Source organism: Legionella beliardensis (assembly GCF_900452395.1).
GTDB lineage: Bacteria > Pseudomonadota > Gammaproteobacteria > Legionellales > Legionellaceae > Legionella_C > Legionella_C beliardensis.
Genome location: NZ_UGNV01000001.1, coordinates 2704355 through 2762025 on the forward strand (window position 1 = coordinate 2704355; position 57671 = coordinate 2762025).

The following is a 57671-nucleotide window of genomic DNA, read 5'->3' on the forward strand; positions in this document are numbered from 1 at the left end:
TTTTCTTTATACATTAAGTAAACGTTAAATAGTTCATCTTGCATTAATTTTTCAAAATTAGCACTCTTAATATCAAGCCCTCCAGTATAACTACCAAACGACGGCATAATTATTTTATTTTGATTTATTAGAAAACATTTACCGGTAATCTTTTTAATTTTCAACTTAGGATGATAGTGGCCTACTATTTGGTAGGGCGTATCAGGCAAGAGGTCATGAGTAAAGGTAATATTTTCTAATTTCCAACAAGTACAGAAATAAATATTTGTGGCAAAGTTAAGTATAGCCTTTTTATCATGGTTACCCATTAACCAAATCCATTTATCTAACTGTTGAGAAATTTGCTCAAGTAATTTTAGTGCTGAATTATCTATACGTAAAAAAGCATTTGGGTCATGGACATTATCACCTAAAGATAAAAGTGTTTTGGGTTTGAAATAATCAACTACCTGTTCAAGGCGTTTAAGTGTATCCCACGTATCATATAAAGGAAGTGGATTTCCGCGTTTAGCATAATAAGAGCCTTTCTCTAAATGAAGATCGGCAACAATAAGCAACTGTTGCTCTGGCCAATAAATGACTCCTAAGCCACTGAAAATTAATAAGTGCTTAGCAAATGTTATTTGGATTAACTTTTTTTCACTATCATTAATTAACAATTTTTTTAACCTCATTAATTAATTTAACAGCCATCGCTTCAATTTCAGCAGAAGATAATACCTCTTCCTCGGCTGTACCATTTAATTTTTCAGTTACATAGGTAGACAAAATAGGAATAGCAAACGGAGAAGGACGACTTAATAAATTTATATGAATATTGTGGTGGAAGCGTTTTAGTAGATTAGTTAACCTTTCAATATCTACTAATAATTTATCAACCTCTTCACGAGTAATTTTTAATAAAATATGTTCAGGCTCATAACGCTGCAACACATCATAAATTAAATCTGTACTAAACGTGACTTGTTTCATTGATTTGTGTGTAGAGGCTATTTGGCGTTCCGTTAAGCCACTGATAATAGCAATTTGCCTAAAGGTACGTTTTAATAAGGATGACTTAGATAACCATATTTCTAACTCTTCATATAGAATCTTACTGGTAAATAACTCAGCAATAGTTTGTGATTCGATTGGGTTAACTGTGCTAATAGCTAAACCATAATCGATAACCGTAAAATTAATAGGCTTTAATTTTAAAACTTCTAGGCGTTGCGTTAATAGTATGCCCAAACTATGATTAGCTCGTCGGCCTACAAAGCTATAGATAACTAAATAATTTCTTTGTTTATAGGTAAATTGCTCAACTAAAACAGCCTTGTCATTTGGAATTAATGAAAACTTCTGTTGTAATTTTAGCCACTCCCTAATCTTAGGCGGCAGCTTTGTCCAAGACTGTGGCTGATTAATTAGCTTTAGTACTTCATCTGCTAAAAAAGTAGATAAAGGCATGATTCCACCACGGTAAGAAGGTAGTTTGGGTTCAAGTGCCTTAGTTTTACGAGTTTCAACATGCATATCATGTATACGAACATATTCTAAAACCTCTCCCGCAAACAGAAATGAATCGCCTGCCTTTAATTCCTGAATAAAAGATTCTTCAATATCTCCTACATATCTATCCTTTCTTTTATTAATAACTTTTACACGCAAACGGGCTGCTTCAATAATTGTTCCAATATTCTGACGATGACGTCTTATCACCTTAGATGAGCTAGGGACATACTTATAATTTTCTTTGGTTAATCTATGATATTGCGGGTAATGCTGTAGGGTATACCCACCATCAACAGCAAATTGAAATAACTTTAAAAAAATAGCTTTTTTTAAATAACGGTAAGGATAGGCACTGCGAATTGTTTTAAATAAACTTGTTTTCTGAATAGGCTGACTACAAGCACTATTAATAATAAATTGCACAACTATATCTAGCGCGCCTAGATGCATTTCCTCGTCATCTAATTTACCTTTAGCAACAGCATTAATAGCCGCTATTGATTCTAAGGCATCGAAATAATTAGTGGGTACGATATAGGCTAAACTGGCTTTATTAAATTGATGATTAGAACGACCAATACGCTGTATTAAGCGACTAATACTTTGAGGCGCACCAACTTGAATGATTGCATCAATATCTCCCCAATCAATTCCAAGTTCTAAAGCTGAAGTTGCTATTATTGCTTTAATTTTACCTTCAACAATAAGTGCTTCTGTTTTTAAGCGTTGCTCTTTACTCAGTGAGCCGTGATAAATTGCAATAGCTAAATTTGCTTCGTTACACATCCAAAGCTGATGAAATAAATACTCAGCTTGGGCGCGAGTGTTAACAAAAACAATCGTTAATTTATGTTTAAGTAATAATTCATAAATGCTAGAAATAGCATATCGAGCTTTAAAGCCACTATAAGGCATAGTGCAAGTGCTTAGTAAGTGAACTGAGGGTTTGTGATGAGATTTGATATTTAAGATATCTACTTTACTTCCTACAGGAACAAGCCAACTGGCTAATTTTTGTGGATTTGCTACTGTTGCTGATAAACCAATGCGCATCGCTTGAGGAGAGAATTGGTGTAATTGCGCTAAAGCCAAGCTAGTAAAATCCCCTCGTTTATTAGTCGCTAAGCTATGAATCTCATCGATAATAATTAATTTTATCTTTGAAAAAAAAGTTTGTGCATTAGTATAACTTAATAAAAGCATTAAGGACTCAGGTGTAGTTAACAAAATATTGGGTGGTTTTTTAAGTTGTTTTTGCCGCTGATAAGAAGAGGTATCGCCTGTTCGTATAGCAACTTCAACAGCAAGCGTCATCTCCTTTATAGGTAGAAGTAAATTGCGATGAATATCTTGTGTTAATGCTTTTAAGGGAGAAATATAAAGCGTATGCAAACCTTGTGGTTGATTTAAATGAATATCAACCAGAGCCGGCAAAAAACTTGCTAATGTTTTACCCCCGCCTGTGGGAGCCACTAATAAGGTGGATTGATTTTTAGCAAAAACAACAAACATTTTTTGCTGAAAAGAATGCATAATCCAGTTTTTTTGCTTAAACCATTGAAGCAAAAAGGTTGGAATTAAACGGTTAACATCCGTTAAACGCATTATTATCCTCATGCAGGTTGTTATTTCAAATTAAGATCTTATACTTTAAAAAAGCTTAAAAGAAGTAATTAAGGTGCATCCAAAAAAATGGCTAGCAATTAAAAAAGAAGGCTTATACTGCATTCCCGGCCAATTCTACATTGACCCAGTTTACGCTGTCGATAAAGCAATTATAACTCATGCTCATGCCGATCATGCCCGTTCAGGGCATCAGTCAGTCATTGCGCATAACGCAACGATTGATATTATGAATGTTCGTTACACTGACAACTGTGCTAGCCAATTACAAGGTTTATCCTATCACGAGCACTTAGTAGTGAATGATGTAGCACTTTATTTATTACCAGCAGGGCATATTTTAGGTAGTTCACAAGTAGTAATTGAATATAAAGGGTCGCGTTTAATCATTTCAGGTGATTACAAGCGCGCATTTGATCCTACCTGCGACAGTTTTATTGCTGAACCTTGTGACGTTTTTATTACTGAAGCAACGTTTAGCTTACCGATATTTAAACACCCACCTATTGAACATGAAGTAAAAAAGTTACTTCATTCAACAATGATCTTTCCAGAGCGCTGTCATCTCGTAGGTGTTTATGCTTTAGGCAAATGTCAACGTTTAATTAAGACGTTGCGTATACTTGGGTATTTAGAAACCATTTATATTCATGGCGCACTTAAAAAATTATGTGATTATTATGAAGCACAAGGTATTGAATTAGGCCCTCTAGAATCGGCTAATACCTTAGATAAATATAATTCACAAGGAAAAATTGTCTTATGTCCGCCGAGTGCCTTACATGATAAATGGAGTCGACGCTTTGCTCAAGTCATGGTTTGTATGGCTTCAGGTTGGATGCAGATTAGAGCACGAGCAAAACAAAAAGGCATAGAATTACCCCTAATCATTTCTGATCATGCTGATTGGTATGAATTAATTCAAACTATTCATGAAATTAATCCTAAAGAAGTTTGGGTAACGCATGGGCGCGAAGAAGCGCTCGTGCATTATGCTACCCAGCAAGGTTATCGGGCTCAAGCTTTGCATTTACTAGGGTATGATGATCCTGAGGATTAATAATGAAAAAATTTGCCCAGCTACTAAGTACACTCTATTTTACTTACAGTCATTTAGATAAAATGACTGTCATTCAACAGTTCTTTAAGGAAACCGCTGATCCTGAGCGCGGTTATGCCTTAGCTATTATGGCCAATACGTTAGTCTTTCCGACTTTCAAACGGTCTTTAATCAAGGAATTAATGCAGGAAAAAGTTGATCCTGTATTATTTGAATTATCCTACGATTACGTTGGTGATATGTCAGAGACTGTGGCCTTACTTTGGCCTGAGTTTGTGCAAGAAGACGGTAAAGAGCATGAATTACCGCCTCTATCAGTCATTATTTCTAATTTTAACTCATTACCCAAAGACCAAATTAAAGCTTATCTAGGTGAGTTATTAAATCAATGTAATGCTACAGAGCGCTGGGCACTTTTAAAATTAGGAACAAGTAGCTTACGTATTGGTATTTCAACACGTTTTTTAAAAAAGACCTTAGCCGAATATGGTCACGTGACTATTCAGCAAATAGAGAAAATTTGGCATGGATTAGAGCCGCCTTATATTGATTTATTCGCCTGGTTAGAAAAGAAAACACCTGAGCCTGTAGTTAGCGAAAATATCTTTTTTCACCCGATTATGCTATCTCATCCTCTAGAAGAAAAAGATATTGAATTAATCAATCCGCAAGAATTTTCGTTTGAAAGAAAATATGATGGCATTCGTGTACAAGTAGTCTCAACAACAAAGGGTAAAGCCTTGTTTACTCGTACTGGAGAAAATATTAGTGGTACTTTCCCAGATCTACTAGAATTAATTCAAGGAGACGTTGTTTTAGATGGGGAATTAATAGTTCACACATCTACAGGTATCGGTAGTTTTAATCAATTACAACAGCGCTTAAACAGAAAAACCCCCTCAAAAAAGTTATTTATAGAGTTTCCTGCCGGCCTTATTGTGTACGATATTTTAGCCTGGAATCAGACCGACTTGACGACTTTAACTTTTAAAGAACGGCGAAAAAAATTAAGCGAATGGGTAGAGACCTTTCCATCTAATAAAATCTTATTATCAGAACTCTTAACTATTAAAAATAATCAAACTCTACATCAATTAAAAGAGCAAATTCTAGCTGAAAATCATGCCGCTGTTGAGGGAGTTATGATTAAGCGTAATTTAAGCCCTTATATTGTAGGACGTCCTAAAGGTCATTGGTTTAAATGGAAGCGCAATCCTTTTATTATAGATGCGGTACTTATGTATGCACAGCGAGGTCACGGCATACGCTCTTCTTTTTATTCTGATTTTACCTTCGGATTATGGCAGAATGAAAAACTTTTACCGATTGGTAAGGCTTATTCTGGTTTCACAGATAAAGAATTAGTACAACTCGATCGTTGGGTTCGACATAATACCATTCAACGCTTTGGGCCTGTACGTGAGGTAGAAAAAAAGCTTGTTTTTGAAGTTGCTTTTGATGCTGTTAATTTATCCACTCGTCATAAATCAGGTTTAGCTTTACGGTTTCCGCGTATTAATCGTATACGCTGGGATAAACCAGCTGTTGAAGCTGATCAATTAGATACCTTAATGCAACTCCTTTAGTAAAATTCATGTTTACTAGAGCTTAGGAAATTTTCCTATTAATTTAACTAGATAAAAATATAAAATAACTTTTTATAATTTATTTAAGGAAGTAAATGAGTGCATTACATAATGTATTTCTATCGAAAAATAGAGATATTAATCACGGTATGGCTATTCAAAATTTAATTAGGGACAACGGCTTAGATATTAATGAACAAGATGAGTTAGGTAATACAGTTTTGCATACTATGGCAATACATATAACAGAGAATTACTATAACCCTTACTTTCATAAAAGTAACCCAGAAGGTAAGTTTATTAATAGTACAGGCTACTCAGGCCATTTTTACTATACTAATTATCGCGGCCCCACATTTCTTGATGACTTAGAGTTATTAATACGTCTAGGCGCTGATCCAACTTTAAAAAATAAAAATGGCAAATCTGCAAGTGAATTATTTTTTAGACATTCTTTTTTTGAACTTCAACATCTAGAAATCTATTTTCAAATGATTCAAAGATATTTTCCATCTGCAAATGAGATTATCGCCATAATTAATTATGCTGGTTTTAGATCTAGCCCTTATTTTCGTGAGGAGTGCTTGAGTCAGAGATTAAGCTTTTACAGTAAATGTTGGAATGAGCATGAGTTACCTAAGTTATTAGACGAGCGTCTACTATCATTAGATTGCCTTGAGCAACTAGTAAAATGGATTGAGGAAAATAAATGTGTCCATTTGGGTTGTGAAAATATTTTTGATCAAATTAAACAACGGCTTAACGCCCAAATTAAGCTTCAGCAATCAACGCCTTATTTTATTGATATCATGGGCAGAATAGAAAAACTTTATCATGCCGAGAAAAATACTTTAATTCGCGGAATGCTTCTCAATGACTTGTCTTATCCACTACTTACTTTAATTCAAAAGCTCTATGAGTTTAATAGTATAGAGTCTTTGTTAAACCAAGAGCTATATAATAGCTTAAATCAGATTTTAAGTGATTATGAAGAGAAAAGGGGTATATGTGAATCACTCGAAGTCACTGTTATAAAACCGCTAACACCAGAAGAAATAAAGCTCATTAGACCAATTTGCGCAAGCTTAAGCAATATTTTGGAAGGAAAAATGGAATTGGAAGCAATTAAGTCCTGGAATTTAAAAACAAATTACAGTGAATTACGAAGTCTTATGGAATCAAAATCACATCTTTTCTACAAACAGTCAAAAGCCGTAGTAGATGAGCTTAATCAGAGATTTAGTGAAAATAGGTTAGTTGGTAGTTAGCTTGCAACTATTAAATAATGACTTATCTTATATTCCTCATTTTTAAAGCAGCTAATTAACAAGCTTGTGATAAATTAATAGAAGTAGCATTCACTAAAAATGAATGCTATCTCTCTTATAAAAAATAGGTTTATTCTTAATTTTATTTAATAAAAGCCCTGTATTTAAAACTTGTTATATATAGTCAAAATATTATAGAGGGCTGTAGCCTTGATGAAGCAAAGCGTAATCAAGGTTTTATAGAAAAATATGGCTTACAAAACCTTGATTACGCTTTGCTTCATCAAGGCTACGATAAGGCGGTGCTCTTCATTAAGAGCTTTAATTAAGCTATTTCTTCCAAGTAACGGCGTAGCTTTTTCATAGCATTCTTTTCAAGCTGGCGTACTCTTTCTGCTGATACACCATATTTGCTAGCTAAATCATGTAAGGTCGCTTTACTATCGTCAACCAACCATCGCTGCTGTAAGATATCTTGACTGCGTTCATCAAGTTGTTCAAGGGCCGCAAATAAGTTATCTCGCCCCTGCTCACCACTACGTTCTAGCTCGATTAAATGAGCAGGATCACTAGCAGTATCATGTAAGAAATGAGATGGCATTTTATAAGCATCATCTTCTTCAGAAGACACTGGCGTATCATAGGAGGTATCCATGGCATTTAAGCGCTGCTCCATCAGCATGACTTCATCACGGCTAACGCCTAAATCTTCGGCAACGGCATCTACTTCTTCGCTATTAAACCAGCCTAAACGGGTTTTCATTTGTCTTAAATTGAAGAATAATTTACGCTGGGCTTTTGTCGTTGCTATTTTAACAATTCGCCAGTTACGTAAGACAAATTCATGGATTTCAGCTTTAATCCAATGGACTGCAAAAGAAACTAAACGCACGCCCAATTTAGGATCAAAGCGCTTAACTGCTTTCATTAATCCCACATTGCCTTCTTGAATTAAATCACTAAGTGGTAAACCATAACCCAAATAACCACGAGCCACACGTACTACATAACGTAGGTGAGCAAGTACTAAGCTACGAGCACTTTCAAGATCGCCTTCGCTCTGAAAACGCTCAGCATAGTGATATTCTTCTTCAGCAGAAAGCATTGGAATTTGATTAACACGATGGATATAGGCATCTAAACTGCCTATTGGTAGAGTTAATGATGCCAACTGCAGCTGCTTATTCATAACGTCCTCCAGTTATCTACTTCATAACAGGTAATATTAATGACAGATACAACGCTTTTAGCTTCTTTTTCTTATAAAATCATAAGCCAATTATGCTACATTAACCTTTAATTAATTATAACATCTTAGCCAGCGCTTAATAATAATCCTCAAGCCGGATAGAATTATAGACTAAGTATAGGGCTCAATGGAAGACAATTGTCTCTTGATAGTGAGCCTTGCTCCTAGCCAGCCTAAAAAAATTGCGGCAAATACGATAAGATAAGCTTGCCTTACCGAGAGTCCGAGTAATGGGTAGTGCATATGATACGCAGATGATAATTCCCGAACTGCAATAGCTACGCTTAACATAAAAATATTAATAAAAAATACCGCAAAGATGGCGCCTAACATACCATACCAAATACCAGTATAAAGAAATGGTCTAAGAATGAAGGCATCAGTAGCACCAATTAGCTTTAAGAGTTGCACCTCTCCCTTACGATTATGGAGTGCTAAACGTAAACTATTCCCAATGATTAATACGACTGCTAAAGCTAATAATATTATTATAGCATGTGCTATTTTACCGACAAATCCTAAAATAGCATGTAGTCTAGTTATCCATTGCATATCAAGCTTTGCTTGCTCAACTTGCGGTAAAGACTTTAAACGTTCAAAAAGCTGATTGATTTTTAATGGATCATTTATCGTTGGCGCTGGCACCACTTCAATCACTGCAGGCAAAGGATTTTCAGCTAAAGAATGCATAATTTCGCGCATGCCCTCTTGCTGTTCCAGCTCAGCTAACCCTTGGGCTTTCGTTTTTAAATTAGCATGTCCAACCCCATCAAGTGCACGCACTTGTATTAAGCTATCGTTTTCTTCTTTGCTAGATAAAGACGTTTTAAGGTATAAAGAAATATGGCCGCTTCCCTGCAAATTTGCGGTTAATTGCTTTAAATTATCCGTTATAACCCAAAATAACGATGGTAGTGTTAAAGTAATCGCTATGACAATTACGGTTAGCATAGTTGCTAAAGGCGTGCGGTATAGCGCACTAAAACTGAACGTGGCTGCTTGTAGATGATAAGAAATAAGCGCTTTTAGCTTTTTTAACATATTCGCCCTTCTTTCAACATAACAATTCGATGCTTCATACCTGCAATTAGAGCTAAGTCATGGGTTGCAACTAAAATACTAACACCTACTTGATTAAATTGATCAAAAATTTTCATAATTTCAGTAGATAAACTTGGATCTAAATTACCCGTTGGTTCATCAGCAAGTAATAAGGCAGGTTTATGTACTACTGCCCGCGCAATACCCACACGCTGTTGCTCGCCGGCAGACAAATGAATGGGTAGCATTTTTTCCTTACTTAATAAGCCAACCATATCTAATGCAGCATGCACGCGCTTAGCCGTCATCATAGGCGGCATGCCTTGAATTTGTAACGGCAATACCACATTGTCAAACACGGAACGATCATGGAGCAAATAAGGTGATTGAAAGGTAATACCTAAGCGACTGCGGTAAGCTGCAATATCACGTTTTTTTAGCTGATTTACATCAACATCATTCACTATTAATTGACCAGATGAAGGCGACTCAAGTTTAGCAATTAATTTTAATAACGTACTCTTTCCGGCTCCTGAATGACCGGTAATAAAAGCCATTTCTCCTTTTCCTAAGACGAAATTAATCTGACTTAACGCTTCAAATCCACCAGGATAGCGCTTACTGACCTGATTAAATTTAATCATCATTGAAAATTGCCTTAACAAAGTGCGTAGCTTCAAAAGGACGTAAATCGTCTATGCCTTCGCCAATGCCTATATAACGAAATGGTATCGCTAATTCATTAGCAATAGCAAAGAGAATTCCACCTCTTGCAGTACCATCGAGCTTAGTCATGGTAATGCCTGTTAAGCCAACGGCCTGATGGAATTCACGCGCTTGATTAAGCGCATTTTGTCCGATACTTGCATCTAAAATTAACATGGTTTCGTGAGGCGCGTTAGGATTAATTTTTTGCATAACTCGTTTCACTTTTTTAAGTTCTTCCATTAAATTATTTTGAGTATGCAAACGACCTGCTGTATCTGCAATTAAAATATCAATACCCCGCGCTTTGGCAGCTTGCAATGCATCGTAAATAACAGACGCACTATCAGCACCTGAGTGTTGCGCAATGACCGGTATTTGATTACGTTCTCCCCAGACCTGTAACTGCTGTACTGCGGCAGCTCGAAACGTATCACCCGCGGCTAACATAACCTTTTTACCTTGTTGCTGGTATTGCTTGGCTAATTTACCAATAGTAGTCGTTTTACCTGCGCCATTTACCCCAACCATTAAAATAACAAAAGGAGACTTATCTTCAGTCTGTAACGATAAAGGGGCAGTATTGTTAATTAATATGGCTTGCAAGCGGTCTTTGAGAGCTTTAAAAACAGCTTCTCCATCAATTAACTGCTTTCTAGCCATACCTTCACTTAATTTATTTAAAATATCTTGTGTCGTATTAATACCTAAATCAGCGCGCAAAAGTAATGCTTCTAAGTCCTCAACAATCGTTTCATCAAGTATTTTTTTACCAAGTAAAATACGGCCAATGCCCTCACCGAGCTGTTGCCTAGTTTTACTTAAGCCTTGTTTGAAGCGGGCATAAAAGCCGAGCTTAGATGTAGTCCCCTCGCCCTCACTTTCAGAAGATGGCTCAATCTCAGGCAAAGATCCGACTTCACTGTCTTCCTGTTGTATTAATTCGGGCTCTTCTAAAGGTATCGTTGTCTCTTGAAGAGGCTCTGTTGTTTTAGGAGAAACGTCTTGATTTCTTTTAAACCACTTAATCATAGGTATACAAATTAAAGGAAATATGGAATTCTATCACCTTTTTTACTAGAGAGTTAATCTATGCGTGTAGTATTAACGATTGCTTTTTTATTATTTTCTTGTGTAGCTGCTGCTGAGGTACAAAAATTTACCCTAGATAATGGCTTAAAAATTATAGTGAAAGAGGATCATCGAGCACCTGTTGCTGTATCCATGATGTGGTATAACGTTGGCTCAGCAGATGAACCCGGCGGCATCACGGGGGTCTCTCATGCCTTGGAACATATTATGTTTAAAGGCACAGCTAAATATCCTTTAGGTGTGTTTTCGAAAACAATTGCGGCTGTTGGTGGTCAAGAAAATGCCTTTACCAATTATGATTATACAGCCTATTTTGAAAAACTGGCGGCATCGCAATTGCCAATTAGCTTTGAGCTTGAAGCAGACCGTATGCAAAATCTTTTATTAGATAAAAACGAGTTTGCTAAAGAAATGAAAGTGATCCAAGAAGAAAGAAGACAACGTACTGATGATAATCCGCAGGCCCTATTATTTGAGCGCTTTTTAGCTGCTGCACACTTAACAGACCCTTATCACCATCCTATTATTGGTTGGATGGAAGATTTAAAACAGTTAAAAATAGAAGATGCCAAAGCGTGGTATCAAAGTTTTTACGCCCCGAACAATGCCACCCTAGTTGTAGTTGGTGATGTAGATGCTAAAAAAGTTTATGATTTAGCGAAAGTATACTTTAATCAAATTCCTAAAAAACCTTCTTTTATTCGCAAAGCACAGACTGAGCCACCTACACTGGGTCCTAAGCTAGTTGAAATTCATGCACCAGCCAAACTCCCTATGTTAATGTTTGGCTATAATGCACCCAGCTTAAAGACTGCAAAAGTACAGTGGGAACCTTATGCTTTAGAGATTATTGCCGGTATACTTGATGCAGGTGAAAGCTCGCGCTTTGCTAAGAATTTAATTCGTGGCACCCACATAGCAAACAGTGCCAACGTTTATTATAATCTTTACGCTCGTTATCAAACTCAATTTATACTTTTTGGTACCCCATCACAAACACATACCTTGCCTGAACTTAAGACCTCTATGGTTAAAGAGATAAAAAAGTTGCAGGATGAGCCAGTCAGTGATACTGAATTAAAACGCATTAAAACCCAAATCATTGCCCAGAAAACGTTTGAGAAAGATTCAATTTTTGGTCAAGCGATGGAGCTTGGATTACTGGAAACGATTGGCTTAGGCTGGCAAGCAGCCGCCGCTTATACGGATAATATTAACTCAATCACGCCCGCGCAAATACAGCAGGTTGCTAAACAGTATTTCAATAATCGCTCTTTAACAGAGGCACATCTACTTCCTCTAACGCAGCCTAAGGGATAAAAATGAAATCGAAATTTATTTTATTTTTTTTATTACTTTCTTTTCAATATGATGTGCTCTATGCAGCACCCTTTAAGATTGAACGTTGGAAAACAACAAAAGGAGCCCAGGTTGTTTTTTATCAAGCCATGGAAGTACCAATGCTCACGATTAATATCGCCTTTGCTGCCGGCTCTGCTTACGATGGCCCTCACTTTGGCTTAAGTTCGTTAACAACTGATTTACTAGATCAGGGTGCGGGTAATTACGACGCCACACAGCTTGCTGAAAAAATCGCAGATACAGGCGCGCAATATAATGCTGAGGCAACACGCGATATGATTGTGATGCAACTTAAGACACTCACCAAAGAAGAGGCTCTTACGTCTGCAACAGAAGCGTTAGCAGCGATTATAAATAAACCCCTTTTTAAACAAGATGCTTTCAATCGTGAAAAAAGCCGACAACTTATAGCGATCGCACAACAACAAGAGTCGCCTGATGAGGTAGCAAATATTGCTTTTTTTAATAAGCTTTATGGCAACCACCCTTATGCTCACCCGACGTTAGGAACGGAGCAAACAGTTAAAGCAATTAATTTAAATCAAGTGCGTGATTTTTATAGGCGCTATTTTACCAATCAAAATGCCACGGTTGTTTTAGTTGGCGCCATCGATACAGAAAAAGCACATAAATTAGCTGAGCAATTAACCTCTGGCTTACCTGGAGGAGCGCCTGCGCTTACTCTTCCAAAAGCGCCACCTCTCAATGCACAAGAGAAAGTAACCATTAATTATCCTTCTTCCCAAACAATAATAAGGCTGGGACAAATTGGAATTGATCACGCTAATCCTAATTACTTTCCAATTATGGTGGGTAACTATACGCTAGGCGGGGGTGTTTTAGTATCACGATTGGCCAATGAGGTTAGAGAAAAACGGGGGTTAACCTATGGTGTTGTTAGCCAATTCATACCTATGCCGGGACTTGGGCCTTTCGTAATCAACTTATCTACGGTAAATGACCAAGCCTCAACTGCCTTAAAAGTAACAGAAGATGTTTTAACTGACTTTTTAAAAACAGGTCCTACCGAAGAAGAACTAGCAGCAGCAAAGCAATACATGATTGGTAGTTTTCCTTTGTCTCTAGCAAGTAATAGTAATATCGCGAGCATGCTATTGCGAATCGCTTTTTATAAATTACCTGATGATTACTTAGATAACTATACAGCTCACATAGACGCGGTAACAACAAAAGATATTAAGCAAGCATTTGATGATATCCTTAAGCCAAATAAGATGCTGGTTGTTTCTGTAGGAAAAGCATGAAGCAATGTATACGGATCATTGGCGGAAAGTATCGCAGTAAAAAGCTATACTTTCCTGATCTTACAGGACTCAGGCCAACGCCTGATCGGGTTAGAGAAACCTTATTTAATTGGCTAATGCATGATATCCATAATGCCCATTGCCTGGATGCGTTTGCTGGCAGTGGCGCGCTAGGTTTTGAAGCATTTTCACGAGGAGCGGCCGCCGTGACTTTAATTGAATCATCTCCAGTGGCTTTTGCTAGCTTACAAAAAAATTCTTTATCTTTTAATAGCTCTATCTTAAAGGTAATTAATCTTGATGCCCGTAAATTTTTAAAAACCATGAAGGAACCTGTAGATATTATTTTTTTAGACCCACCCTTTGCTAGTAATTGCCTCTTGGAATGCTTAGACATCATCATTCAAGGTCAAAGTCTACGACCTGGAGGGCTGGTTTATGTTGAATCAGCCCAAAAAATGATGCTTGACCAATTGCTATGGTCTGAGCGAAAATCTCGTAAAGCCGGTCAAGTCTATTATGCACTTTATGAAAAACTTGTATGACTTAAGTAAGTAGGCTTGACAAAGGGGCTACGGTCCTGTTTCAATCATTTACTATCTATCGATTTTAAAGCATAAGATGAATAAGACGCTTACTGTGCTCCTCATTACCTGCATTCTGCTTAGCGGATGTCGTGGTGGCGTAGCACTCATGAAACCGCCACTTAACGAGCCAAGTGATGATGCTACGATTAAATTAGCTGAGGCGGCATCGTCTATCAGCGACTCTATGCTTGAAATGGCTAAAGTAGAAAAAGTTATTATCCCATCATCAAAAGATAATACGCTTACTATTCCAAGCGCTTATAATCTACAAGCAAAAGCTTCCATAGATTGGTCAGGGCCTATTGAGGAATTAACAGCCCGGGTTGCTTTAGCAGGGCATTATCGTTTACGCGTTTTAGGCAAAGAGCCGTCAGTGCCCGTCTTAATCAGCCTTAATGTAAAAGACCAAAGCCTTGCAGAAATTTTAAGGAATATTGATTACCAAGCAGGAAAAAAAGCTTATTTACGTGTTTATCCTAACAGTCAGGTTGTTGAATTGCGTTATGCCAAAATTTACTCGTAGTTTATTATTAATTTGTTTAGCGCTTTTAGTAGCCTGTCGTCAATCTGTTCATGTTGCTGACACAGGTTCCTTATCAGGTTTACAGGCTCTTGCTAATGTAAAAAGCAAGGGGAAAAAGAATCGAGCCACAAGTAACATGCGAGAAATGGCACTGCGTGAAATTGCATTAAGCCTTGGGGCACAAGCAGGGCTTGCTTGCCGCGCTAACATGATTAACAAGCATCTGACTAAACAAGCCCGCGTCCTAGATACAGTGTTTGATTTTAATTCTTTAGTACTTGCTCACAATATTTTACCGCCTGTTCTACTTGAAGGGCGCAACACACTTAATGTAGCTGATACTCAAACAATACGTATATCCGATAGAACATATAAGCTAGCAAAGCAAGCTCGTTTTATTACTACTCCACCTACTTGGCGTGAATATTTATGGATGGATTATAAACAACCTGATCCCCCTAATTTAGCCATGCTTCCTAAAACAAAAGCGGAAAGAAAAGCGTGGCGTACTTGCGTTGCTCGCGGTTGGAAAAATGGAATAGAGCAAGCAAACACAATTTTAGAAGAAAGCATTGCTCGCATTAAAGAAGACTATACAGGCATGATTTTGTATCGAAAATTACTAGCCATGAATATGGTATCTGCCCCATTTGTAGCGAGTACTGAATTAGGCGTCACAGGGGATGCTTCAGAAATCCATATTGATGATAGAGTACTGCGTATTACGGCTTTACCAGGCTTAAATATCAATAGTAACGAATGGCGCGCAGCGGTTGCTAAAGATGAAAATGCATTAGAACACTTTAAAAATATGGAAAAATTAGCTCAGAGTGCGCAAATTAATATTAGCAGTAGAGCATGGCAACCAGTTATTGCGCCAATAAATGAAAAAAAATATTAAATGAATTACAGCTAAGACATTAAGCTGCTTTCTAAACTGTCATTAAGGAAATACTACCAGTCAGTTTGGCAAAAAACCTATTCTCGCTAAAGTTTCCTATAATAAATAGAAATAATATTATTAGTTGAACATTTGAATTTTATGGATTTAGGCTCTATTTTAAGCGATATAATTTCCTAAATCACTAAAGCATCATGATGTACTGTAATCCCATTGATAAGTAGCTTGATTTATCTGTGTCTTTTTCTAGTTTAATAGTTAGATTTTTATTTATTTCTAGTAGAGTTTATAGCTAAATTATAAAAATTCATAAAATACAAATTCTTAATCTACTATAAATAAATAGCCTATATTAAAATTTATAATTAACTAAGTTGACGAAATTTACTTTAAAAATGGCTAAAGCAAATTAAACAACTTTAAGGTTTTTGGAATTATTATGAATAATATTAATTTAATGCCTGATGAGCCATCGCGTTTTACTCCATTATTTATGGATAAAATGCTGCAGCATGCAGAAACATTAAGTGCATCAGATATCACTATCCAAACTGGTTCACCTATTTTTGCTGAAGTCTATGGCAGATTAATAAAAATTACTAACCGTACACTTTCTAATACCGAATTAGGTGACTTAATCAATGCAATCTATGGCCCAAATGCCACAACTCAGCTGTTATCCGGAAAAGACATTGATACGCATTACGAGTTTCGCCCTAACCGCGGCGTACGCTACCGTTATCGTGTTAATGGGACCTCGTGTTTAGTTGAAGGGCATGATGCTATTCAAATTACCTTAAGAACAATTCCTACTACCCCCCCTAGATTAGAAACCATGGGCTTACCGGCTAATATTATCGAAGCAATTGCCCCGCAAGAAGGTATTGTATTTATTACAGGTGCAACTGGCTCAGGAAAATCAACGCTTTTGGCTTCAATCATTCGCAATTTAATTGAAAATGAAGAATCTAATCGCAAAGTACTAACTTATGAATCACCAATAGAGTTTGTCTACGATGAGATTGAAACGGTGTCTGCGATAGTCAGCCAATCAGAAATCCCACGTCACCTACCTACCTTTGCTGAAGGCGTACGTAATGCTCTGCGTCGTAAACCACGTTTAATCATGGTGGGCGAATGTCGTGATGCAGAAACAATTAGTGCGGCCCTTGAAGCTGCTTTAACAGGGCACCCTGTCTATACTACCCTCCATACCTCAGGTGTCGCAGAGACTATGCGGCGTTTAGTCACATCTTTCGCTGGTGAAGAGCGGATAGGCCGTACCATTGATATTCTAGAAACAATAAGGCTTTGTATTTGGCAAAAATTAGTTCCAACCGTTGACGGTAAACGCGTTGCTTTGCGCGAATATTTAATTTTTGATGAAGAAGCACGTGATATTTTATTAACGGGTGATCCGAATGATGTGACCTCATCAACTCGACGGCTTGTCCGCCAACGCGGCCAATTAATGACTGAAGATGCTAAGCAAAAATTTGAGGAAGGTGTCATTTCTGAACGTGTTTATAAATTAATTATCGCTGGCACAAAAGAGTATCAACGCTAAATTACAGCCTATTGCTTATAAATCATGGGTTGCTTTTTCATTAACCAGATACCAATGGCTACTAGAATAATGCCAGAAATTAAAAAGGCCATGTCTGAATAAAGCTGATTTGCTGCGCTAGTACGCTGAATCACATGGTGAAGTTGCAAGATAAGATGATCAATAATGCCTTCCACAATATTGAAACAACCAAATCCAACCAAAATGGCGCCAAAAAAATAAGTACCGGACTGTAGATTCTTTTCCTGAAATGATTTCCATAATAGCCATAAGCCTATAATAGTCATAATCCAGGTAAATGCATGAAATACACCGTCCCAAAACATATTGATTTCTATGTTTGCTACTGTATTTGGAATAATGATGTTCGATAGCATATTATGAGCTTGTAAAATTTGATGAAATACGATCCCATCAAAAAATCCCCCAAGCCCTATACCAAGCAGTAAGCCTGCGGCGAGCAAAGTTTGCCTTCCCTGTACGAGGCTAGTCATTTTATTTCCTTTTTAAGATGAGTAATTTATTTTTAAAGTGAGTAAAACCATTAAAATAAGCGAAAAAGACAATTCCAAGCAAAACAATAAAAGGTAGACAAGCATAAAAGAAATGAAAGAAAAATTGTGAATTAAAAATACCTTGCCGTACAGTTTGCCCTACTTCAGTATTACATATGGGACAAGCAACTAATTGAGTAGGTAACATACAAACAATGAAGGTAACAATATAACTAAAAACGTTAGCTAATTGTTGCCATAAATAGTACATTGTTAATTCCAGCGGTTTAAAGCCCTATCATAAACTAAACATAACTCCTTGATAAGTCTTTAAGAAACAAATTAGCCATCATTACTCGGGGTAGAATCAGGTCCGGTCTGCCCAGTTCCACCAGAAGCGCCAAGTTTAGGTGCACCTCCTGTAAGCGCGCCTTGTGCCTTATTAATACCTTTCATGGCGTAACCGGTTAAATGTTTATCAATTTGTTGCGAAGCACCTGTTGTAGCTTTAGCTCCAGTTTCTACTTTACCTTTTGTATCTTCAGCCCATTGCGCTGCTTCTTGGCCGGCTGATTCCGGTTGCCCACCAATCCAACGCAATACCTTATCAGGCAAGACCACAATAAGGGTAAAAGCTTTCTGCACCACAGTTAAGTACATGCTCGTATAAATTAATATTGAAAAGAAATAAGCATAAATGCCTGCCCACCCTGTGTAACCAATGGTTGCATTAGGTTGGAATTTGGTAACGGGCGTACCACCTGTAACACCACCGCTAAAATTTAAATTAAAATTGTCATTACTGCCTGCGCTCTGCAAAAATGACACCACGTTAGCAAAACCCGTATTAATAATCCAAACGCCTACATAAGAAAGTGCAATAGCTGCGATATAGCCTATGATCATCATAGTAGGCCTTAAAAAGACATTCATTAAAATCATAATGGCTTGCTCACCTTTACCAAAAGGCCCTTCACCTTCAGGATGAGTCACCCCTAGTGCCACAATGGGGGCCGCAACCATGGCTTCAATAACAGCCATCAGCCACCCAATAGAGCCAAAGGTAAAAATCATATAAGGTAGGAAAGGTACATAATAGGCAGTGACAAACCCAATAGCTAGCATAGTTCCTAACCAAGCCACTAAAAGCGGCATCGCCAAAGCAATAAGTGGCATGATAAATATGCCAAACCAAGGAATTACGATACTAACTACTGCAAGTTCAAGTAAATAAATCCATAATTCATTAGCAAAGTTAATAAAGTTAATACCCATATTTGCTAGCGCTAAAACTGGATTCATTGCTGGTTGCTGTAACCAGTAAACACCGGATTGGAATATCATTACCATACCTTGTAATGGCAACGATAAAAAGGCAAGGATCACGGCATTAAATATGTTAGTGAGCATATTTAAGAAGAAAACAAATAATGACTTAATCAGAATGTTATAAAAAATTTCGCCTAAATATTGCCCTAAGCAGAATGAAAAGCCAGGAATTTTTACTTCATTACAACTAAAGCTAATCGGTGGTAAGCTAAAATTAGTTGGACTCATGTTAGGTATGATGTTCATTTTAAATGTAGGCGGCGTCATACCAGGCTGATTAGGTATTTGTAGAATCACAGCATTATTTATATAGCCGTACACTGTTGATGCTGAGGCATCTGTACTAAGTTGTAAGCCATTAGCTGATAAATCTGGCGGATTTAGGGTTGCTTTTGCTACGCCATTACTACCATTAATAAGGCTCAATAAATTATTTATCGGCGTCTCATCTCCATGAAGCCAAACGCACAAATCTTTACGAGTACCTGAACAATTGCTAACGCCACTATCATCTGATGAGCTGCTACTACTGCTGCCGCTATTGCTACTACCCTTACTAAATATATTTGATAAATCAGTGGGTTGCACAGTACTTGAGCTTAGATTAGCTGTGGTATCAATAGTGTTAGTTGTATTCAGATCAGCTGAATTGAGCAGGGCTAAATTAATAAAATAACTACCAGCCATCATCCATCCTTGGCTATTAGCTTGCTGTATAAAACCTTGTTGAGCTTTTTGTATATTGTCTTGTACCTTACTATTAGCAAGGTTAAGACTTGGCGTCATAATACCGGTATAATCAGCAATGGAATTTTGAAATTCAGTTCCGCTAAAAATAGGAGATGTGCTACTGCTGCTATCAGGCCCCCAAGCTGTACAGGTATCATTCTTAGTCGTACAAGCTGTACCAGAGCTTACATAGGGTACACCATACTGTTGTGAAGCAACAGGTGATGCAGGTGTTGTATTCGTATTGGTAGAGCCTGATCCCGGATTGCTGTTTAACTGCGGATCATTATTTACCATAACCTGAGCCACAATAGCTAAATCATTATATAACTGCTGCACAGCCATAGCCCGAGACATAGTTACTGTCTGTTGCTGACTTGGTGTTAATGAAGTACCACTAAAATTAACAGAATTAAAGGCATTCCATTGAATCGTGCCACAAATCCCATTTAGAGCAGAGGAATAAGGCGATGAAGTATCTAGATTAGGCATTGTTACTAAAAAAGAATTAGGCGGCGGGTTAGGCGGTTTATTGGCATTCATTTGCTCTGTCTGAGCTGCAACTGGATTCACACTACCTATTAGATCAGGCACTTCATTATTACAAAATGTATCCATGGCACTACCAGGCGTAAGAGGACGAGAACAATCGCCAGAGCCATGCTGTTTCTCATTGAGAAGCGCTTGACGTTTTGTTTCTAAAATATTCTGCAAGCCATACATACAAACTTGACCGGTTAATATCTTAGAAGCGCCTGTAGGCACATCAACATTACCACCCGTTACTGCTGTAATTGGATTAACTTGAGTTTGCGGTTGAATGATAACCCCGCCTCGGCTCATATAGCCTAAAGCAGCACTCCAAACTTTATCTGCGGCACCAACACCTTGGACAACGACCCACATAACGAAAATCTGCATTAAGCAATAACCCGATGCTTTGGGTATTAATAACGCCAAACCTAGCGTTGCTCGAGTAGGAACCCAAACAGAAGACCATTTTTGGCCCAGCATTTTTCCTTCATGCGCAGTGTTAACAGTAGACACTAGCATGATATACATAGCAACAATGCCACCTAATGCTAATACAGCTGCATTAAATACGGAAAAAATACTACCCATTATCTGGCTGCCGGTACCATGGATGACGCCATCTACAATACCAAATAAATTACCTAGAAAAACAACGGAAACATCACCAGCGGGAGGAGTGAAGCTTAAAGAAGAGTCGGTTGCAGCCATTGCTAGCGCAGGAAATAGCACTGCCAATATAGGAAATAGTACAATAAAAAAACGAGCACTCACTCTCTTCATGATTTTTTACCTAAGAAACCTTGACTATACCATTCCCTAAATGTACACCCTAACTTCCTTTCTCTGATTTGGTAGTACCAAAAGTGATAACGAAACGCAAGCACAAGAGCTACTAACATTAAAACTAAACTAATTATGACTGCAAAAATCCCACCATAAAACAGATGGTACATTGCATAACAAAAAAACCCAAAGGCAATAACACACATTAAAATACTTAAGCGATATAGCCCTCGTTGACGTGCTAATATATCAGCCTCAGTTAAATTTTGCGCATCCATCGCTTCTTTAAAATTAGCTAAGGCCTCATTAGAGGCACTTTCTTTCTTCTGTGGCACAAATAAAAATTTAATGCCATTACCTAAATATAGCGTAAATGCGCGAATACGATCATAATCAGACCAAGCTCGAACGTTAAAAATGGTTTTAAATAAATTTCCTATCCGTGAACCTGATTTTTTTTTCATAAAATTTACATTTAAAAATAATAGACATTTACTACTCTTACTATACTATATAAGTTAGAGTACGTGCACTCTATCAGTTATAAACACCGTAAAAAAAGAGTAAAAAATGCCTGATCTTAGTCATGAAGCATCCGCTCAGTACTGGTTTGAATTTGTTGACCCGATGATTTATCGTGTCATCACGTTTATGGAAAGTGTTGAAGATTGGACGCTTGATAATAATCCCCTTCTTGAAGAAGCGATTAACCGCCTAGGCCGTGAACTTGATGATATTGAAAAAATTGATGTAAGTACCCTTAATCAAGAAGATGTCTTTATACGTTTAGTTGGTAATATAAAATCTGGCCGTGGCTTAAGGCTACTGCAAGCTATTGATACTGTTCATCCTGGAAGTGCTTCTCGTGTTCTTATTCATGCTGAAGAAACGAGTACAGGAAGCACTGATCCAGCTGGCTTTTTTCTAAAGCGAAACATTACCTTTGAGCGATTACGTTTACTCGCTCGCGTATTTTCTGAATATCGGTTAAGGTTAATAGCTCGAGCTCTTGAAGGAGAAGAATAATGAAGTTGAAGTTAGCGTATTTAGTATCAGGGATGGTATTGGCTCTTTCAGCAAACGCCTCACAGAGTCCTCCTAGTACTAACCCTAATAACCCCAACAATACTAATGATGAGGTTAGTAATATTGCGACCTATTTACAAAACTTAGGCCAATATTTTGGTTATGATTTAACTCAATATTGTACAACGGGGGGTCCTTGCTCTACGACAGGAAGTACAGGAGGTAGTAGCGGTTCAAGCTCAGGTCCCGGCGGCGGCACATCAGGTTCGCAAGCATTTAGTAATTTGCTAGTTGATCAAAACACAGCTTATTCAGCCCAACTTAACTTATACAATACTTTTTTAGGTGCCATTATAGGCGGAACGACTCCGACTCAGAATCCTAATCCTATTATACCTAGTACAATTGCTAATAATAGCAATTTATCTGGTTTTTCCATTTTGAATACACTTGCGGGGCAAACCTACACTAATCCCCCTTTTTCTAGCGCATCCTCACAAGCAGTTTCTGTATCGCCTTTAATTGACCAACAGCCCTACCAGTCTGATCCTGTCAGTCAAGCATTATTAAATATATTGACGACCCCCAATTACACTTTCTGTTTGGAGAGTGGTACTGACACAATTAACCCAAAGTGCTCTTATTTATATCGTGAAGCTGTCTTTCAGAATGTTGTTGGGCAATTACAAGGGGCGACAAAAGTCTTTACGCCAGAAGTTAATACGCCCTTAATTCCCCAGTTAAATATTAATACTTTAATTTCCCCCTTGCTTTACTCTACGACATCTGGGGCAGCTGGTGGTACTTCGTCTGGCGCTTCTGGTTCTGGTAGCTTAGATACGACTGGTGCAAATGCAGGCTTAACAGCTAATACCCAAGCCCAACAAGCACAAAATTATATTCGCTATGCAACTGGCGCCGTGATTCCTCTCTCGCTTCCAAATTGGAGTACCCATAATAACCTACTTAGTCAAGCCTTAAACTTTAGTAAACAAACGCCAGTCGCTCAGCAACAGCAAGCTAGAGCACAACTGACTGGGTATTTAGCAAGGCTACGTAGTTATGTTGCCCAAACCTCTGTTGGCATAAGCAATCTCTATTACATCATGTCCAAACGCCTACCGCAAAGTGCACCTGGTCAAGGTAGTCAATATGGGGGCGGTAATCAAACTAGCCAAGCCTTAAATGAGTATATTATGGCTAGCTGGCGCCTTTATAATCCGCAAGCTCAAGGCACAAATACTAACCCAGGCCAAAAGCAATGGTTAACCCAAATTAATCAAGCGTCAAATGCCTCGGTGCAAAAGGAAATTGCTATTTTATTAGCAGAAATGAATTATCAACTTTATTTAATGCGTCAACAGCAAGAGCGCATCTTGTTAACTAACTCCATGATGCTGCTTGAATCATCCATGCAAATACAGCCAGATGGCTCTACATTGAGTACCACTGGCAATACTAGTGCCGCAACTACTAACAGTTAGTTTGTTATTGTTAACGCCTAACTAGAAATTAGGCGTTAACTTTTCTTTTACGTCTTCTACTTTAATTTTTAGCAAATTTTGCGTTTGCTTTTATGTCTTTAGCTATCGCCAGTTTTGCCAATACGGCGTCTACGGTCACTAACTTCATGGTCTCATCACCATGCGCATGTGTTCCCCATTTATTTTCGCTAGGTGCCTTTTTTATGATTTGCTCGACTGCTTGCGGATAACAATCCACCGCTAAATGTTGATAAATATAGGGGCCAGAGACGCGTGAGCTTGTTACGGCATGTAATGCAACGACAGGTGTGCCTACTGCTGCAGCCATGTGTGATGGGCCTGTATCAGGGCATAATAAAACATCGGCCTGGCTTATTAGCGCTAATAATTGTTTAGGCTTAGTTTTTCCTACTAAATCAGTGCAATCGACCTCACTAAGAATAGCATTGGCTAATTGCCTATCATAAGCACCAGGCCCACCAGTAAGAATGACATGCATCTGCCATCTCGTTTGCGCTAAGCGAATCACTTCAATGTAGCGCGCTGCAGGCCAACTACGCTCAGGTTTACTGGCGGCAGGATTAACAAGTAGAATTGGGTTATTTGTAGTAGTATAAAATTGCGCCCATTGATAATCTTCAGCAGCGATAGGTAAGTCCCAATAAGTTTCCATTTGGGCTATGCCTAAAGCCTTAGCAAATTTTAAAAATGCTTCTAATGTATGATCGTCGCCTGGGGTAATGGTTTCCTTAATAAACCATTTGTGGCCATCCTTAGCACGCAATCGATCATAGCCGATTTTTCGCTGGGCTTTTATAAGTGCATAGAGTAAATTGGCCCTAAAGCTCGATTGTGCCGCTAATAAAACATCAAAACAGCGATTTTTTAATTTTCTTTTAAAATGCCAGTAATCTTTTAATGAATTAGGCTTAGGGATAACAATAAATTCAACCCCTGACATGCCCGCCACTAAATCATAAGCTGGGCGCGAAATAACCCAGGTGATGTGTGCTTGCGGTAAATGTGTTTGTAAGGTGCGAATAAGGGGCACCGTCATTAATACATCCCCTAGCGCCGACAAACGAACAATACAAATTGATTTAATCATTTTGTAAAATAAAGTGCGCACTACAATACGGACAAACTACCTCCCCTGTTTTCTCAATAGGTAAGTAAATTTTTGGATGAGCGTTCCATATCTCCATCTCTTTTGTAGGGCAACTTAAAGGCAAGTCTTTAGGATGTACTATATATTCTAGTTGCGTACTCGGTGGCTGTTTATGAGACATATGATTCTCCTTGGCCTCTAACATTAATGAATTAACTAATCTGTAAAGATTAAGCGTTCTTAATAAGTTAAAATTGCCGATTATCTAATATTTTACTAACCAAAGCCATTACTTTACTCATGCTTTCTGGCTCATCGCAAGCAAAAACATGCCCATCAGGCCACTGCCGTAGCCACGTTAATTGCCTCTTAGCTAATTGTCTTGTTGCAGCAATCCCTTTTTCCCGTAAATCAGTCAAAGTATCTTTGCCTAATAAATAATTGTAAGCTTGCCGATAACCAACACACCGCATAGCGGGGCACGTCGGTGGTAAGCTCCACTTAATTAACAATGATTCTACTTCCTGTACAAAGCCTTGCTCTAACATCTTATCAAAGCGCCCTGCGATACGTTGATGAAGCCAAGCACGCTCTGTTGGGAACAAAATTAACGTTGTGTAGGAATAAGGTGACTGTTGTTTTTCTGCTAGCAAAGATGACAACGGTTTACCTGTTAAATGGAAAACCTCTAAGGCACGTTGAATACGTTGCGTATCGTTTTGATGAATTCTGTGCGCAGATTGAGGGTCAATATGGGACAATTGTTTATGCATCTCTTCCCAACCAACACGACTCGCTTCTTCAAGCAGACTTTTGCGTAAATCAAGGCTCGCTTCCGGCAGCGCCGACAAACCTTGCTGCAGCGCATGAAAATACATCATAGTGCCGCCAACCAATAAGGGAATTTTACCAGCGTTAATAATCTGGTCACTCAGACGACTGGCCTCTTTACAGAAATCTGCTGCTGAAAAAGCCTCTGGTGGATCTAGGATATCAATTAAATGATGTGGACTTATGTCTAATTCAGCTTGCGTGGGCTTTGCGGTGCCAATATTCATTTCCCGATAAATCATAGCAGAATCAACACTAATGATTTCAAAAGGAAATCGTTTCACTAATTCTAAGGCCAGTGCTGTTTTTCCTGCAGCAGTAGGTCCTAATAGGCAAAAAATATTAGCTACCATATAACAAATCCTGGCAAATTTCCTCTGATAGATGTTTAATAAATTTTTCGCCTGCTAGAGAAAGTGCCTCTAAATGAGAAATATAGTCTAAGCATTGCTCTTCTGTCAGGAAAATGTCTTCTTGGCTGTCATTTTCTGTTAATAATGCAAATAGACGCTCCAAATTAAAATGAGGTAGAGCAAAAAAGGAGTTAAGAAATCCTTTTATATTTAAATTAGGTAGCAGTTGCGGTAAAGAATGGACAATTATTTTTTGATTCTTAGCCAGGTGAATATCAATACCTGCGTTGGCAAGCAAATCTCTAGCTAATTGTAACTCTGTAAATGTTAACTCAGGAATATCCACATAAATAGGGACTAATAATGCCCTTGCGGCCAGAGGCAGTGAGGCTTTTTTTAAGGAATGTACTAGCCAGTGTTGTTGTAAGACTCTTAAATCAACTAAATAAGGTTTTTGTGCCAAATACACTAGCGTAAATCGTTGATTAAGGGGAATCCACGGTGAGGAGGTATTATATTGATTTTGCTGATTCTGCCAAAATGAACTATTAGTATTTTCTCTTATCTGCAAAGGCTCTTTTAAAGGCGCGGGCGGCCATGCTTTAAGCCTAGAAGTTGCCTGGTTAGGTAAATTTAACACATGCCGTAATTGAGTATTAATAAAATCATGAATTAAACGTGGCTGCTGGAAGCGCACCTCATGCTTAGTTGGGTGTACATTGACATCTATTTCCTGTGGATCAATGATTAAATACAAAGCACAAGCAGGATGTCTTCCCGGATGGAGGATAGCCTCATAAACCTGTTTAATGGCATGATTGATTAATTTATCTTTTACCATACGGCCATTAATGTATACCCATAATTTATCATTTTGACTACGTTGGTACTGTGTACCGCTTATCCAGCCATACAGTTTTAAGCCCTTGTATTCTGCATCAATATAATGAGCTTGTTCAATAAATTGTTTACCTAGCAGGCGGCCAATACGGGCTTGCTTGGTAATGGCTTCAGTAGCGGCCGGTAACGTTAAAACTGGTTTACCATTATGATTTAGCTTAATCGTTATATGCGGTGCACTTAAAGCGAAACGCCGCACAAGCGTATCAATAGCTTGAAACTCTGTTTGCTCTGTTTTAAGGAATTTCTTGCGCACCGGCGCATTATAAAATAAATCACATACCTCAACGGTAGTCCCTTTTACGCGTGGAAATGGTAATAATTTAATATGCTGGTTTTGATATTCTAATAACATGCCATGTTCTTGCATAGCAGGTTTTGAGCTTATGGTAAGCTTAGAAACAGAGGCAATACTTGCTAAGGCTTCTCCACGAAATCCTAAGCTCTCTATTGCTGCTAAATCAGCAATGGTGGTTATTTTACTCGTCGCATGCGGGGCTATTGCCAAAGGCAGGTCATCAGCGACAATTCCTATGCCATTATCACTTATTTTAATTTGATTTAAACCGCCAAAGCCAATATCAATATGAATCATATCTGCCCCAGCATCTAAGGCATTTTCCAATAATTCCTTAACAACCGATGCTGGGCGCTCAATCACTTCTCCTGCAGCTATTTGATTGGCGACTTCTGTGGGTAACTGCTGAATTCTCATAAAACTAAAACTACTCAATGAATTTAATTTATGCTTTTTTAAGAGCCTGTTTGTTAGGCTTTGCTATTGTTGCAATGCGCTGGTTAACCACATGTTTTGGTAATTTATTATGTGCTAAACGTGTTTTGTTATTTATTAATGCTTCTATACGAGTCCCATGGGGCGGGTATTCCCAAAAATAATTTTTTAGCCCTTGAAATATAGATTGGGTTAGTCGCATTTGATATTGGGAGCTCGTTAAATTACTTTCTTCACGTGGGTTTGAAATAAAGCCCGTTTCAATCAAAATTGATGGAATATCGGGGGATTTTAATACCATAAAGCGTGCTTGTTCAACTTTAGTGTTATGTAATTTAGTCAAAGTGTTTAAATTACGCAACACTTTCTCCCCCATATGGAGGCTTGCACCAATTGTTGCTGTTTGAGACAAGTCAATTAGAACAGTGCGCACAAGGCCGCTTTGATCGTCTAAATCCGCTAAATTAACGCCACCTAGCTCCGAGTAGTTTTCTTTCTCAGCCAGCCAACGTGCAGCCTCACTTGTGGCACCACGTTGGGAGAGCGCAAAAACCGAAGCGCCGCTGGAGTTGCGATTAATAAACGCATCGGCGTGGATTGAAATAAAAACATCCCCATTATATTTTCGGGCAATAGCTAAGCGCTCTCTTAACCCGACATAATAATCACCCTGTCTAGTCAATACGGCACGCATACCAGGCTGCTTATCAATAATTTGTTTTAATTTTGACGCAATAGCTAAAGTGACATTTTTCTCAGCTGTACGCCTTGGGCCAATTGCACCAGGATCTTTTCCGCCATGGCCTGGATCAAGCACAACAATGACATCTCTAAGCGTTTTTTTTACTTGTTTAATAGGCAATGGTAAGCTAGATAACTCAGCATGGGGTGACTTTGTTACAAGCTGTATATGATTTGCCAAAATATCAAGTGAAAAAACAGCCCGCGCTTTTGAAGAGGCGCTTAGCGATTTAGGATGCAGCATGACTTTATCCGCTACTTCAAAAACTAGCCGTAACGTATGTTTATTTTGACCACTTCTGACACGCGTAATTAGATTACTATTTAAGTGTAACTTACGTAAATCAAAAGCAAGGCTGGTATTTTCAAAATCAACAACTACTCTGTTTGGATTAGTTAAGGTAAATATTTTATGAGCTGCTGCTTTGTCTAAACTAAATAACAAGGATGCTTGACCTGACTCTTGCTTAATTTGGATAGCTCGTAGCTTAGCGGCGGTAAGATTTAAACTAATAAGCATGAATAAAATAAGGCCGATTATGCGTATTTTCATTGTTTACCTGCAATGCAAGACAAAATTTGTTTTCCAATAGCACTACCTGGTTCAATAGTCAGTTGCCGCCCGTCATTACTTACTTCCAAGGTAAAGCGAAGATCAACATCTACTAAACTTAGGGGCGCTCGCTCTGGCCATTCTATACAGCATATTGTATTGTCAGCAAAATATTCTCTAAAACCTATGTAGTCAAGCTCAGATTCTTCTACTATACGATACAGATCAAAATGGTGAATTTGCAAATCTTTACATTCATAACTCTCTACCAATGAAAACGTTGGGCTTTTGATAGCTGAAGTTATACCTAATTCGCGTAGCATAGCACGAATGAAGGTGGTCTTACCTGCGCCCATGTCACCGCTAAAGGTACATATTAAGGGCGATACTAAATAATGAGCGAAGCATCGCGCTTTCTCTTCACAACTTTCTTGGTTGGGTAGGTAAAAAGTAGCTTTATTCATAACTATATAGTTAACGTGTTTACCAAAATTCGCAGATAAGCTAAGACATCGCTCGCGATTAAACCACGCTCACCTTCTTGGGCTGCTCTATCAGCTGCACTAGCATGCAACCAAACCCCAAGCTTAGCCGCGTCAGAAAGCGCTAAACCTTGCGCGCATAATCCCGCAATAACACCACTTAATACATCACCCATGCCAGCAGTGGCCATGCCTGGGTTGCCTGCTGTACAAAGGTAAGTCGCTAATTCATCGGTACGAATTAAAGAGCCTACTCCTTTTAATACCACATTTCCACCAAATTTAGCTTGTAGGTGAGTCACCGCTTCAAAGCGATCAGCTTGGATGTCTTGAGTGGAGCACTTAAGTAAACTCGCTGCCTCCCCCGGATGAGGCGTCAAAATCCAATTATCATCATATTGTGGTGCTTCAGCAAGTAATCGTAGCGCTGAAGCATCAATAAGCATCGGTAATTGCGAAGTAATAACCTGATTAAATAACGCATTAGCCCAACTATCAGTTCCTAAGCCAGGCCCTATCACACAAACTGTTGCTTTGTTTAGCAAAGGCAGGATATCACAAGCTTCTTCTATACCATAAATCATCACTTCTGGTAAATTAGCGATTGCTTGCGTAGCATAATGTGATTGTGTTGCAATAGTAACTAATCCTGCACCAACTCGTAAAGCGGCCTCTGCTGCTAAGCAAACTGAGCCTGGCATACCATAACCACCACCAATGATTAAGACATGTCCGAAATCCGCCTTATGACAATTTTTAAATCTTTTAGGCAATAAACAAGCAAATTGTGATTTTTCTAAGATAGAAACCGTTGGTACTATGTCTCTTAAACAATGATCTAACTTTAAATTGTTTAAAATAATTTTACCGCAATAATCAGGACCATCTAAGGTCATCATGCCTAATTTATAGCTAATGAAAGTTATGGTAGCTGTTGCTCGCACACAATTGCCCATTACGGCGCCTGTATCAGCATTTAATCCAGAAGGCAGATCAATTGCAAGGACTGGCAAACCACTTTCATTAATTTGATTAATTGCACTAAGTATTGGCTCTTTAACAGTCCCTTTTAGCCCTATTCCTAATAATGCATCTACGATTAAATCAGCATCATCTTCTATCATGTCGTCCATGTAATGGCATGGAACACCCACATTTAACGTCTCAAAAGCCGCCTTTTGGGCTACAAGCGGTAGTTGATCAATCGGCTTATACTGATTAATTACCACCGAGTAACCTGCTTGATAAGCAAGGCGAGCAACCACATAGCCATCCCCGGCGTTATTACCACTACCACAATAAACAATTATCTTTTGCACCGTAGGAAATAGCTGCTTTAAGGCATTAAAAGCAGCTTCTCCTGCCATAGTCATCAATTCTGTTTCAGAAATATTATATTCAGATGTCGCAGAACGCTCGCAGCTTCTAATTAATGTGGTATGAAGTAGAGCAAGATCAGATGACATGACGACTCCTGCAGTTGATATAATTTATACAGCTTGAAGTCTAAATAGCATCAGAAAAACTAGTATTATTATCTAATGCTATTATTTTTGAACCCCATTTATTTTTAAGTTAAAAATATAACTTAAATGATAAGTTATCCCTAATAGCTTTTAGTAAGCATGTTTTGCTTAGGTCTCATCCTTCTTAACCAACTTTAAGGATGGTCTATTGCGACCTTTGCTATCGGCTATGTTAGTTTGAGGCGTTGGAGGCTCATTATATTCTTCACCAAATTCCATACCACGACCATTTTCTTTAGCATAAATGGCTAAAACAGCAGCAGGCACAATAAAAATCTGATAAGTCACACCTGAAAAACGTGCTGTGAATACAACACGATCATTTTCTAAGTGTAATCCTCTACAAGCTTGCGGCGAGATGTTTAGAACAATTTTACTGCCATTGACATAGTCTTGCGGCACTTGTACACCAGGATAATCAGCATTCACAAGGATATGAGGCGTTAGATTATTATCTACAATCCAATCGTATATTGCTCGGATCAGGTAAGGTCTATTTGAGGTCATAGTCATTTCATGCTGCTCGTAATTGCCGCTCAATTTCAGTTAAACTTGCTTGAAATGAATCACGTTTAAATAAACGTTGCATGTAATTATGCAATCCTTTCACACGCTCAGGAATTGTGATACCTAATTGTGGTAAGCGCCACAATAACGGAGCAAGTGCGCAATCTAATAAAGAAAATTCTTCACTTAAAAAGTATGGTTTATCCGCAAAAACAGGTTCAAGGCTTACTAAACTTTCAAGTAATTGCTGCCGTGCTTCTTCTGCTTCATTATTTTGTTTAATTTGTTGTAATAACTCATACCAATCTTGCTCAATTCGATGCATCATTTTGCGCGCTTCTGCACGAGCAACTGGATAAACAGGTAATAAAGGTGGATGAGGGAAACGCTCATCTAAATATTCCATAATTATTCTAGCCTCATAGAGCACTAAATCCCTGTCAATGAGTGTGGGGACGGTGCCGTAAGGATTAATACTGAGTAAATGATTATTGACCTCACCTTGCTTTGCGGGGAGGATTTCGACATTAACCCCTTTTTCTGCTAAAACTATTCGAACTTGATGACTATACACATCGTCAGTATCAGAATAAAGAGACATAATAGTGCGCTTTGCTACAATAGCCATTACGGACTCCTCGTCAATCGTTAATTATGCTGTCAAAAAGCGATAGTTTACCACATTTATTGAGGTGTTTACCAAGAATTGCTTTTTCAATTTTCTAAAACTAATTGCTATCAACAATGCAAATAATTTACCGTTAGGTTAAATTTTGAGGAAATTGATAATTTACACAGCATTTATTCTTTTACAAGATATCATACTAAGCAAATCTCCCCCCACAGCCTTTACGCTCTTTTAACCTTTTGGCGAAGCTTGAATTCGATTAAACAAGTTCTATCATCGCAAATACGCTTAATCCAAAAGATTGCGGGCATGTTAAGTGTTATGGCACAAACGCCCGCCTAGCGCTTGTATCGAACTTAAGCTAATGAGGCAAGCGGCTCCAATAACTTCTTTTAAGAAGATAAACAACTATTAGAAAAATGCATAAAAAAGCGATAATAAAAACGCCTATTCGATAACGTGTTAGCTGTACTGGCTCACCTACATAAACTAAGAAATTTACTAAATCTTCAATGGCATTATCAAACTCTTGCGTAGTCATCTCACCATCCTCAAGCTTAAGCAGATGGTTAATCGGTGCCCCTTTTTGATTAGTTTCTCTAATTGCAATAATCTGTCCTGCTAGCGGTGCTAGTACATTAGGCATTGCCACGCCTGGTATAAGCAAATTATTGCTACCAAAAGGACGGCTAGGATCTAAGTAAAAACTTTTTAAGAAGGTGTAAAGCCAGGATGCACCTCGCACGCGTGCAATTAAAGATAAATCAGGAGGAAGGGTGCCAAACCATTGCTTCGCATCTGCGGCAGGCAGGCCTATTTTAATAGGATCATGGATTTTAGCACTAGTAAAAATAAGGTTATTGAATAATAAATCCTTGTCTATCTCGCCATCAAATGTTGTTAAGCCTAAATCAGTTGCCATTTTGTTATAGCGCATATACTTTAACGAGTGGCAACCAGAGCAATAATTCATAAACATTTTTGCGCCCCGCTGCAGGCCGGCTTGATCGTGTAAATCTACTTCAACAGGCAGTAGAGGAACACTTTCATTTTCAAGTGCGTAAGAATTGATAATAACCATCAAGCTGACAAAAAGAATAATAAATTGCTTAGCACTCATCGCTCAATCCTTAGGGGCACAGCTTTACATTTTTCCATACGAGTGTAAAAAGGCATGAGGAAAAAATAAGCAAAATAAATAAAAGTAAAAATGCGTGCTAGATATTGCCTTGTTGTAGTCACAGGCACTGTACCTAAATACCCTAAGGCAATAAAGCTGATGACAAAGAAAGCTAATGCAATACGTGACCAATAGCCTTTGTAACGCATAGAACGTACGGGGCTTTTATCTAGCCAGGGCAAAAAAGCTAAGATTATTATTGCCGCCACCATAGCGATTACGCCTAATAGCTTGTCTGGAATAGCACGTAATATGGTATAAAAGGGTGTCATATACCAAACTGGCGCGATATGTGTAGGAGTAACCATGGGATCGGCTGCCGTGAAATTCGCATGTTCTAAGAAATAACCATGCATTTCCGGCGCAAAACAAACAATAGCAAAAAATAAAATAAAGAAGACAATCAAGCCCACTGAATCTTTAATAGTATAATAGGGATGAAAAGGAATGCTATCTACAGGTTTACCGTGCTTGTCTAGTGTTTTCTTTATATCGATTCCTTCTGGGTTATTGGAACCTACTTTATGCAAGGCAACAATATGCAAAAAAACCAAGCCCAAGAGCAACATAGGTATACCAATAACATGTAGAGCAAAGAAGCGCTGCAACGTGGCATTTGCAATAGTATAATCACCTCTTAACCACACAACCAAGCTATCTCCCACATAAGGAATAGCGCCGAACAATGAAGTAATTACTTGAGCGCCCCAGTAAGACATCTGTCCCCATGGGAGAAGATAGCCAAAGAAAGCCTCTGCCAACAACAATACGAACAAGGCCATGCCTAAAAGCCAAATTAATTCCCTAGGATTTTGATAGGAGCCATATAAAACGCCCCGAAACATATGAATATAGACGACAATAAAAAATGCTGAAGCACCGGTAGAATGCATGTAACGCAGTAGCCAGCCATAGTTAACGTCACGCATAATATATTCTACTGAGGCAAAGGCATGCTTGGCAGTTGGCGTGTAAAACATAGTTAACCATAGCCCAGTTACAATTTGGCTGATTAAAATAATGGTAGCTAAGGAACCAAAAAAGTAGAAAAAATTTAAGTTTTTAGGCGCTGGATAATCACTAATATGATTTTTCCAAGTACTTAGCAGTGGAAATCTCGCATCAACCCAATTTATTAAACCACGCATAACTCACTTATCCTTGTTTTTCATCTTCACCGATTATAATGACGTGATCATTAACAAAACGATAGGGAGGCACCTCTAAATTAATTGGCGCAGGAACGCCCTTAAAAACTCTCCCGGCCAAATCAAACGTTGACCCATGGCATGGGCAATAAAAGCCACCCCGCCAATGCGGTCCAAGCTCGTTAACTTGGGGAGTGTATTTAGGTGAGCAGCCTAAGTGGGTACAAATACCTACTAAAACTAAGTATTCAGGCTTGATTGAACGATATCTATTTTTAGCATAAGCAGGCTGTTGCTCTACCAAGGACTCTGGATCACGGAGTTGTTCTTCACTGTCTGGTAGTTGCTCAAGCATGGCTTTGGTGCGTCGTATTATCCAAACAGGCCGCCCGCGCCACTCTACTGTAGCCTGTTGCCCTGGTTCAAGCTTGCTTAAATCAACTTCGACAGGAGCACCTGCTGCCTCAGCTTTAGCACTAGGCAACCAAGACGATATAAAAGGCGTTAAGGCACAAGCAGCGCCTATACCTCCTAAGACACCTGTCGCTGTTAACAGGAATTTCCGTCTTTGCTCATCAATCTCTTCCTGAGATGGGAGCATGTCTGAGGTATTATGCTCAATATCATCTGTCACTATGTCTCATCCTTTGCATGCATCAATCTATCGAGTAGTATCAATGCAGTTATATCAAAGAATTCAAAAGGGGGGAAGAGATAAAGAAGGTAAACGAGTTAATTTTATGACTAAAATAAAAAATTTAGTTCTTATAAAATCAACTAGATAAAACACATTATTCGTTTAAAATGAGCAGATTATTTTTCAAAAAGATGGTTGCTTTAACTAGGCACAGGCTAACTGCCTAAATTGAAGGTCAAGGTTGGCTTTAACATAGCTTAATTTAAAAGGTAAATTTATACGCCTTGAAAAAATAAGGCGTATAAAATCTAAAGATGTTAACGTTTTGAGTATTGAGTTGCACGACGAGCTTTGTGCAAACCAACTTTTTTACGCTCAACACGACGTGAATCACGAGTTAGTAGGCCACGAGAGCGCAACTTCCTACGATAGGAATCATCGTAAGGTTCAGCATCTTCAGCTAAATCAACCTCATCATAAGCCACAAGTGCACGCGCGATACCTAAACGAACAGCACCCGCTTGGCCAGAAATACCACCACCAACAACTGTGGCATAAATATCAAATTTATCTACCACATCAACTGTTTCTAATGGTTGGCGGACAATCATGCAAGATGTTTCACGACCAAAATAATCTTCTAGTGGTCGATTATTAATTACAATCTTACCCTTTCCAGGACGTAAAAAAACTCGCGCTGTTGAGCTTTTTCGGCGGCCAGTACCATAGTATTGCTGCATTTCAGCCATAATACTTATTCCCCAATCTCAAGTTTTTTAGGTTGCTGAGCAGTATGTGGGTGCTCACTTCCAGAATAAACTTTCAGTTTACGATACATTTGTCTACCCAGAACATTTTTAGGTAACATGCCTTTTACAGCTATTTCTATTACCCGCCCTGGACTTCTTTCTTGCAATTTATCGAAAGAAATAGATTTAATTCCACCAGGAAAACCTGAATGGCGATAATAAATCTTTTCTTTAAATTTTTTCCCAGTCACTGCAACTTTGTCAGCATTAATTACAACAACATAATCCCCTGTATCAACATGAGGTGTATATTCTGCCTTATGCTTGCCACGTAGGCGACGTGCAATTTCGGTTGCAACCCGGCCTAATACCTTGTCAGTCGCATCAATGATATACCAGTCACGCTTCACTTCGTGATCTTTGGCGCTAAATGTTTTCATCAAATAACTCCATACCGCTTCGTTTGAATTGGTAATCTTCTAATTATAGAGGGGCGATTTTAACCAAAACTACAATAACCTACAAGTAAAATACGTTAAAACTTATAGAGATTATAAGATCTAAGGTGAATATTCTTTGTTCAGAAGGAGTTTTATCAGCTATTTAACCTCGTTAATTACTCATGCTTTGCAAAGCAAATTAAGTATAATTAAGCATCAATTAAGAGCTGTGGTACAATTTTATTGTCAATAAAATGACTTTGGATAATTTCATCAATATCTTCAAGCGAAGAGTAGCGATACCATATTCCTTCCGGATAAACAACAATACATGGCCCTAAACTACAACGTCCTAAACAGCCAGATTTACTTACACGTATTTTTCCAGGGCCAAATAATTCCATTTCTAATAATTTAGAACGCAAATAATCAAAAAATACCTCACCACCGGTATTAGCACAACATTGTTTACCCGCTGCCTTTTGATTTGTGCAGACAAATACATGTTTAAGGTAATGATTCAAAATCTTACTTTCCCCGTTCTTCTATTCTTATTTTAAGCTTAAGGCCAGGCTTAAAAGTAACCACACGACGAGCTACTACAGGTATTTCCTCTCCCGTTTTCGGATTACGCCCTGGGCGCTGCGGCTTATTTCGAAGGTTAAAATTACCAAAGCCCGATAACTTTACGTGTTGGCCATTCTCAAGCGCAGCTCTGATGGTTTCAAAAAACTGCTCTACCATCTCCTTAGCATCTTGCTTGTTTAGGTTTAACTCAGAAAACAAAGTTTCGGCAATCATCGCTTTACTTAGAGCATTCACGGTTAGTCCCTCAATGTAATTGCAAATTCTTCATTTAGTTTATTGATTATAGCACTAATTATTTCATTGATCTCTTCATCAATCAATGTTCGATTATTATCTTGTAAAGTTATAGCAATAGCTAGGCTTTTCTTATCTGCAGAGATATGCTTACCGGTATAGACATCAAAAACGTCAAATGACCTTAATAACTCTGGCTTAACTACCTGTACTACAACCTTCTTAATTTGATCAATGGTCACTTCTTTAGCAACTAAAAACGATAAATCACGTCGAATTTGCGGGTATTTAGAAATTTTACGATAACGAACAATATTATCCTTAGTTAAAGACTTAAGTTTAAGCTCAAATAAAATAACTTCATCCGTCAGATCAAGCGCATCTGCAATACGAGGATGCAATACACCACACCACCCAATGGTCTGGTTTTGCCAAATAAGTTCGGCTGTTTTACCCGGATGCAAAGCCGGGTGCTTGTCATTTGGTTTAAAGCAAACCTCTTCTAGCTGCAGCAGCTGAAACAAGGCTTCCAAATCGCCTTTTGCATCAAAGAAATCGATTTTCCGTTTTTCTTCAACCCAGCTTAAAGGAGCAAAATCGCCGGTTAGTAAACCTGCTAAGCAGTGCTCTTCTGCAATTTTCCCATCAACTACATTAAAAATTACACCATTTTCATAAAACTTAATAGTAGTTTGTTGGCGATGAATGTTATGAATCATAGACGCAATTAACCCAGGCCACATACTGACTCGCATCTGGGATAATTCAGAAGAGATGGGATTTAATAAGGTTAACGCGTCAACATTAGGACAAAGAATTTTTTGTAATTCTGGATCAACAAAACTGTAGCTTATCGTTTCATAATAATTTCTTGCAATAAAGAAACGATTAAATTTTGCCAGTAAGACTTCTGCCGGATTAGTAACACCTGCCTGTATGGCGGCTATCATACTAGTACCTTGAATTTTATCGTAACCGTAGAGCCTTACTATTTCTTCTACTAAATCAACGTCTAAATGGATATCAAATCGATAGGATGGTGCTGTGACTTGCCATATTGCTTCCTCTTTTTTAACACTCATTCCTAAGTGACTTAGCATTTGACCAATTTCAGTTGCCGCAATGTCTAAGCCCGTTAATTGCTTCACTTTATTAGGATTAAATTTAATGACAGGGTTAGTAGGTAGATGCTCTGGCTCTGTTTTAAGTGTAACAGGCCCTGCCTGTCCGCCTACAATCTCTAGCAGCAAAGAAGTAGCCCTTTCCATAGCAATGACTTGCAAATTAGGATCAACGCCGCGCTCAAAACGTTGGGCAGAATCAGTAAATAAATTAAAACGCCGCGCTACTTTTGCTATCGCGCGTGGATTAAAAAAAGCACTTTCTAAAAAAATATCAGTTGTTGTCTCACTAACGCCACTTTGAACGCCGCCCATTACACCAGCAATGGCAAGCGGTGTGTCATTATCTGCAATTAATAAAACACCTTCCTTTAACGTAACTTCTTGACCATCAAGTAAGGTAATCGCCTCATTTTCATGACTATAGCGAACAACGATGTCTCCCTTTAATTGATTTAGATCAAAACCATGCATAGGCTGCCCAAGCTCCAACATCACATAATTTGTGATATCAACAACAGGATGAATAACACGCAATCCAGCACGTCTTAATCGCTCTTGCATCCAAAATGGCGTTGTAGCTTGCGAGTTTATGCCTCGTATAATGCGACCACAATACTGAGGACAGGCGTCAAGCGCTTCTAAATGGATTGTTTTCTGCTCATCAATATGAGGTTTTACTGTAAGTGTTGGTATAGTAACAAGATTAGATTGGGTAAGGGCTGCCACTTCTCTGGCAATGCCCAGAACACTTAAACAATCAGCACGATTTGGTGTTAAATCAATATCTAAAACACAGTCATTAAGCACTAAGTATTCACGTAAATCAGCCCCTATGGGCGCATCTTCTGCAAGCTCAATAATACCTTCCGATACATCGAGCAATCCTAATTCGGTTGCTGAACAAAGCATACCTTGTGAAAGCTCGCCACGAATCTTAGTTTCTTTAATAGTTAAATCATTAGGTAGAATTGCACCTATTTGCGCGAGTGCTACTTTCAAACCAGTACGAACATTGGCAGCACCGCAAACAATTTTTAAAAGATAATCTTTGCCTATATTAACATCACATAATGTTAATCTATCGGCTTGTGGATGAGGTTTTGTCTGAACAACTTGAGCCACAATGACTTTGTTAAAATGTCCTGCAACAGGGTTAATTGCATCAATCTCAAGCCCTGCCATAGTTAATAAGGCAGCTAATTCTTCTACATTTAATGCAGGATTGGCCCATTCTCGTAACCAGTTTTCACTCACTTTCATTAATTCATCCGCCTACTATCAGCTTACTAGTTTAACCTCAAAAACTATTTCATCGCGTTTAAGTCAAACGCCTGTTACTTTAGGTTCTTTAAAATTGTTTTAAAAAAGCTAGTTCATTTTCAAACATCATTCTTAAATCATCAATGCCAAAATAAAGCATTGCTAACCTATCAATACCCATTCCAAAAGCCCAACCTTGGTATTGCTCAGTAGAAATATTGACGGCGTTTAAAACGTTAGGATGAACCATGCCACAACCTAATACTTCAAGCCAACCCGTGTATTTGCAAGAGCGACAGCCTTTACCAAAACACTGAGTACACTCAATATCCACTTCTGCTGAAGGTTCAGTAAAAGGAAAATAAGATGGCCTAAAACGTAAAGCTAACTCTCTTTTAAAGAAATACGCAAAAAAATCATGCAATAAACCACGTAAATTAGTTAACGTCGCATGCTCATCGATTAATAACCCTTCAACCTGATGAAACATAGGAGTATGAGTTAAATCGGAATCACAACGATACACTCGACCAGGCGCAATTAGACGCAGGGGTGGCTGTCGCTGCTCCATGGTGCGAATTTGCACCGGGGATGTATGGGTACGTAACAAATGACCATCGCCAAAATAAAATGTGTCGTGCATAGCCCGGGCAGGATGGTGGCCAGGAATATTCAATGCTTCAAAATTGTAATAATCGGTTTCGATTTCTGGTCCAGTCACAATATCAAAACCCAATTGGCTAAAATAGTCATTGATACGTTGCTTTACCTGCGTAATCGGGTGAGATGCGCCATACTTATTTTGCCGACCTGACAAAGTAACATCAATACATTCGGCAGCTAGCTTCTCTTGTAATTGCAATTCCTTTAATTGCACCATTTTTTCTTCAATCAATGAGTTGACTTGTTGTTTTGCCTGATTCACTAATTGGCCTACTTTAGGCTTTTCCTCAACACTTAAGTTAGCCAGAGATTTTAAAATTTCTGTGAGCTTACCCTTTTTCCCTAAATAATCTACTCGTATACCTTCTAAGGTAGAAATATCTTGTGCTTGGTTGATTGCATCTAGAGCTTGTTGCTGTAAGTTGATGATATGCTGCATGATTTAACTCGAAGTAAAAAAGGAGGCAAAAGCCTCCTCGTTATATATCACGACTTCCGAAAAAGTCTAATAAAATTAACTTGAAATAAGTTACTTTATTGCAATGCCGCTTTTGCTTGTTCAGCAATAGCTGCAAAACCAACTTTATCGTATACAGCCATATCAGCGAGCACTTTTCGATCAAGCTCAATAGCTGCTTTTTTCAATCCATCAATTAAACGACTATAAGATAAACCGCACTCTCTTGCTTGCGCATTGATACGAGTAATCCATAGCGCCCGAAATTGACGTTTTTTCTGACGACGATCACGATATGCATATTGTCCAGCTTTAATAACAGCTTGCTTTGCTACGCGATAGGTGCGGCTACGGGCACCATAATAACCTTTTGCTTGGTCTAAAATCTTTTTATGACGCGCTTTGGCAATCACACCACGTTTAACTCTTGGCATCTTTAAATCCTCCCCTTAACTACCGTGCAACATGCGCTCAGCTAAACGCGCATCGCATTTCTTTAACGTACCTGCTTCAACACGCAGTTGTCGTTTTTGTTTGCTCGCTTTTTTAGTGAGGATATGATTTCTATAAGCACGACGCCGCTTAATAGCACCACTTGCTGTCTTACGAAAGCGCTTCTGTGCGCCCCGATGCGACTTTAATTTAGGCATAATTTATACTCCGCATTTCTCTAAAATATAACTAATTTGGAAGAGTTAGATAATCAATATGCTTAAATGACTACTTAAAGGATCTATTTTAAGATGATTCTAAGTTTAATTTATTGTATCGATATAGAAAGCTATTGCTTTAATATCTAACTACTGCGTTATTCGCTAAACAAACTGCTTAAACCATATTTTCTCAACTAACGCAAATAGATATCCTCTAAATATTGATTCTTAACCCAACCTACTCTTTTTTCTTTTTAGGTGATAACACCATCAATAGCTGGCGGCCTTCACGTTTGGCTTGCTGCTCAATAACAGCATGTTCAGCTGTATCACTTTGCAAGCGCTCCATCAGTTTCATCCCAATTTCTTGGTGAGCCATCTCTCGGCCCCGAAAACGTAACGTTACTTTGACTTTATCACCATTCTTCAGGAAACGTATCAGGTTGCGTAGCTTGACCTGATAATCCCCATCTTCCGTCGTTGGACGGAATTTCAGCTCTTTGACTTGAATTTGCTTCTGCTTTTTCTTCGCTTCTGCCTGCTTCTTGCTCAATTCAAAGAGAAACTTGCCATAATCCATAATTTTACACACTGGAGGTCGCGCAGAGGGTGAAATTTCTACTAAGTCTAAACCACCTTCTTCTGCTGCGCGCAATGCCTCGCGCGTCGATACAATTCCCAGCTGATTACCTTCGTCATCAATTAAACGAACTTCTGGTACATTGATCTGCTCATTAACGCGTGCGCGATCGCTATCACGCTTAGTCGATACACTAATAGTTAAATCCTCCAGTTGGTTAAACATTAAAGTTATACATTCTGATTATATAACTTTATTAAAATTATTACTGCTTTAATTTTAAACTTATTTTAACTTTGCTTAAACTGCTATACTATCAGTCTCTGACATTGGAACTTGGCTTTTAGTATTTATTTCTTTCTGTAAGAAATCGCCAAGTTTCTCAATAGTCATGACGCCTAAGTCACGACCATCTCTTGATCGCACAGCAACTGAGCTTGTTTCAACCTCTTTATCACCAATAATTAATAAATAGGGAATTTTCTGCAAAGTATGTTCGCGAATTTTAAAACCTATTTTCTCATTTCTCAAGTCAAAAATGGCACGAATACCCTGTTTTTGCAAAATTTTTGTCACTTTTTGAGCAAATTCATACTGTTTTTCGCTAATAGTAAGCACTGCAGTTTGCACAGGCGCAAGCCACAAAGGCAAGCGACCTGCATAATGCTCAAGTAAAATACCAAGAAAACGCTCTAATGATCCTAAGATAGCACGGTGCAACATCACCGGTGTTTGCTTACTACCATCTTCAGCAATAAATGAAGCCCCCAAACGCTCCGGCATTGAAAAATCAACTTGAATGGTGCCACATTGCCAAATACGTCCTAAACAATCTGATAAAGAACATTCAATTTTAGGGCCATAAAATGCACCCTCACCTGGGGCATCTATCCAATTAATTTTTCTGTCTTGCATGGCTTGTTTCAAAGCGCCTTCGGCCTTATCCCAAACAGAATCTTCGCCAACTCGTTTTTCAGGACGAAGTGCTAGGCGATACTTAATTGCAGTAAAGCCAAAATCAGCATAAACAGATTCTACTAATTCTAACATCATCGCAACTTCGGATTGAATTTGTTCTTCGGTACAAAAAATATGACCGTCATCTTGAACCATGTTACGCACGCGCATTAAACCATGTAACGATCCAGATGGCTCACAACGGTGGCAATTGCCAAATTCAGAAAATCGCAGTGGTAAATCACGATAACTCTTAAGCCCTTGATTATAAATTTGAATATGGCACGGGCAATTCATTGGTTTTACGGCATAATGACGATTTTCAGTTTCAGTCACAAACATTTCGTCACGAAAATTTTGCCAATGCCCTGATTTTTCCCATAAGATTCTATCAACTAATTGAGGAGTCTTTATTTCTTGATAACCAAAATCACGTAAGCGATTACGCATATACTGTTCAAGGATTTGATAAATTACCCAACCATTGGGGTGCCAAAATACCATGCCTGGCGCAATATCTTGAAAGTGAAATAAATCGAGCGCCTTGCCAAGCTTACGATGATCGCGCTTCTCAGCCTCTTCTAAGCGATGGAGATAGGTTTCCAATTCCTTTTTATTAGCCCAAGCAGTGCCATAAATACGTTGTAGCATTTCATTGCGCGCATCCCCTCGCCAATAAGCACCAGCAACTTTTGTTAGCTTAAACGCTTTTAGGAAGCCTGTGGATGGGACGTGTGGGCCACGGCATAAATCTTCAAAGTCACCTTGCTTATATAATGACAATGCTTCATCAGCAGGAATATCAGCAATAATTTTAGCCTTATATTCCTCCCCGAGACCACGAAAATAATTTACTGCATCATCTCGCGACAACTCGCGTCGAGTAACAGGCAGGTTTTCCTTGGCCAGTTGATGCATTTTTTCTTCAATACGCTGTAGATCATCAGGTGTAAATGGGCGTTCAAATGCAAAATCATAATAAAAGCCATCTTCAATAACCGGACCTATAGTCACTTGCGCTGTAGGAAATAGTAATTTAACTGCTTGAGCTAATAAATGCGCAGTAGAATGCCTGATTACCTCCAAAGCCGCCTCTTGCTTATCTGTAATAATAACTAGCTCACAATCATGCTCAATCTTAAAACTTGTATCGACTAATTTGCCATTAATTTGCCCTGCTAGAGCTGCCTTAGCTAAGCTTGTGCTGATATTAGAAGCAACATCCTTCACAGTAATAGGGTATTCATAATACTTTACTTGGCCATCAGGTAATTTAATATTTGGCATCTTGTACTCCCTCTAACCAACTGCCAGTTAAAAATAACTTAGTATAAAATATCTATTTATTACAAAATAATCATTTCCCAGCGTCACAGCCAGGATAATAGAGCAATTTAGAGTTGTTTATGAAAATTGCCAAAGAATACCCTGCAAAAGGGCCGAGATGGTAGGCACGAGTGGGATCGAACCACCGACCACCACCATGTCAAGGTGGTGCTCTACCACTGAGCTACGTGCCTATAATTCGCCCGTAGGACGAGCGGCTCATTATATAGAAGGTTAATTTACAAAGCAAACCATTTTATACATTTATATCACTCTTTCGGCTAGGGCAAATTTTTTAAGGATAAAAGTTACTAAAAGGAAAATGCTTACAAGGAAATGTCAGGTGGTTACCTATAAAATTAGAAAAAAATTTAAACACTTAATATTCCTTTAAGCTTTCTAGTTTAAAATGCCATCACTTTTATCTCCATCGTAAAGTAAAGGGTATGTTTATGAAATTTTCTGATGTCCAAGATACATTTAATGAAACCTGGAATAAAGAGGTAGTTAAATTTTATAAAAGAATCAAAAATTTGATAGCCGAAACAGAAGCTACTCTTATCACTAGCCCTAGCTTATTAGCTCAAACAAATGACTTATTAGCAGAATTAATTAAACAATACTGTAATAATGCGCTGTATGTAGTTACAACGCTAATCAACCAAATCCCCTCTTATGAAGATCAAGCGCAAGCTCGGCAGTACTTAATTACCACTGTAAGAGAAGTTCGAGATGATCTAGTAGAATTTAAAAAAAATGGCCTGCTAAGTCCGGAAGCTCTTGCCACCGTTAATCGAACGCTATTTAACTTAGCAACTCAATACCAGGGATTTATAAAGAACGTAGAAGCTCAACAGGCAATTGAATATACGCCAATTAAACTTTCTCTAAAAGATATATCTGGTACTTTTTTTGGGCAGGTGAAGGATTTAGAACATGACTTGTCAAACACAGATGACTCATTAAATCAGTTACAATTTTAATTAAATTAGTAGAAAGCAGTCTTAAAGACTGCTTTCTACTTTTCATAACATTAATCTTATTTACCAATAGTGTAAGCCACTTGATTAGGTAAGCGAGTTTTATCTACTGGATAATCACCAGCAGGTGTTTTGTCATCATGTTTACAAATCAACGTTTCATTTTTTAGATCAAATTGCACCTTAACTTCTTTACTAGGCAAACTTACCGTATGGAAAACAAATTCTCCGCTCATTAGGCCTTTTTCAGCGCTTTTATTAACGGTAAAGACTTGTTCTGATTTACCTTCGATTTGTTGAATACCATTTGGTTGAATTTCAGCACCACTTAGTCTTACTTGAGTAACTAATAAGTTATCTGGCAAATTATTCTTAATTTTAATTTCAAAGCCATCACAAGGTGCTGCAGCAAAAGCATTTGCAGTTAAACCAGCAGCTAAAATCGCAGGAAGACATATTGTTTTAATTTTGTTCATTTCAAACCTCTCTTCTTTTTATTAAAAGTAAACCTATGGTTTAGGCAATAACTCCCTAGCTAACTAGGTTCGCCAGTTGTCAAAATGTGTTTGACAAAATTTTCTTAAACCTGACTTAAGTACAAAGTTAACATATCAGAAAATTATGTCAATACATTTTAGACAAATTAGGTTTTGTATTTTGAGACAAATTAAAATCAACTGAGATGTTTAATAAAAAAGAACATAATATAAACATGCGGATGACTTAAAAAAACAAAATCTATGTGACAATTTTTGTGTTTTATTTTTGACATAATTAATAAAGATAGGCAAATGAAACGCTTGTAAATGGAAATCTAAATTTAAATTTAGCACCATAAAATTATAAGTTATTGAATTTAAGATTTTTATATTTTTACTAGGCACATTAATTATTATTTAAGGTAAATAAGCTTGTTAAAAAACAAGCCCAATAAAATAAAATTTGACTTAATTTGTTTGACAATAGAGGCACAGTGCTTTAAATTTGTGACGTTTTTTGAGGATAAATAACACCGCTTTTGTATTATATAAACTAGCTGAAAATAAGGAATAAAAATGAAAATAAAAAGAATAAGTGCTGCTTTATTGTGCTCAGCTACCGTTCTTTTCGCAGGTAGCTCTTTCGCTCAAGCGCAAGAGCGTACTTCAAATACCATGCTAAAAGGCTATGATTTACCACCACATCAAGAACAAGTTTTTGATGGTAATTGGTTTAGCAGCCGCGTTTTACAATGTTCTATAAGAGCAGAAAAACACGAACAAAATCCACTCGTTATTGAAGCTAAAAAGAATCGCGTTGTAGTTAATGGTGTCATTCTACCTGAAGGCAGCATGATGACAGTATTAGTTAATGTTGGTGATAACATTGAATTTGAATTAGACACACGTGCGAAATTAGGCATCACAAATGGTAGTGATAACTTAATGAATATCCGCTGTGACTAATATTAAGCATTTTACATTGAAGTAAGGTATTAAAAATGGTAAAAAAAATAAAAATCCTTTTGCTCTGTACGGGCGCTCTATTTGGTACAAGTTCTTTTGCAACTAATTTTGAATTATCAAAAGGCATAACAAAAGAATATGATTTACCTCCTAGCCAAGCACAAAAACTTTCAAACTATTTCCCATGGACTGTCACTGCAACTTGCAAAGTAAGAACTGAGAAAAATGCTCAAAGCACCATTCATATTGATGCTTTGCAGAAACAGTTTATCGTTAATGGCCATATTCTTGCTGAGGGCGATTCACTCACATTAGTCGTTTCTCCTAATGAAAGAATAGAAATTGAAGCAGACGCTCATGCAGAAGCTTACCTCACTAACCATAGCGAACAATTAGTTAATTTAATTTGTCATACAAAATAATTAAAATAATTAACTGTGTTGGGTCACTTTGACCCAACAAACTTAAATTTCTTTCAATTATTCCTTAATTCTTACAAGAATAAGCCGGGTAAGCCTGAATAATAGATTTATAAATATCCAAAGTAAGTGCCTTGATAGCATCACCCATAGGAGAATTTGGCTCTCCCTCACCTGCTTTATTATTTAACGCAACAGTAACTACAATATTATTACAGGGGCTAAAAAGATACATAACTCGGTAGCCTAGCGTACTACCTTTATAACTCCAATAACGATTTTCTGTCTGCTTATCATACATATAAACCACACCTAATCCGAAGCCATCTGTTTCATCTTTACTTACTGTGGGAATTGCTTGCCCAGTTTTTGTAGATATTACTGTGGTTAACTCATCCAAAGCAGCTTTACGATGAGCATTATCAAAAAGTTCGCCATGAAATAATATTTGCACCCAGCGGACAACATCCACGGTATCTGAAATAATAGCACCTGCAGCACCTGCCCAAGATAGATTATTACCAGTTATATCTACTCGTTTCTTTTTATCTTGATCATAAAAATAACCATGGGCCATTCGTGGCATAAGTTTTTTATATATTGCTGCGCCATCTTGGCCAGCTGGATAAAAAGAATTTTTTAATTGGAAAGGTTCAAAAATACGAGCTTTTAATACGTCTGCAAAAGGCTTTCCAGTGACTTTTTCAATGATTAAACTGATCAAAATATAGTTTGAATTCGAATAATGGAAATGATTTTTTTGTTGCTCTTTTATAGGCTTCTCAGGAAAAGCCCACTTTAGAAGTTCCTCATTTGTCCAATCAACATTGAAATTAGCCTTCTCAAGCGCTTTGTAAAAATTTTCATTCTCTGAGTAATTGGGAATACCGCTCGTCATGTTTAATAACTGTTTAATGGTTACATCTTTCCAATTTTCATATTGCGGCAGCCATTTGCCCAATGCATCATTAATTGATAATTTACCTTCAGCCTCTAACTGTAAAATAATTGCTGCTGCAAAGGATTTAGTAATGCTGCCTATTTCAAAAAGATTATCTTTAGATAGCGGTGCGGTATAAGGGGGCCAACCAATTTTACCAACAAAGTAGCTTTTAGTATTCCCTTGTAAGCTACCTTTATCGTTAGGAACAAACACCGACGCTGCAATACCTGTAATCTGTTCATTTTTTCCAGCTGTTACTAAATAGTGATTAATGATTTGTAAAACAGCTGGCTCATTCTTCTTGACTGACAAATTAGACGTTTCAGCAGAATGACTGATTAAAATAAATGAAGCAAGGCCGATGGTACAAAGCTTTCTTTTCATACTTTTTTCCTTAAAATGAACACCTACTAACCCGCAGCGCTATACTGATTTTATACACCATTTATCCTAGACTGGATTTATTAGAATAACCAATAGTATTTTTAAGAAAATTAAGTCACTATGAAAATAACTTAAGACGTCTAATTTAATGAGCCTCACTTCGGAGTCTTTATGTTTCACGAAACTGGGGTTTAATGAATCATATTTGCATTTATAAATTAAGAAAGGATTCTATTATGAGTATGAGTTTTGAACCAAGACACATTAATGCAACACTAAGCGATCTAGAAGGTAACAACGGCTTAGGGCGCTATCTATTCCTAACAGGTTCAGATGAAAGAGCCAGGCAGTTTAGTGAGCGATTTAATCATGTCACGGTACGCACTCACCCAAGACAACATAACTTATATTTAGGAACATTAACCAATTCACATGGGAATATTGATGTTGGCGCCATATCGACTGGTATAGGCGGGCCAAGTGCCGATATTATTATCAATGAGCTAATCAATTTAGGTGCTCGTAGATTATTAAGGGTAGGCACTGCGGGCTCTCTACAACCTGAGGAAGTTAAAGTAGGTGATCTTGTCATTGCAACTAGCGCTGTTAGAGATGATAAAGCGTCCTGGGATTATATTTATCCTGAGTACCCCGCTGTTGCGTCACTCGAATATTTAATTGCTGCAGGGCGGGCAACTAAAAACATACAACAAAGCAAGGTACATTTTGGTATTGTTCATTCCAAGAGTTCTTTATATGCGCGTGAATTTAATTATTCATTAAGAAATGATAATGAGCATTATATGAATAGCTTACGCCTAGCTGGTGTCATTGCTTCAGAAATGGAATGCGCGCAATTATTCATTTTAACTTCAATGAATACAAAATTAAAAAATCATTCAGCTCCTGTTTTAAGCGGCTGTATCTTAGCAATCGTTGGTGATATCACTGCCTTTTCAGATGAACATGTACGGGTTACAGAAACCATTAATGCAGCAATTGAGTTAAGTATTCTAACAACAAAAGAATTATTTTTAATTGATCAGCAAATAAAGCCTTTATTTGATGTGTAAATTAATTGCAACCCCAATTCGGAATATTTAGCCGTGTTTGCTTATCTTTAAGGCCTTTGCCAAACATGCTATACACATCCATGCCCTTCATCGGTTTAGAAAAGGCCTAAAGACAAGCAAACACTAGTTTCGTGAAATATAAAAACTCCGAAGTGGGGTTAACTGAAATAAGAGATAGGCGTATGGCATAAAAATACCGATTATTTTTTATGCCACACGCATGCTTCTAAGCTTCTTTAACGTCAATAATCTTAATAGGCTCATTAGGAACATCTGAGTGCCCTAAACGATTTCCAGTTTGAACTTTCGCAATGTCATCAACGACATCCATGCCTTCAATCACTTCACCAAAAACACAATAACCAAAACCATGCGCATCCTCACGCTGAAAATTTAGAAAACTATTATCAACTAAATTAATAAAAAATTGTACTGTCGCTGAGTGAGGATCAGAAGTCCTTGCCATGGCAATAGTACCCCGTTTATTGGGTTTGGCATGTTTAGCTTCGTTGTTAATCGGCGATTGCGTTGATTTAGTCGTCATGTCTTCGGCCAAACCACCACCTTGAATCATAAAACCAGGAATAACTCGATGAAATATGGTGTCATTGTAAAAACCAGAGCGCACATAATTAAGAAAATTTTGCACAGTATTCGGTGCAGTGTCCTGATGCAGCTCAATATGAATGTCGCCTTTTGAAGTAGAAATAATAACCATTAAAAACTCCTAACAATTAGTCGCAATTAAATCGCGCATCTTAACACAAACATTATGCATTACATGAATGTTATGAATACTAGCTAACGCTGTAAAAAGATTTGTTTTCTGTTTAAACAAATGATGCAATGCAGCACGAGAATAATGTTTACATGTATAACAGGTACAGGTTGCCATAATAGGCGATAAATCATCAGCAAATACTGCTTTTTTAATTTGTAAGCGGTGATTATCAAATTCACTAGCAAAACGCAGCCAATTATTTTCTTTAATAATTTCACCACAGTAAAGTGCGCCATGTCGAGCATTGCGGGTTGGTGCAACACAATCAAACATATCGATACCTTCTGCTACGACATCCAATAAGTCTTGTGGTGACATACCAACACCCATTGTGTAGCGTGGTTTATTAGTTGGTAGAAATTCTCTAATCCAATGTATAATTTCTACCGTCTTCTTCATATCAAAACCGATGGTTTCACCACCAATGGCAATACCATCGAGATTCATAGACACAATATATTGAGCACTTTCACGACGTAAGTCTCGATGTATGCCACCTTGCACTATGCCAAACAAAGCCTGTGGAAAACCATATATCGAGTGAGGATGTTCCTGATGGTAATGAATTGATTGTTTAAGCCAACGATGCGTCCTTACCATAATACGCTCTACCTCTTCACGCGAACAATCATCTGGGGTGCATTGATCAAAAGCCATGATAATATCTGCCCCAATGATTTTTTGAGTGGCTAGCGACATTTCCGGCGTCATATGAATGATGCGATTGGTATCTGGTAATTTAAAATGTGCGCCCTCTTCATCAATGATACAAATTTCTTTGTTCTTAGATAGGCTAAATACTTGAAACCCACCACTGTCGGTTAACATAGGCCCCTGCCAACCCATAAATGGATGCATACCTCCTGCCTGCCTTATAATCTCCATGCCAGGAGCGCATAGCATATGGTAGGTATTGCCTCCTAAAATAATTTGACTGCCAGCAGCAATTAACTCTGCTGACGTCATATTATTTACCCCAGCACGCGTACCTACAGGCATAAAAGCCGGTGTGATAAAATCGCCATGCGCCGTACTTACTTTGGTGACACGTGCATGGGTATATTTGTGTTTATAAATTACTTGGCAGGCAAAATTTGTCATGAATAAAAACCAATAAAACTATATCAATCGAGAACAACTACTTCATAGCGTTCATGAGATCGCTTCAAACGGACTCTTTTACACGATGTGCCCTACTAGCAGGTTAGGTAAGCGGTCTATGCGCTTTTGTATTGATGTAAATAAAAACAGCGGCACTCATCATACCGATGAAATACAAAGCAGCCCATGCCGGCATTGATAACCCTAAAAATTGCCAAGATACTTCAGCACAATCGGCAGCGCCCCATAATAAAGCATGAAAGATATCGCGCCAAGGAAAATATTGTAATAATACTTCAAGCCCAGGCAAACAAGCAGGTATTTGATCATGAGGAAGCGCTTGTAACCAAAGCTGGCGGCCAGCAAAATATAAACCAGCTAGAGCGATAATAATTTGTAACCCAGCCATACCACGCTGCATGCGTTCTCTACTAGCAAATAGGGCGATAAAACAGACTATTACTTCAAGAATAACGCAAAGCCGCTGCATCAAACATAAGGGACAAGGCTGCAAATCTTTTATGTATTGAAAATATAAAGAAGCCAGCAATACACATAAACTCATTATGAGCAAAACGAGTTGCCAATATCGATAATTATAACTAGTCATGATTTAGGTAACATATATTGTATAGCAGTTTTAATATCCTCTTCACTACATTCAGCACATGTCCCTTTGGGCGGCATAGCATTGAGACCTTTGATTGCGGAAGCAGTTAAGCCTTCTATTTTTTTCGCCATACGTGGCTTCCAGTCAGCTGCCTGGCGAAATTTAGGTGCGCCAGCTAAACCATTTTGGTGGCAACTTGAGCAATATCTCTCATAAATTGCTTGCCCTGGTTCTTCTTTTGCTGCAACTTGCGCTGTAGGTTCAGTCACTTTTTTTTGCTCAGTAGCAGGTGTGGCATCTTCTATTTTTACCTGCCCAACTGGTTTTATACGTTCTATAATTTGTTCACGATCAAAATCACTCACTTGATCAGCAAAGCACCCATTGATAGAAACAAATAAAAGTAATAGAGCTACGCGCATGTGAATCCTTAATAATCAATTATAAAATAATAACCACAACCATTAATGATTTCCAGTTAAACGAAACTCTTATTTTCTAATTGCAAGGCCTATGCTACTAAATCACTAATTATAATCACATGGCAAATTAATTAAATTAGCATGTTTTAGTGTATACTAAGCTAGCACTGTAGGCACATTTTAGATGAATATGAATAATAGTACAGACACCCTTGTTTTAATTGCAGCGCCAGAAATATTAGCTATTCCGATTCAAGAAAATCATGAAGAGTTGATTGATATCAAAAACAGCAGTGATATTTTAATCGGGCCTTCACCAGAAATTCCTAATAACACAGATTATACCAAAATGAGGAAAGCAGTTTATCAACGCTTATTATTAGCTCAAACGTTATTGCCTCAAGGTTTATATTTTTGCTTGTACGAAGGCTATCGTAGTTTAACATTACAGAAAATGTTATTTGACGCACGCTATAACAATGTTTCTAGGCAACATCCTAATTGGTCTCATGAGCAAATCTTTAATGAAACCATGAAACTTGTTTCTCCAGTTATTAATCTTGATGGCAGTACCAATATACCCCCTCATACAACAGGGGCAGCCATTGATGTTTACTTAGTAAATGAGCAAGGGCAGGCGCTAGATATGGGAATTCACCCTAAAGATTGGGTAGAAGATATCGACGCATTGTATTCTCCAACCCAATGCTCTGCAATTTCTAAAACAGCTCAAGTAAATCGTAACTTAATGAGTAGTGTCTTACAGGAAGTTGGTTTTGTTAATTATCCTACCGAGTATTGGCATTGGTCTTATGGCGATCGTTACTGGGCTTATGTTGCCAAACAACCGTATGCTATTTATGATTGCGTAAAATAATCTAGACTGAAGCATGTTCATTGTTTGATCTGGATTGCTTCGCTTCGCTTGCAAAGACGAAGAAGGCTCGTGTGTTAGCAAGTAGATACTGTCTTTAAAAGCAAGCAAAATTTCATTAAAAGTTTTTTTAAGACAGCATCAACTAACTTTACCTACCCCAGTCGAAATACCGTGGCGTGTCTACGGTATCCATACCTGTCAGTGCCACTTCACTGGCTACCGCAGACACGCCGCGGTAATTCGGTTGTGATTTATTTCATATAAACAAACTTAGCCTAGGTGAAACAAAGTAAAGCCCAGTCTTAGTCCTTCGGATCTGCACTCAGGCTACATTTTTGCTTATCCATGCAACAATGCCCTCCCGTTTTATGATGACAAAAGTAGTAGCTCTTCTGCATCAATTTCTTCTAGATGATGATGATAAGATAAGAGTTCTTCTTTATTAATATCAAGTAATAGTTCGTCACTATACGAATACCAATAGGTGTTATTAGCAGTTAATTGATTTGCTGGCAGCAGGCTTGTTAGCCAATCCTGATTTGATGAGTCTGCAAGCTGAGTAACCGCTGGAATTTTCTCACCCTTACTTAACTGGTTAATTAATTCATTACTAGCACCATATCGACGAGCTAGCTCTAGATAAACCATACGCTCCTCATCACTTTTAACGATTAAAAAACTAATTTGAGCATCTTGATCTAACAGTAAAAAACTACCTGTATTGTCAGTTAAATAAAATTCTACAATGCCTTTTTCATCACATAATTGTTTAAAAAAAGTTATGAATTTCTTATCTTGTAGACAAGCAGGGGGAGTTAAAGATAGCTCATGAAATATTGATTTGGCCATGCCTTGAAAATATTGTCGCTGTAATTCATTAATGCTGTGTGTAATTAAATCCGCAACATTTGGATCTTTTTTCGGAATATAGCAATCAATTAAACCTGCATTAAACGCAGCCCTTGCTGCTTGCTCGTCTGATTTGCTCGTAAGAAGAATTTTTTTAATTGGCGTATGGCTGATCTTATGACAAAACTCTAAACCATCTATCTCCGACATCGCATAATCAACTACAATGACAGAAATCTCACTAAAGCGATGGGGATTATAGATTTCTGAATGGAGTAACGTGTTAACTTGTTGCCTTGTTGTGTATTTTTTTAAATCAGTAAATTTATCAAGGCAACGTTGGCTAAAGGTAGCAAGTTCACAATGCTTTTTATGAATGTGGTCTAGCGCATTGAAAGGGGAATCAAAAACCCGATAAGCTAGCCACTCATCTAATTGCAAAACAAAGTTAAGTAAAAAATTTCGGCTATCATCAATAAATAAAACCGTACTAGGAAAATAACAGGCTGGTATTAAAGAATGTTGCATAGCTCCTCCTGAGCAAAAGCGTTCTAAACTGCATTTAAATTACATCCTGTAATTTTATAAAGTAAATTTAATATGCCATTTACCACTCAACATATTAACTTTAACAGTCTGTCTATAAAAATATCACAAGCTGCTGATATTTCAAATGAGATTAAATTTATTTTCAACAGTGATCCCATAAAATAAGAATTTGATTTAATCCTTCCCTACTTTCAAGCCATCACTCCTTAAAAATGCTATAATCTGCAATTTTCTTAATATTTAAAAATCTATGACTAAAAGATTGTTACGTATTGCAACACGTAAAAGCCCTCTTGCTCTTTGGCAGGCTAATTTTATTGGTAATTTAATTAAATCTTACTACCCGGACATAACAATTGAGCTATTGCCTATGATTACCTCTGGAGATAAGTTTAATAAGGATAAATTACAAGCATTAGGGGGAAAAGGCCTATTTGTTAAAGAATTGGAAGAAGCTTTATTAGAAAAACGAGCTGATTTGGCTGTTCACTCGATGAAGGATGTTCCGGCTGAATTACCTAATGGTTTAGAGCTAGTAGCTATTTGTAGGCGTGAAAATCCTTTTGATGTATTTATTAGTCGGACTGGTTGCGCTTTAACTGCTTTACCTACGGGCAGTATTATTGGCACGGCAAGCCTTAGAAGGCAATCGCAACTGTTAGCATTTCGTTCAGATTTAATTATTAAATCCTTGCGCGGTAATGTTAATACACGTTTAGGTAAATTACATCAAGGAGAATACGATGGCATCATTTTGGCAGCAGCAGGTTTAATTCGTATGGATATGAACCATGTCATAACAGAAGTTTTAGATGATTCATTAATGCTACCTGCATGTGGGCAAGGTGCATTAGGAATTGAAACACGCGCTGATGACCAAGAATTAAAAACAATCTTAATTCCCTTAAATGATTCGCTTACCGCGACCTGTGTTCATACAGAGCGTTATGTTAATGCCTTACTAGGGGGCAATTGTCATGTGCCACTTGCGGTTTTTTGTACCAAGAAAAAAGAAAATACCTTACTCTTACGAGCTAACGTATTAACTGTGGATGGTAAAACTAACATTTATGAGGAAAAAGAAGGGCCAATATCAACAGCATTAAACTTAGCAAAACAGGTTGTTGACAATCTATTAGCGAAAGGCGCTGGCGAATTGCTTGCTACATCATGACTACTTACACGAACAATATATCTTTAACAGGCTTACGTGTCTTAAACACAAGACCTGCTGAGCAAGGGCGTCTTTTAAGTAATGCAATAACACATGCTGGCGGTATAGCACTTGCTTGCCCTGCTTTGGCTATTGCTCCTACAAAACCAGATTGGTTTAATTTATTACCAAGTTTAGATTCTGTTAAACAGGCAATTTTTACTAGTGCTAACGCTGTTACTTACGCTTTTAACATCTTTAAACATAACAACTTACTTTGGCCTCTGCACATTCAAGTTACCGCAGTCGGCAAAAGTACAGCACGTCAGCTGGCGCAATATGGAATAACAGTTACAAACGTCCCTACTCAGGCTGATAGTGAGCATTTATTAGCCTTACCTTCATTACAACACGTTAAACAAGAGCTCATTCTTTTATTTAAAGGAGAAGGCGGGCGTTTATTAATACCTAGCGTGTTAGCAGCGCGAGGCGCAGAACTTATTGAACTATGTGTCTACCAACGTATAAAGCCTCAAATTAATCACGAGCAATTACAAGCATGGTGGCATAATAAGGCAGTGGATATTATACTGTTTACAAGTTATGAAGCGATGCAAAATATTTTTACGATGTTTGGTGAATCTGCCCATTCTTGGTTACGAAATTTACCTTGTTTAGTCATTAGCCAGCGCTTGGCAGACGCTGCATCATCATTAGGTATGCAGAAAATTATACGCTGTAGTCCAGAAACCATATTAGATACACTCGACCAATTCAACAAAGGATTTACTCATGAATAATAATGAGGAAAAAATAAATGAAACAACTACTACCACGAAAGAACCTTTAATTGAAGCCAGCACGCCCGCAGAAATAAGAGATGATAGCAAAAAACCTCGTGTTAAAAATTGGTGGCATATTGGCTTATTAATTTTAGTATTTCTTTCCCTTTTATTAGCGGCGTTTGCTTTTTATCAAAACTGGCACTTAAAAGAAGCACAGAAACGACAACAAAAATACCTTAACCATCAAATTACCGCCTTAAAAAAACAATTAAACAAGGCATCGACAACGGTTAGCACGAGCGCTACAAAGCTAAAAGGTATACAAGCTAACTTAAATAACAGACTTAGTCGCCTAGATAACAATTTACAATCTGCCTTGAAACAACGTTTTTTTCAGAATCAGGATTGGTTACTTCTTAAAGCGCGTTACTACTTAGAGCTTGTTCAATTAAATGCGCATTGGGGCGACGATCAGCGAATCACTACAGCTTTATTGCAACAAGCCGATGAGATTTTACAAGAAGTACCGGAGCAACAATTATTTCCAGTAAGGCAAGCAATCGCTCAGGAAATAACCAAATTAAATGCCCTACCTAAGGTTGATGTAGCGGGCCTATTAAGTCAATTAGATGCGGCCCAAGCACTCGTATTACAATTACCATTGCAGCAAAATTTAATCAATGATCAGTTGACTACGCCAACGCCTACGACGACTTCTTCAGGTTGGAAAGGAAAGTTAGACAATAGTTTAAGTTATTTAAAGAAATTAGTGATTGTCCGTCGACATGAAGGTGATGCACAACCCCTGTATTCTCCTCTTCATCAAGCGCTCCTGCGTGAAACAATTCGTATGAATCTGCAAGAGGCACAATGGGCTATTTTGCAAAAAAATACGCAAGTTTATAAGCAAGCTTTAACGCAAGCCATTACAGCCATCAAAAATACCTTCGACAATCAAGCTGTTAATACTCAAGCGCTGCTTAAGCAATTACAGGAGTTACAGCAGCAAAGATTAGTTTATCCACGGCCTGTAGTTGATGAGCCCTTAGTTTTGCTTAATCAATACATTGCCTCAAGAACCAAACCGCACATTCCTGCTGCACCAACCTCAGCGACAGGAGATAAATCATGATTGTGCGTATTTTATCTATTTTTATTGTCCTTTTATTAGCAATGTGGCTAGGTATCCAGCTTAGCCATGATCCAGGTTATTTGTTAATAGCAATCAACCATTGGACAA

General features: G+C 38.0%; 59 protein-coding genes and 1 tRNA gene (2 of these 60 running past the window's edge). 20 read left to right on the forward strand and 40 right to left on the reverse strand.

All coding sequences use genetic code 11. The features are described from left to right. Positions 1-659 carry the 5' portion of a ligase-associated DNA damage response endonuclease PdeM gene (gene pdeM / locus DYE47_RS11905; protein WP_160149898.1) on the reverse strand. 19 nt of this gene lie to the left of the window's left edge, so 659 of the gene's 678 nt are visible here — the first part of the coding sequence; it begins with the start codon at positions 657-659; the stop codon falls past the left edge of the window. After that, complete coding sequence (locus tag DYE47_RS11910) at positions 649-3099, reverse strand: ligase-associated DNA damage response DEXH box helicase (RefSeq protein WP_207385178.1); 2451 nt, start codon at positions 3097-3099, stop codon at positions 649-651. Before DYE47_RS11910 ends, pdeM begins: the two co-directional genes overlap by 11 nt. Positions 3100-3172: 73 nt before the next feature. Between DYE47_RS11910 and DYE47_RS11915 the strand changes: the two genes are divergently transcribed. From DYE47_RS11915 to DYE47_RS11925, 3 genes are all read left to right on the forward strand, one after another. Continuing rightward, the gene (locus tag DYE47_RS11915; protein ID WP_115303493.1) at positions 3173-4177 is read left to right on the forward strand and encodes a ligase-associated DNA damage response exonuclease; all 1005 of its coding nucleotides are present in this window, start codon (positions 3173-3175) and stop codon (positions 4175-4177) included. 2 nt (positions 4178-4179) lie between these two features. Beyond that, positions 4180-5763, forward strand: a complete 1584-nt coding sequence (locus DYE47_RS11920) for a cisplatin damage response ATP-dependent DNA ligase (RefSeq protein WP_115303494.1) — start codon at positions 4180-4182, stop codon at positions 5761-5763. Between the two features lie 95 nt (positions 5764-5858). Beyond that, positions 5859-7031: a hypothetical protein gene (locus DYE47_RS11925; protein ID WP_115303495.1), complete on the forward strand. Its 1173-nt coding sequence runs from the start codon at positions 5859-5861 to the stop codon at positions 7029-7031. Between the two features lie 325 nt (positions 7032-7356). Here DYE47_RS11925 and rpoH read toward each other — a convergent pair whose 3' ends face one another. The 4 genes from rpoH to ftsY all read right to left on the reverse strand — a co-directional run bounded on the left by rpoH (position 7357) and on the right by ftsY (position 11058). After that, positions 7357-8220 carry an RNA polymerase sigma factor RpoH gene (gene rpoH, locus DYE47_RS11930; RefSeq protein ID WP_115303496.1) on the reverse strand — a complete coding sequence of 288 codons (864 nt, stop codon included), beginning with the start codon at positions 8218-8220 and terminating at the stop codon, positions 7357-7359. Positions 8221-8391: 171 nt separating this feature from the next. Beyond that, a complete protein-coding gene (gene ftsX / locus DYE47_RS11935) occupies positions 8392-9321 on the reverse strand; it encodes a permease-like cell division protein FtsX (RefSeq protein ID WP_115303497.1) in 930 nt (309 codons plus the stop codon). After that, a complete protein-coding gene (ftsE, locus tag DYE47_RS11940) occupies positions 9315-9965 on the reverse strand; it encodes a cell division ATP-binding protein FtsE (RefSeq protein ID WP_115304081.1) in 651 nt (216 codons plus the stop codon). The genes ftsX and ftsE overlap by 7 nt, the downstream gene beginning before the upstream one ends. Next, positions 9958-11058, reverse strand: coding sequence for a signal recognition particle-docking protein FtsY (gene ftsY, locus DYE47_RS11945; RefSeq protein ID WP_115303498.1), 1101 nt, complete (start codon positions 11056-11058; stop codon positions 9958-9960). Before ftsY ends, ftsE begins: the two co-directional genes overlap by 8 nt. Positions 11059-11118: 60 nt before the next feature. Here ftsY and DYE47_RS11950 point away from each other — a divergent pair, with 60 nt between their 5' ends. From DYE47_RS11950 to dotB, 6 genes are all read left to right on the forward strand, one after another. Continuing rightward, positions 11119-12438: a M16 family metallopeptidase gene (locus DYE47_RS11950; RefSeq protein ID WP_115303499.1), complete on the forward strand. Its 1320-nt coding sequence runs from the start codon at positions 11119-11121 to the stop codon at positions 12436-12438. After that, positions 12435-13745: a M16 family metallopeptidase gene (locus DYE47_RS11955; protein WP_423202358.1), complete on the forward strand. Its 1311-nt coding sequence runs from the start codon at positions 12435-12437 to the stop codon at positions 13743-13745. The genes DYE47_RS11950 and DYE47_RS11955 overlap by 4 nt, the downstream gene beginning before the upstream one ends. Beyond that, a complete protein-coding gene (gene rsmD / locus DYE47_RS11960; RefSeq protein WP_115303501.1) occupies positions 13742-14290 on the forward strand; it encodes a 16S rRNA (guanine(966)-N(2))-methyltransferase RsmD in 549 nt (182 codons plus the stop codon). Before DYE47_RS11955 ends, rsmD begins: the two co-directional genes overlap by 4 nt. A 76-nt stretch (positions 14291-14366) precedes the next feature. Beyond that, on the forward strand, positions 14367-14855 hold the full coding sequence (dotD, locus tag DYE47_RS11965; RefSeq protein ID WP_115303502.1) for a type IVB secretion system lipoprotein DotD: 489 nt from the start codon (positions 14367-14369) through the stop codon (positions 14853-14855). After that, on the forward strand, positions 14836-15756 hold the full coding sequence (locus DYE47_RS11970; protein ID WP_115303503.1) for a type IV secretion system DotC family protein: 921 nt from the start codon (positions 14836-14838) through the stop codon (positions 15754-15756). Before dotD ends, DYE47_RS11970 begins: the two co-directional genes overlap by 20 nt. 457 nt (positions 15757-16213) lie before the next feature. Then, the gene (gene dotB / locus DYE47_RS11975) at positions 16214-17323 is read left to right on the forward strand and encodes a Dot/Icm type IV secretion system ATPase DotB (RefSeq protein ID WP_115304082.1); all 1110 of its coding nucleotides are present in this window, start codon (positions 16214-16216) and stop codon (positions 17321-17323) included. 8 nt (positions 17324-17331) lie between these two features. Here the strand turns inward: dotB and DYE47_RS11980 are convergent, their stop codons facing one another. The 4 genes from DYE47_RS11980 to icmV all read right to left on the reverse strand — a co-directional run bounded on the left by DYE47_RS11980 (position 17332) and on the right by icmV (position 21656). Next, complete coding sequence (locus tag DYE47_RS11980) at positions 17332-17817, reverse strand: DUF2243 domain-containing protein (RefSeq protein ID WP_115303504.1); 486 nt, start codon at positions 17815-17817, stop codon at positions 17332-17334. Position 17818: 1 nt separating this feature from the next. Next, positions 17819-18088: a hypothetical protein gene (locus DYE47_RS11985; RefSeq protein WP_115303505.1), complete on the reverse strand. Its 270-nt coding sequence runs from the start codon at positions 18086-18088 to the stop codon at positions 17819-17821. A gap of 71 nt (positions 18089-18159) precedes the next feature. Further along, positions 18160-21189, reverse strand: a complete 3030-nt coding sequence (gene dotA / locus DYE47_RS11990) for a type IVB secretion system protein DotA (RefSeq protein ID WP_115303506.1) — start codon at positions 21187-21189, stop codon at positions 18160-18162. Further along, complete coding sequence (gene icmV / locus DYE47_RS11995; protein ID WP_115303507.1) at positions 21186-21656, reverse strand: type IVB secretion system protein IcmV; 471 nt, start codon at positions 21654-21656, stop codon at positions 21186-21188. Before icmV ends, dotA begins: the two co-directional genes overlap by 4 nt. A 106-nt stretch (positions 21657-21762) precedes the next feature. Here icmV and icmW point away from each other — a divergent pair, with 106 nt between their 5' ends. Together icmW and icmX are read left to right on the forward strand one after the other, a co-directional pair. Next, positions 21763-22218 carry a type IVB secretion system protein IcmW gene (icmW, locus tag DYE47_RS12000; protein ID WP_115303508.1) on the forward strand — a complete coding sequence of 152 codons (456 nt, stop codon included), beginning with the start codon at positions 21763-21765 and terminating at the stop codon, positions 22216-22218. Further along, the gene (gene icmX, locus DYE47_RS12005; protein ID WP_115303509.1) at positions 22218-23702 is read left to right on the forward strand and encodes a type IVB secretion system protein IcmX; all 1485 of its coding nucleotides are present in this window, start codon (positions 22218-22220) and stop codon (positions 23700-23702) included. The genes icmW and icmX overlap by 1 nt, the downstream gene beginning before the upstream one ends. A gap of 61 nt (positions 23703-23763) precedes the next feature. Here icmX and DYE47_RS12010 read toward each other — a convergent pair whose 3' ends face one another. The 23 genes from DYE47_RS12010 to DYE47_RS12120 all read right to left on the reverse strand — a co-directional run bounded on the left by DYE47_RS12010 (position 23764) and on the right by DYE47_RS12120 (position 44254). Further along, complete coding sequence (locus DYE47_RS12010) at positions 23764-24810, reverse strand: glycosyltransferase family 9 protein (protein ID WP_115304083.1); 1047 nt, start codon at positions 24808-24810, stop codon at positions 23764-23766. Continuing rightward, positions 24803-24991 (reverse strand): zinc-finger domain-containing protein, encoded by a 189-nt coding sequence (locus DYE47_RS12015; RefSeq protein ID WP_165482034.1) that lies wholly within the window; start codon positions 24989-24991, stop codon positions 24803-24805. The genes DYE47_RS12010 and DYE47_RS12015 overlap by 8 nt, the downstream gene beginning before the upstream one ends. A 67-nt stretch (positions 24992-25058) precedes the next feature. Further along, positions 25059-25994, reverse strand: a complete 936-nt coding sequence (miaA, locus tag DYE47_RS12020) for a tRNA (adenosine(37)-N6)-dimethylallyltransferase MiaA (RefSeq protein WP_115303511.1) — start codon at positions 25992-25994, stop codon at positions 25059-25061. Then, on the reverse strand, positions 25984-27609 hold the full coding sequence (gene mutL / locus DYE47_RS12025) for a DNA mismatch repair endonuclease MutL (RefSeq protein WP_115303512.1): 1626 nt from the start codon (positions 27607-27609) through the stop codon (positions 25984-25986). The genes miaA and mutL overlap by 11 nt, the downstream gene beginning before the upstream one ends. Positions 27610-27637: 28 nt before the next feature. Next, on the reverse strand, positions 27638-28921 hold the full coding sequence (locus DYE47_RS12030; protein ID WP_115303513.1) for an N-acetylmuramoyl-L-alanine amidase: 1284 nt from the start codon (positions 28919-28921) through the stop codon (positions 27638-27640). Continuing rightward, positions 28918-29385, reverse strand: coding sequence for a tRNA (adenosine(37)-N6)-threonylcarbamoyltransferase complex ATPase subunit type 1 TsaE (gene tsaE, locus DYE47_RS12035; protein ID WP_115303514.1), 468 nt, complete (start codon positions 29383-29385; stop codon positions 28918-28920). The genes DYE47_RS12030 and tsaE overlap by 4 nt, the downstream gene beginning before the upstream one ends. 2 nt (positions 29386-29387) lie before the next feature. Next, positions 29388-30869, reverse strand: a complete 1482-nt coding sequence (locus DYE47_RS12040; RefSeq protein ID WP_115303515.1) for an NAD(P)H-hydrate dehydratase — start codon at positions 30867-30869, stop codon at positions 29388-29390. 168 nt (positions 30870-31037) lie between these two features. Next, positions 31038-31442: a ClpXP protease specificity-enhancing factor gene (locus DYE47_RS12045; RefSeq protein WP_115303516.1), complete on the reverse strand. Its 405-nt coding sequence runs from the start codon at positions 31440-31442 to the stop codon at positions 31038-31040. A 1-nt stretch (position 31443) separates the two neighbouring features. After that, complete coding sequence (gene sspA, locus DYE47_RS12050; protein ID WP_115303517.1) at positions 31444-32064, reverse strand: stringent starvation protein SspA; 621 nt, start codon at positions 32062-32064, stop codon at positions 31444-31446. A gap of 361 nt (positions 32065-32425) precedes the next feature. Next, positions 32426-33184 (reverse strand): cytochrome c1, encoded by a 759-nt coding sequence (locus tag DYE47_RS12055; RefSeq protein WP_115303518.1) that lies wholly within the window; start codon positions 33182-33184, stop codon positions 32426-32428. Further along, complete coding sequence (locus DYE47_RS12060; protein ID WP_115303519.1) at positions 33181-34392, reverse strand: cytochrome b; 1212 nt, start codon at positions 34390-34392, stop codon at positions 33181-33183. Before DYE47_RS12060 ends, DYE47_RS12055 begins: the two co-directional genes overlap by 4 nt. A 7-nt stretch (positions 34393-34399) precedes the next feature. Then, positions 34400-34993, reverse strand: coding sequence for a ubiquinol-cytochrome c reductase iron-sulfur subunit (petA, locus tag DYE47_RS12065; RefSeq protein ID WP_115304084.1), 594 nt, complete (start codon positions 34991-34993; stop codon positions 34400-34402). Between the two features lie 353 nt (positions 34994-35346). Beyond that, entirely contained in the window at positions 35347-35778 is a 432-nt protein-coding gene (gene rpsI, locus DYE47_RS12070) for a 30S ribosomal protein S9 (RefSeq protein ID WP_115303520.1), read from the reverse strand. Positions 35779-35783: 5 nt separating this feature from the next. Further along, entirely contained in the window at positions 35784-36218 is a 435-nt protein-coding gene (gene rplM, locus DYE47_RS12075; RefSeq protein ID WP_115303521.1) for a 50S ribosomal protein L13, read from the reverse strand. Between the two features lie 209 nt (positions 36219-36427). Beyond that, positions 36428-36745, reverse strand: a complete 318-nt coding sequence (locus tag DYE47_RS12080) for a (2Fe-2S) ferredoxin domain-containing protein (protein ID WP_174224117.1) — start codon at positions 36743-36745, stop codon at positions 36428-36430. Position 36746: 1 nt separating this feature from the next. Further along, positions 36747-37040, reverse strand: coding sequence for an integration host factor subunit alpha (locus DYE47_RS12085; RefSeq protein WP_115303523.1), 294 nt, complete (start codon positions 37038-37040; stop codon positions 36747-36749). 2 nt (positions 37041-37042) lie between these two features. Next, the gene (gene pheT, locus DYE47_RS12090) at positions 37043-39424 is read right to left on the reverse strand and encodes a phenylalanine--tRNA ligase subunit beta (RefSeq protein WP_115303524.1); all 2382 of its coding nucleotides are present in this window, start codon (positions 39422-39424) and stop codon (positions 37043-37045) included. 88 nt (positions 39425-39512) lie between these two features. Beyond that, a complete protein-coding gene (locus DYE47_RS12095; protein ID WP_115303525.1) occupies positions 39513-40526 on the reverse strand; it encodes a phenylalanine--tRNA ligase subunit alpha in 1014 nt (337 codons plus the stop codon). Positions 40527-40621: 95 nt separating this feature from the next. Beyond that, on the reverse strand, positions 40622-40978 hold the full coding sequence (gene rplT, locus DYE47_RS12100; RefSeq protein ID WP_115303526.1) for a 50S ribosomal protein L20: 357 nt from the start codon (positions 40976-40978) through the stop codon (positions 40622-40624). A gap of 15 nt (positions 40979-40993) precedes the next feature. After that, positions 40994-41194, reverse strand: coding sequence for a 50S ribosomal protein L35 (gene rpmI / locus DYE47_RS12105; protein WP_115303527.1), 201 nt, complete (start codon positions 41192-41194; stop codon positions 40994-40996). 241 nt (positions 41195-41435) lie between these two features. Then, positions 41436-41975 carry a translation initiation factor IF-3 gene (gene infC, locus DYE47_RS12110; RefSeq protein WP_174224119.1) on the reverse strand — a complete coding sequence of 180 codons (540 nt, stop codon included), beginning with the start codon at positions 41973-41975 and terminating at the stop codon, positions 41436-41438. 102 nt (positions 41976-42077) lie between these two features. Continuing rightward, positions 42078-44021, reverse strand: coding sequence for a threonine--tRNA ligase (thrS, locus tag DYE47_RS12115; RefSeq protein ID WP_115303529.1), 1944 nt, complete (start codon positions 44019-44021; stop codon positions 42078-42080). Positions 44022-44179: 158 nt separating this feature from the next. Continuing rightward, positions 44180-44254, reverse strand: a tRNA-Val gene (locus tag DYE47_RS12120). Between the two features lie 258 nt (positions 44255-44512). Between DYE47_RS12120 and DYE47_RS12125 the strand changes: the two genes are divergently transcribed. Next, the gene (locus DYE47_RS12125; protein ID WP_115303530.1) at positions 44513-45043 is read left to right on the forward strand and encodes a hypothetical protein; all 531 of its coding nucleotides are present in this window, start codon (positions 44513-44515) and stop codon (positions 45041-45043) included. Between the two features lie 56 nt (positions 45044-45099). On the opposite strand, the gene DYE47_RS12130 is transcribed toward DYE47_RS12125, so the two are convergent. Continuing rightward, positions 45100-45516, reverse strand: coding sequence for a hypothetical protein (locus DYE47_RS12130; protein ID WP_115303531.1), 417 nt, complete (start codon positions 45514-45516; stop codon positions 45100-45102). A 579-nt stretch (positions 45517-46095) separates the two neighbouring features. Here DYE47_RS12130 and DYE47_RS12135 point away from each other — a divergent pair. Next, complete coding sequence (locus DYE47_RS12135) at positions 46096-46485, forward strand: hypothetical protein (RefSeq protein WP_115303532.1); 390 nt, start codon at positions 46096-46098, stop codon at positions 46483-46485. A gap of 35 nt (positions 46486-46520) precedes the next feature. Continuing rightward, on the forward strand, positions 46521-46907 hold the full coding sequence (locus DYE47_RS12140) for a hypothetical protein (RefSeq protein WP_115303533.1): 387 nt from the start codon (positions 46521-46523) through the stop codon (positions 46905-46907). Positions 46908-46971: 64 nt separating this feature from the next. Here the strand turns inward: DYE47_RS12140 and DYE47_RS12145 are convergent, their stop codons facing one another. After that, on the reverse strand, positions 46972-48231 hold the full coding sequence (locus tag DYE47_RS12145) for a serine hydrolase domain-containing protein (RefSeq protein WP_115303534.1): 1260 nt from the start codon (positions 48229-48231) through the stop codon (positions 46972-46974). 236 nt (positions 48232-48467) lie between these two features. Here DYE47_RS12145 and DYE47_RS12150 point away from each other — a divergent pair, with 236 nt between their 5' ends. After that, entirely contained in the window at positions 48468-49304 is an 837-nt protein-coding gene (locus tag DYE47_RS12150; RefSeq protein ID WP_115303535.1) for a nucleoside phosphorylase, read from the forward strand. Positions 49305-49530: 226 nt separating this feature from the next. Here the strand turns inward: DYE47_RS12150 and DYE47_RS12155 are convergent, their stop codons facing one another. The 4 genes from DYE47_RS12155 to DYE47_RS12170 all read right to left on the reverse strand — a co-directional run bounded on the left by DYE47_RS12155 (position 49531) and on the right by DYE47_RS12170 (position 52224). Continuing rightward, complete coding sequence (locus DYE47_RS12155; RefSeq protein ID WP_115303536.1) at positions 49531-50022, reverse strand: peptidylprolyl isomerase; 492 nt, start codon at positions 50020-50022, stop codon at positions 49531-49533. Positions 50023-50031: 9 nt separating this feature from the next. Then, positions 50032-51186 (reverse strand): tRNA guanosine(34) transglycosylase Tgt, encoded by a 1155-nt coding sequence (tgt, locus tag DYE47_RS12160; RefSeq protein WP_115303537.1) that lies wholly within the window; start codon positions 51184-51186, stop codon positions 50032-50034. A gap of 103 nt (positions 51187-51289) precedes the next feature. Beyond that, the gene (locus tag DYE47_RS12165) at positions 51290-51796 is read right to left on the reverse strand and encodes a disulfide bond formation protein B (protein WP_115303538.1); all 507 of its coding nucleotides are present in this window, start codon (positions 51794-51796) and stop codon (positions 51290-51292) included. Then, positions 51793-52224, reverse strand: a complete 432-nt coding sequence (locus DYE47_RS12170) for a c-type cytochrome (RefSeq protein ID WP_174224121.1) — start codon at positions 52222-52224, stop codon at positions 51793-51795. The genes DYE47_RS12165 and DYE47_RS12170 overlap by 4 nt, the downstream gene beginning before the upstream one ends. 178 nt (positions 52225-52402) lie before the next feature. Between DYE47_RS12170 and DYE47_RS12175 the strand changes: the two genes are divergently transcribed. Beyond that, a complete protein-coding gene (locus DYE47_RS12175; RefSeq protein ID WP_242604189.1) occupies positions 52403-53095 on the forward strand; it encodes a M15 family metallopeptidase in 693 nt (230 codons plus the stop codon). 366 nt (positions 53096-53461) lie between these two features. Here the strand turns inward: DYE47_RS12175 and DYE47_RS12180 are convergent, their stop codons facing one another. After that, entirely contained in the window at positions 53462-54472 is a 1011-nt protein-coding gene (locus tag DYE47_RS12180) for a response regulator (RefSeq protein ID WP_115303540.1), read from the reverse strand. A 271-nt stretch (positions 54473-54743) separates the two neighbouring features. On the opposite strand from DYE47_RS12180, the gene hemC reads away from it, so the two are divergent. The 4 genes in view from hemC to DYE47_RS12200 are tightly spaced (each overlapping or abutting the next) and all read left to right on the forward strand, a layout consistent with a single transcriptional unit that may run on beyond the window. Beyond that, on the forward strand, positions 54744-55667 hold the full coding sequence (hemC, locus tag DYE47_RS12185; protein WP_115303541.1) for a hydroxymethylbilane synthase: 924 nt from the start codon (positions 54744-54746) through the stop codon (positions 55665-55667). Further along, entirely contained in the window at positions 55664-56446 is a 783-nt protein-coding gene (locus tag DYE47_RS12190; protein WP_115303542.1) for a uroporphyrinogen-III synthase, read from the forward strand. Before hemC ends, DYE47_RS12190 begins: the two co-directional genes overlap by 4 nt. Then, positions 56439-57563 carry a uroporphyrinogen-III C-methyltransferase gene (locus tag DYE47_RS12195; RefSeq protein ID WP_115303543.1) on the forward strand — a complete coding sequence of 375 codons (1125 nt, stop codon included), beginning with the start codon at positions 56439-56441 and terminating at the stop codon, positions 57561-57563. Before DYE47_RS12190 ends, DYE47_RS12195 begins: the two co-directional genes overlap by 8 nt. Continuing rightward, positions 57563-57671: the beginning of a heme biosynthesis HemY N-terminal domain-containing protein gene (locus DYE47_RS12200; RefSeq protein WP_115304086.1), read on the forward strand. It continues 1124 nt past the right edge of the window; 109 of the gene's 1233 nt are visible here — the first part of the coding sequence; the start codon lies at positions 57563-57565; its stop codon lies off the right edge, out of view. The genes DYE47_RS12195 and DYE47_RS12200 overlap by 1 nt, the downstream gene beginning before the upstream one ends.

Bases quoted from the DNA above. Each gene is read 5' to 3' on its own strand.
- DYE47_RS12165 (WP_115303538.1), bottom strand. From the start codon at position 51,796: ATGACTAGTTATAATTATCGATATTGGCAACTCGTTTTGCTCATAATG.
- rplT (WP_115303526.1), bottom strand. From the start codon at position 40,978: ATGCCAAGAGTTAAACGTGGTGTGATTGCCAAAGCGCGTCATAAAAAG.
- sspA (WP_115303517.1), bottom strand. From the start codon at position 32,064: ATGGCTATTGTAGCAAAGCGCACTATTATGTCTCTTTATTCTGATACT.
- thrS (WP_115303529.1), bottom strand. From the start codon at position 44,021: ATGCCAAATATTAAATTACCTGATGGCCAAGTAAAGTATTATGAATAC.
- DYE47_RS12155 (WP_115303536.1), bottom strand. From the start codon at position 50,022: ATGGTTATTATTTCTACTTCAAAAGGCGACATTCATATTGAGCTGCAT.
- DYE47_RS12150 (WP_115303535.1), top strand. From the start codon at position 48,468: ATGAGTATGAGTTTTGAACCAAGACACATTAATGCAACACTAAGCGAT.
- icmW (WP_115303508.1), top strand. From the start codon at position 21,763: ATGCCTGATCTTAGTCATGAAGCATCCGCTCAGTACTGGTTTGAATTT.
- mutL (WP_115303512.1), bottom strand. From the start codon at position 27,609: ATGAGAATTCAGCAGTTACCCACAGAAGTCGCCAATCAAATAGCTGCA.
- tsaE (WP_115303514.1), bottom strand. From the start codon at position 29,385: ATGAATAAAGCTACTTTTTACCTACCCAACCAAGAAAGTTGTGAAGAG.
- icmX (WP_115303509.1), top strand. From the start codon at position 22,218: ATGAAGTTGAAGTTAGCGTATTTAGTATCAGGGATGGTATTGGCTCTT.
- DYE47_RS11980 (WP_115303504.1), bottom strand. From the start codon at position 17,817: ATGACTAGCCTCGTACAGGGAAGGCAAACTTTGCTCGCCGCAGGCTTA.
- miaA (WP_115303511.1), bottom strand. From the start codon at position 25,994: ATGGTAGCTAATATTTTTTGCCTATTAGGACCTACTGCTGCAGGAAAA.
- dotD (WP_115303502.1), top strand. From the start codon at position 14,367: ATGAATAAGACGCTTACTGTGCTCCTCATTACCTGCATTCTGCTTAGC.
- dotB (WP_115304082.1), top strand. From the start codon at position 16,214: ATGCCTGATGAGCCATCGCGTTTTACTCCATTATTTATGGATAAAATG.
- DYE47_RS12095 (WP_115303525.1), bottom strand. From the start codon at position 40,526: ATGCAGCATATCATCAACTTACAGCAACAAGCTCTAGATGCAATCAAC.
- DYE47_RS12040 (WP_115303515.1), bottom strand. From the start codon at position 30,869: ATGTCATCTGATCTTGCTCTACTTCATACCACATTAATTAGAAGCTGC.
- DYE47_RS12130 (WP_115303531.1), bottom strand. From the start codon at position 45,516: ATGAACAAAATTAAAACAATATGTCTTCCTGCGATTTTAGCTGCTGGT.
- rpoH (WP_115303496.1), bottom strand. From the start codon at position 8,220: ATGAATAAGCAGCTGCAGTTGGCATCATTAACTCTACCAATAGGCAGT.
- ftsY (WP_115303498.1), bottom strand. From the start codon at position 11,058: ATGATTAAGTGGTTTAAAAGAAATCAAGACGTTTCTCCTAAAACAACA.
- hemC (WP_115303541.1), top strand. From the start codon at position 54,744: ATGACTAAAAGATTGTTACGTATTGCAACACGTAAAAGCCCTCTTGCT.
- DYE47_RS11985 (WP_115303505.1), bottom strand. From the start codon at position 18,088: ATGTACTATTTATGGCAACAATTAGCTAACGTTTTTAGTTATATTGTT.
- DYE47_RS12060 (WP_115303519.1), bottom strand. From the start codon at position 34,392: ATGCGTGGTTTAATAAATTGGGTTGATGCGAGATTTCCACTGCTAAGT.
- dotA (WP_115303506.1), bottom strand. From the start codon at position 21,189: ATGAAGAGAGTGAGTGCTCGTTTTTTTATTGTACTATTTCCTATATTG.
- icmV (WP_115303507.1), bottom strand. From the start codon at position 21,656: ATGAAAAAAAAATCAGGTTCACGGATAGGAAATTTATTTAAAACCATT.
- rplM (WP_115303521.1), bottom strand. From the start codon at position 36,218: ATGAAAACATTTAGCGCCAAAGATCACGAAGTGAAGCGTGACTGGTAT.
- ftsX (WP_115303497.1), bottom strand. From the start codon at position 9,321: ATGTTAAAAAAGCTAAAAGCGCTTATTTCTTATCATCTACAAGCAGCC.
- DYE47_RS11910 (WP_207385178.1), bottom strand. From the start codon at position 3,099: ATGCGTTTAACGGATGTTAACCGTTTAATTCCAACCTTTTTGCTTCAA.
- DYE47_RS11920 (WP_115303494.1), top strand. From the start codon at position 4,180: ATGAAAAAATTTGCCCAGCTACTAAGTACACTCTATTTTACTTACAGT.
- rsmD (WP_115303501.1), top strand. From the start codon at position 13,742: ATGAAGCAATGTATACGGATCATTGGCGGAAAGTATCGCAGTAAAAAG.
- DYE47_RS12045 (WP_115303516.1), bottom strand. From the start codon at position 31,442: ATGACTATGACCTCAAATAGACCTTACCTGATCCGAGCAATATACGAT.
- DYE47_RS12175 (WP_242604189.1), top strand. From the start codon at position 52,403: ATGAATATGAATAATAGTACAGACACCCTTGTTTTAATTGCAGCGCCA.
- tgt (WP_115303537.1), bottom strand. From the start codon at position 51,186: ATGACAAATTTTGCCTGCCAAGTAATTTATAAACACAAATATACCCAT.
- DYE47_RS12010 (WP_115304083.1), bottom strand. From the start codon at position 24,810: ATGATTAAATCAATTTGTATTGTTCGTTTGTCGGCGCTAGGGGATGTA.
- DYE47_RS12015 (WP_165482034.1), bottom strand. From the start codon at position 24,991: ATGTCTCATAAACAGCCACCGAGTACGCAACTAGAATATATAGTACAT.
- DYE47_RS12145 (WP_115303534.1), bottom strand. From the start codon at position 48,231: ATGAAAAGAAAGCTTTGTACCATCGGCCTTGCTTCATTTATTTTAATC.
- rpsI (WP_115303520.1), bottom strand. From the start codon at position 35,778: ATGGCTGAAATGCAGCAATACTATGGTACTGGCCGCCGAAAAAGCTCA.
- DYE47_RS11950 (WP_115303499.1), top strand. From the start codon at position 11,119: ATGCGTGTAGTATTAACGATTGCTTTTTTATTATTTTCTTGTGTAGCT.
- ftsE (WP_115304081.1), bottom strand. From the start codon at position 9,965: ATGATTAAATTTAATCAGGTCAGTAAGCGCTATCCTGGTGGATTTGAA.
- DYE47_RS12140 (WP_115303533.1), top strand. From the start codon at position 46,521: ATGGTAAAAAAAATAAAAATCCTTTTGCTCTGTACGGGCGCTCTATTT.
- DYE47_RS12055 (WP_115303518.1), bottom strand. From the start codon at position 33,184: ATGAGTGCTAAGCAATTTATTATTCTTTTTGTCAGCTTGATGGTTATT.
- petA (WP_115304084.1), bottom strand. From the start codon at position 34,993: ATGCTCCCATCTCAGGAAGAGATTGATGAGCAAAGACGGAAATTCCTG.
- pheT (WP_115303524.1), bottom strand. From the start codon at position 39,424: ATGAAAGTGAGTGAAAACTGGTTACGAGAATGGGCCAATCCTGCATTA.
- DYE47_RS12030 (WP_115303513.1), bottom strand. From the start codon at position 28,921: ATGAAAATACGCATAATCGGCCTTATTTTATTCATGCTTATTAGTTTA.
- DYE47_RS11970 (WP_115303503.1), top strand. From the start codon at position 14,836: ATGCCAAAATTTACTCGTAGTTTATTATTAATTTGTTTAGCGCTTTTA.
- DYE47_RS12125 (WP_115303530.1), top strand. From the start codon at position 44,513: ATGAAATTTTCTGATGTCCAAGATACATTTAATGAAACCTGGAATAAA.
- DYE47_RS12135 (WP_115303532.1), top strand. From the start codon at position 46,096: ATGAAAATAAAAAGAATAAGTGCTGCTTTATTGTGCTCAGCTACCGTT.
- DYE47_RS12195 (WP_115303543.1), top strand. From the start codon at position 56,439: ATGAATAATAATGAGGAAAAAATAAATGAAACAACTACTACCACGAAA.
- DYE47_RS12180 (WP_115303540.1), bottom strand. From the start codon at position 54,472: ATGCAACATTCTTTAATACCAGCCTGTTATTTTCCTAGTACGGTTTTA.
- DYE47_RS11925 (WP_115303495.1), top strand. From the start codon at position 5,859: ATGAGTGCATTACATAATGTATTTCTATCGAAAAATAGAGATATTAAT.
- DYE47_RS12190 (WP_115303542.1), top strand. From the start codon at position 55,664: ATGACTACTTACACGAACAATATATCTTTAACAGGCTTACGTGTCTTA.
- rpmI (WP_115303527.1), bottom strand. From the start codon at position 41,194: ATGCCTAAATTAAAGTCGCATCGGGGCGCACAGAAGCGCTTTCGTAAG.